We start from the raw sequence: 57,671 nt of genomic DNA, 5'->3' as shown, positions 1-57,671 counted from the left end.
GCTCATTATCTGTCCATTTACTTAAAGGAGTGGTTGACCGTGTATGCCTTAACCAACTGTACCATATACACTAGCAAATCAATTCTACTTGATCATGCCGTTATTATTGAAAATAATCTCATCAAAAATATTACTGCTACTAAAGATTTACCAGCAGAAATCAACACAATAGATTTAAAAGGCCAAAACCTTTCTCCGGGTTTTATTGATTTACAGCTTAATGGTTGTGGTGGCGTTATGTTTAACGGTAATGAAACAGAGCAAACACTGTCAATCATGCAAGCTGCTAATTTACAATCAGGTACAACCAGTTTTTTACCCACTTTTATTACTGACAGCGACAATGGCATTGAACGTGCGTTAAATGTAGCGCGTAGTTACATGCAAAAAACTGAAAATGAAGTATTAGGATTACACCTTGAAGGGCCTTATATTAGTTTAGAGAAAAAAGGAATTCATCCACAGCAATTTATAAGATCAGCAGATACCAGCATGATTGACCTGATTTGTAAAAATGCAGATGTCGTTGCACAGATAACCCTTGCTCCTGAGAAAAATGATAATGAAGTGATCAAGCAATTAAGTGCTGCTGGTATTGTTGTTTCCTTAGGGCATAGTAATGCTACCTATCAACAAGCAACAATGGCGATTCAATCAGGTGCATCTTCAGCCACGCATTTATTTAATGCAATGTCAGCAATGGCAGGTAGAGAACCCGGTATGGTCGGTGCTGTTTATGACAACGATATTTATGCCGGTATTATTGTTGATGGGTTTCATGTCGATTATGTCAATGTACGACTATCTAAGAAATTAATGGGTGAAAAACTGATACTGGTAACAGATGCTACCGCGCCAGCAGGTGCAAATATCGAACAATTCGATTTTGTTGGCACCACCGTTTATTACAAAGATGGAAAATGCTTTGGTGAGGATGGCACGTTAGGCGGCTCTGCGGTAACTATGATTGAATCAATACAGCAATGTGTTAACTATGTAGGAATCACCTTAGAAGAAGCGATTCGCATGGCAACCCTTTATCCTGCAAAAGCTATCTCAGTTGATCATAAACTAGGGAGTATTGAACAGGGTAAAATCGCCAACTTAGCAATATTTGATCAACACTATCAAGTAACAGCGACAGTAGTAAATGGCGTATATAAAACATCTACAAAATGATAGATTGACGTGTTTTTAGTTAACTTAACGGATACTTAATAAATGGATAAGCAAAATATAATGCCTGATACTATTGCTAATTTAGAACAGGTGAAACAAAAAAATAGTGCAAACATTTATAAAGTCATTGAGCAATATAAGCCTATTTCAAGAGTAGAAATAGCTAAAATAAGCAACTTAGCACCGGCAAGTGTGACTAAAATAACACGTCAGCTAATGGAAAGTGGGCTCATTACCGAGGTTGAGTTACAAGTCTCAACGGGTGGACGACGTGCCATTTCATTAGCGCCAAACTCCGATAACATCAATATTATTGCTATCAAGTTAGGGCAAAATCTATTATCAATTGCGCATTATAATTTATCAGGTGACAAGGGGCTTAATAAACAGATCACTATCCCTAAAAAAGAAAGTTGTGAAATGCTCACTGATTTTTTGATTGGTGAGATTGCAAAGTTTATTACTCAACCGACATTAATTAATGAAAAAATATCGGCCATTTCGCTCACCATATCCGGTTTGGTCAATCCTAAACAAGGTGTTGTTATTTCAACACCCACTTACCCTTTTGATCATTTCCCGTTAGCTAATGAAATAGAAAAAGCATTCAATATACCTACTTTTATTGGTAACCATACACGCTGCCTAGCATTAGCTGAAAATTACTTTGGTGCCACAAAACATTGCCAAGACTCGATTTTAATCAGTGTTCATCACGGTGTTGGATCTGGTGTGATCATTGATAACAAGGTACTACTTGGAAAAAACTGTAATATTGGAGAAATAGGTCACATTCAAGCAAACCCTTTGGGTAAGGCCTGTTATTGCGGAAATATAGGTTGTTTAGAGACTGAAGTTAGTGATACCGCCATTCTCAATAAAGTCAAAGAAGCTATATCAGCAGGTAAAAAAAGCGCAATAGAGAGTGATAACCTAAACATCAATGCAATATATCTTGCGGCAGCTAATGGCGATCAACTTTGCCAATCAATTACAGAGCAGGCAGCTAATTATTTAGGGAAGAGTATTGCGATTTTAGTTAATTTATTAAACCCTGAAAAAATAATACTCGCGGGGAAAATAATTACGGCGGGTGATATCTTTTTTGATACCGTAAAAGCATATATTAAATCTCAAACATTGCCAGATTTTAATAATAAGCTAGAAGTGATTGGTAGTGAATTAAGTTCAGATATAACCATTGCTGCTTTTGCGTTAATAAAACAAGCAATATATGAAGGCAACTTGCTACAAAGAATTAAAGTATAAAAAGTGAGTTAATAATCTAACTCACTTTTTACTATTACCTTATTGCTGTGAGAAGACAATTTCTCCCTCATTTACATCAACAAGAATATCTTCACCGGTGGTTAATTCACCAGATAAGATTTTTTGCGCTAGCGTATTTTCCAATAGCTGTTGCACAGCCCTTTTTAATGGACGCGCCCCATAAACAGGATCGTAACCAGCATCGACCAATAATTTAATAGAAGCATCATTAAAAATAAGGTGATAATCCCTTTCTTTCAAACGATCCTGCAATGATTGAAGCTGTATCGTTGCAATCGATTTTATATGTTCTTCACTCAATGGATGGAACACCACTGTTTCATCAATTCGATTCAAGAACTCAGGTTTAAAGTGATTAGCTAAGACACCTAATAATGTATTCTTCACATCACCGTAAGAAGCTTTTGGAAAAGCCTCTTGGATAATATCTGAACCAATATTAGAAGTCATAATGATCACTGTATTACGGAAATCGACGGTACGCCCTTGCCCATCGGTTAATCGCCCATCATCTAACACCTGCAGTAAAATATTAAAGACTTCAGGATGTGCTTTTTCTATCTCATCTAACAAAATAACAGAATAAGGTTTACGACGAACGGCTTCGGTTAAATACCCGCCTTCTTCATAACCAACGTAACCAGGAGGCGCCCCTACTAAACGAGAGACTGAATGTTTCTCCATGAACTCTGACATATCAATACGCACCATGTTATCGACACTATCAAATAGGAAACTTGCTAACGCTTTACAAGATTCAGTTTTACCGACACCTGTAGGGCCTAAGAATAAAAATGATCCTATTGGGCGATCCGGATCGCTCAATCCAGCTCGACTACGACGGATTGCATTTGAAACAGCACTTATTGCTTCATTTTGCCCGACCACTTGCGAGTGTAGGTGCGTTTCCATTTTTAATAATTTATCACGCTCTCCCTCAAGCATTTTAGACACTGGAATACCTGTCCAGTGTGCTAATACGTCTGCAATTTCATTTTCAGTGACAGAATTTTTTAATAATGTCATCTCTTGTACTTCTGCTTTTGCTGCAAAATCAAGCTGCTTTTCTAAATCTGGAATGCGTCCATATTGTAATTCAGACATACGAGTCAGATCGCTAGCTCGAGTCGCCACTTCAAGGTCTAAACGTGCCTGCTCAAGTGCTTGTTTAATATCTTGAGTACCTGACAATGCCGCTTTTTCTGTTTTCCAAATCTCATCTAACGCTTCGTATTCTTTGGTTTTATTATCTAAGGTAGCTTGTAGATCACTGAGTCGTTTAATACTCGCTTCATCAGAAGCACTTTGTAATGCTTTTTGCTCCACAGTTAATTGAATAATTTTACGGCTTAACTTATCTAAGCTTTCAGGTTTAGAATCCATTTGTAAACGGATACTAGAAGCCGCTTCATCAATTAAATCAATGGCTTTATCAGGTAACTGGCGATCAGCAATATAACGATGTGATAAGGTCGCCGCTGCCACAATAGCAGGATCCGTGATCTCTACTTTATGATGTAATTCATAACGCTCTTTTAAACCACGCAAAATAGAAATAGTGTCTTCTACCGTTGGTTCATCTACTTGTACTTTTTGAAAACGACGCTCTAAAGCGGCATCTTTTTCAATATACTGACGATATTCATCCAAGGTTGTAGCACCAACACAATGCAGCTCTCCACGGGCCAATGCCGGTTTCAGCATATTGCTTGCATCCATTGCGCCATCCCCCTTGCCTGCCCCTACCATAGTATGTAACTCGTCGATAAAGAGAATGATTTGACCTTCTTCTTTGGATATTTCCGATAATACCCCTTTTAAGCGCTCCTCAAACTCACCTCTGTATTTTGCACCGGCAACTAATGAGCCCATATCTAAAGAAAGCACACGCTTATTTTTCAGGCCTTCAGGGACTTCTCCATTGATGATACGTTGAGCCAGGCCTTCAACAATCGCTGTTTTACCGACACCGGGCTCACCAATGATTACCGGATTATTTTTAGTACGACGTTGTAGCACTTGCACCATACGACGAACCTCATCGTCTCGGCCAATAACAGGGTCAAGCTTACCCGCCGAGGCTCTTTCTGTAAGGTCAATAGTGTATTTATCAAGTACATTTTCAGGACCATCAGCATCATCAACATGCTCGCCCTTGCGTAATTTTTTTAATGATTCTTCAACTTTATTTTTGGTTAAGCCTAGCTCTGCTAATACTTTACCGAGTTCGCCTTTATCTTCACAAACGGCCATTAAAAAGAGCTCTGAAGAGATAAATTTATCTTTTGCTTTTTGTGCATATTTATCACACAGATTAAAGGCAATATTAAGCTGGTTTGAAATTTGTACTTCCCCACCAATACCTGAGACTTTAGGTTGCTTGTCAAGCATGGTCGATATTTTTGAACGTAGTAGATTTATATTAATTTCAAGATCAGACAGGATACCTCTGATCGCTCCACCATCTTGATTAAGCATCGCTAACAACACATGTGTTGCTTCGATGTATTGGTGATCTCGGCCTAACGCAATTGATTGCGCATCTGCTAACGCTAATTGAAATTTACTGGTTAATTTATCTAATCTCATCATGATTCTCCTACAATGATTACATTATAAAAGATGGGGGAAAGCAGATAGATTTCAAGTCAGGAAGGGAAAATAATGAACAAATATTAAACAAAATTTTTATTTATAAAAATGTAATGAAGAACAACCTATTATTCATCGTCGTTAGAAAAAGTGAATTAATTTTTACTTGAATCTTTAATCAATCCAAATAAAAGTCGCTAATCGACCTGTTTGTCCGTCTCTTCTGTAGGAATAAAATAGCGCGGGATCATTATAGGTACACAACTCACTTTCAGTGATTGTTATGCCCTTAAATCTTGCTAGTCTTAGCTTGGCTAATTGATGTAAATTAGCAAGCCATTTATCGTTATGGGCCACAAAAGCGGCATCTGACTGACTGTTTTCACTGATAAAAAGCGTACGCACTTCATCACCAACTTCAAAAGCCGTAGGCCCAATACAAGGCCCTAACCAAACTAATAAGTTGTGTGCTTCAACCTTAAGTTCAGCACAGATCTTATCAATGCTTTTTTCAATAATGCCATCATATAAACCACGCCATCCAGCGTGAATAGCAGCAACAAAAAGTCCTGCTTTATCAGTGACTAAAACCGGTAAGCAATCTGCAGTCATGACTACACAAGTACGCTGATTTGAGTCACTCCAACTGGCATCAGCATTGAGGTTATCTGGAGTATTACTGGTTAATTTAATTAACTCACAACCATGCACTTGGTTTAACCAACAAAAATCATGTGAATTAGGGAATTGCTCAACTAAAATCTGACGGTTTGTTGAGACATGTTTAGGATCATCCTTAACATGCCCTCCTAGGTTTAACCCTTTAAATTCATTAACACTAACACCACCACAACGCGTAGTAGAGTATGCATGAATATGGGCAGGTGCTGCCCATTTAGGTTGAATAAATTGCATTTATGATTAGAAATCCAATTGTTTTTCATGTTCAATAGCATCTGCACGCAATGCAGCCGCTAATGCTTTAAAGTCTTCTGGTGGCTCTGCATGCCATTCCATCTCTTCACCTGTAATAGGATGCTCTAAACGTAACATAGTTGCGTGTAATGCTTGTCGTCTAAAACCACGCAGTGCTTCACTAAACTCAACAGAAGCGCCTTTAGGTGGGCGAGGACGGCCACCATAAACTGGGTCACCGGCTAATACATGGCCTATCGACATCATATGCACACGAATTTGGTGAGTACGACCTGTTTCTAAACGTAATCGTAAACGTGTATGTGCACGGTATTTTTCAGAGATTCTAAAGTGTGTAATCGCATCCTTACCAGCAGTATGGTTTACAGCCATTTTAGTACGGTGAACTTTATCACGGCCAATAGGCGCATCAACTTTTCCGCCTGCAGTAAAGCAGCCCGTTGCGATAGCATCATACTCACGCGTCATTTGACGAGCTTGTAAACTAGTAACTAGGTGTGTTTGTGCTGGCACAGTCTTCGCTACCACCATTAATCCAGAGGTTTCTTTATCTAGACGATGTACAATACCGGCACGCGGTACTTCAGCAATATTCGGGTAATGGTACAAAAGCGCATTTAATAATGTACCACTTGAGTTACCCGCGCCAGGGTGAACCACTAAACCAGCTGGTTTATTAATAACTAAAATATCGTCATCTTCATAAACGATATCAATTTCAATTTTTTGAGCAACAAAAGTTACTTCATCTTTTAACACAGCATTAACTTCGATCAATTGGCCGGTAAATACTTTTTCACGTGGTGTAGAAGACACTTTACCGTCAATTTGTACTAGGCCAGCTAAAATCCACTCTTTAATACGTGAGCGAGAATAATCAGGGAAAAGTGCTGCAACAGCTTGGTCTAATCGAAATCCTAACTGGTCATCTGTTACTTCTGCAGTTAGATTTATTGCTTGGCTCATAGTGTTCTCTTCTTGTATTTTTGGTTCTATTATAATTAATTTTTTAAAAAGTATTTACCCTAACGAACATATCTTGTCACATTTTATGTGTTTTTACTTTTATTTCGTTGTACGATAGCCGATACTGTTACTTTTTAATATTGGCCGACATTATAACACTTATGAATAAAATCCTTAGATTAATAACGACCAGTTTTTTTATTGCCATTTTTATTGCTGGTTGCTCTTCTAAAAAAAGCAGTCAACCTAAAGTAGCGGATAAGCCGCCTGTTGAATTATACCAAGATGCAACAGCAGCGTTAGAATCTGCAAACTATGAAAAAGCCTCAGAAATATTAGAAGCGCTTGATAGCCGCTACCCTTTTGGTCCTCACTCAGATCAAGTACAACTCGATCTGATTTATGCTTATTACAAGCGTAATGAAATGGCACTCACCTTGTCTAATATTGATAAATTTATACGCTTAAATCCTACTCACAAGGATTTAGATTATGTTTATTATATCCGAGGGCTAACCAACCTTTCTGTTGACGATCAATTTTTCCAAAATTTATTTGGAATAGACCGGTTTAATCGAGATCAAAGCCCTCACCAAAGAGCATTTAAAGATTTTAACCAAATCTTGAAGTACTACCCAAATAGTGAATATGCAAAAGATGCAAGACAACGCATGATTTACATTAAAGATCGTGTGGCGCGCTATGAAGTATCAATTGCCGAGTGGTATATCAAACGAGAAGCGTATATTGCCGCTATCAACCGTTCTAAAATTGTCTTAAATAACTACCCAGATACAGAGTCGGTAGAAGACGCATTAGAAATTATGATTAAAGCTTATGATGAATTGGGGTTAGAAGAGCCTAAAGCAAATGCTCTTGCTGTTTTAAAACTTAATTATCCTGATAGTAACGTAGTAAAACGTAGCGAACGTTGGACACTATTTGACTGGTAAATAACACCTTAGTTATTTCTCATTCCAATAAAAAAGGAGAACTCAGTTCTCCTTTTTTGTCTCTACTTTCGAGTAACTTGCTTGAACTTTTAACGCTTAAACAGCTTCGCCATTTTCTTCGCCTGTTCTAATACGAATAACACGTTCAACTGGTGTCACAAATATTTTTCCATCACCAATTTTACCGGTTTGAGCAACACTCATGATAGCTTCAATACAGCGGTCTACATATTCTTTTTTCACCACTAATTCTATTTTCACTTTAGGTAAAAAATCCACCATATATTCAGCACCACGATAAAGCTCTGTGTGCCCTTTTTGACGACCAAAACCTTTTACTTCAGAAACAGTCATCCCTGTGATATCGATATCTGCAAGAGCCTCTCTCACATCATCCATTTTAAATGGCTTAATAATCGCTTCTATTTTTTTCATGTTTAGATAAATCCTATATCGTTAGTGACTTTAATGACTTAGCCATTATCGCATGTAGCAAATGGGTAGAAAAGATAAAAACATTACGAGTTAAAAGGTCAATGACCAAATAAAACAGCGCTTTCATCTAATTAATTATAGCGTTCCTAATAGAGTATATTTAAAAGCAAACTCAGTAAAGCGAGCAATTTCAGGGACAGTGAGATATGTTAGAAAATTGAGAGTTTAGACTTAGCTGGGGAATAAATTTTAATCAGGAAAATTAACCAATAAGTTTGCTAAGAGTTCATTAAGATTAAAGAGTAATAGAGGCGACTATCACGCTGATAGAGCTGATTATTTCTCTATCAGAAAGATTACCACAATGGCACGGGTAAAACAGTGCCATCATGTTTCAATTGTTAAATGGTAGAGCTAATCGATCTGTTTGATACGCAGTTCAGCAGGCACTTCAAACACGGTATTCTCTTCTACACCAGGGTTTTCAAGTACGATATCAGCCCCCATATTTTGTAGCTTTTTAATCACAGCTTGCACCAAAATATCTGGAGCCGATGCGCCCGCTGTAACGCCAACACTACTAATATTCTCAAACCAATCTAATTGAATATCTGATTCATTATCAATCAGATAAGCATTTACACCAACACTGCTTGCTTTTTCACGGAGGCGATTCGAATTAGATGAATTAGTTGATCCAACGACTAACACGAGATCCGTTTTATCTGCTAAATCTTTGACAGCATCTTGTCTATTTTGCGTTGCATAACAAATATCATTTTTACGCGGCCCTTCAATTAAAGGAAACTTTTCACGCAAAGCAGAGATCACATTAGCAGTATCATCCATCGATAATGTTGTTTGAGAGCTATAACACAAGCTAGTCGCATCTTTTACCTCAAGTTGAGCAACATCTTCAACAGACTCAACAAGATAAATGCCACCTTTTACGCTGTCGTATTGGCCCATTGTACCAATGACTTCAGGATGTCCCTGGTGTCCTATTAAAATACACTCCTGATCACGACGGCTCGCGCGAGTTACTTCCATGTGTACCTTAGTAACTAAAGGACAGGTTGCATCAAATACTTTCAGCGCTCTTCGCTTCGCTTCTTCACGCACACTTTGTGCAACACCATGCGCACTGAATATAACAATACTATCGCACGGTACTTCATCTAATTCTTCAACAAATACCGCCCCACGATTTTTTAAATCGTCCACCACATATTGATTATGTACAACTTCATGACGTACATAGATCGGCGCAGGAAAGAGATCTAATGCGCGTTCTACAATATTAATTGCACGGTGTACACCAGCACAAAAACCACGTGGGTTTGCTAAAATAACTTTCATTACATTCTCAATATAAAATAATGTTAAGAGTCTATTAAACTGACAAAAAAGATATTAATCACTTTATCTTATAATACTTCTAATACATCCACTTCAAAGGTCACGGTTTGACCTGCAAGTGGGTGGTTAAAGTCAACAGTCACACTATCAGCAACGATTTCACGCACGATGCCAGGTAACTCAGTACCATCTGGTTGTGTAAAGCTAATAATAGTACCTATCTCTGCAGGCACATCAGCAGTGAACTTACTCAACTCAATATAATGAAAATTATCTGGGTTAGGTAAACCAAATGCATCTTCAGGCGGCAAAGTGAAAGACTCTGAGCTACCTTCTTTTAAGCCTAATAAGCAATCCTCAAAACCAGCTGTTAGGCTACCATCACCCATTACAAATTTAGCAGGCTTATTATCAACTTTAGTACTATCAACTGCTGAGCCATCAGCTAATTTAATAGAGAAATGCATTAATACTTCACTGTTTTCAGTAATTACTTTTTGATCAACCATCATTTATTATTTTCCTTTGCTTTCTCTCGTTTATCCGCCCAAAATATTGAATCTATAATGATCATGCTTGCGCCGATAAAAATAGCAATATCAGCCACATTGAATGTTGGCCAGCGATAAAAACCTAAGTCAAAATCTAAAAAATCTACCACATAACCAAAGATTACACGATCTAAGGCATTACCAATAGCACCTGATAAAACTAATGCATAAGCACAATTCATCCAACGATCCGATGCTTTATTTTTCTTCATTGAATAGATTAAATAAGCAGAGACAATAAATGCAATCCCAGTAAAGAGATACTTTTGCCACCCGCCTGCATTACCTAAAAAACTAAAAGCAGCGCCGTAATTCCGTGCATAAGTAAAATTGAAGAAAGACAATACTTCGTATGATTGGTATAAATCAAGCATTTGTATTGTCATATACTTGGTGATTTGATCTATGATTAAAATGGCTAAAGATAACCATAACCAAGTTAATCCAGTTCTCACCTTTAGTATCGATTTAGATAAGTTTTCGGTCATATCATTTCCAACAAAAATATTAAAAAAAACGCCTTAAGTCTTTTTCAGAACTAAGGCGCTTAAGACTATTTGTATCGCTTACTTAGTGCTTATTAAGCAAATTGACGACGTTCACCTTCACCATCGACATTTGTAATACAACGACCACATAATTCAGGATGAGTTTCATTTTGACCCACATCTTCACGATGATGCCAACAACGATCACACTTCGCAGCCGCACTTTTCTGTACTTGAACAGATAGACCTTTCAGCTCTGTTGTAATTGCATCGGCCGGCGCATCTGCAAATGCTTTAACCGTTGCTTGTGATGTAATTAATACAAAACGCAACTCATCATCTAATGTATTTAGCAGTGTGCTAACCTCTTCTGACGCATAGAGTGTCACTTCAGCTTCAAGACCGCCACCAATAACACTTTCTTTACGTGCCAGCTCTAATGCTTTGTTTACTTCAGCACGAACAGAGATTAATTGTGACCACTTGCTATTATCTAATACTTCATTTTCAGATAAGCCAAATAGACCGTCATACCATGTTTCAGTAAATACAAACTCATTACGCTCACCTGGTAAACGTCCCCAAATCTCATCAGCAGTGAAGCTTAAGATAGGTGCCATTAGACGTACTAATGATTCAGCAATATGATAAAGCGCAGTTTGACAACTTAAGTGTGCATTACTACCTGTTTTAGCCGTGTACTGACGATCTTTAATGATATCTAAGTAGAAGCTACCTAAATCAATTGAACAGAAGTGCATTAGTTTTTGATAAACCACATGCATACTATAATTGTCGTAAGCTTCAATCACTTCATTTTGTAATGTTAATGCTTTACCAACAATCCATCTATCTAGCGCAACCATCTCTTCTGCTGGCACTAAATCAGTTTTTGGATCAAAACCATTTAAGTTAGCTAATAAGAAACGTGATGTATTACGAATACGACGGTAGCTATCTGCACTACGGTTTAAAATCTCATCAGAAACTGTTATCTCACCAGTGTAATCTGTCGACGCAACCCATAAACGCAGAATATCCGCACCTAGATTGTTCATCACCGTTTGTGGAGACATTACGTTACCAAGTGACTTAGACATTTTCTTGCCATCGCCATCAACCACAAAACCATGCGTTAATACTTCTTTATAAGGCGCGACACTGTTGATAGCTGTACCTGTTAATAAAGAAGACTGGAACCAACCACGGTGTTGATCTGAACCTTCTAAGTACATATCAGCTTTTGCTTGTGAACCATCAGCTTGAGTATACTCATCGCGCACAGAAACAACAGATGCATGCGTTGTACCTGAGTCAAACCATACGTCTAATGTATCGGTTACCTTACGGAATTGTTCAGCTTCAAAGCCTAAAAGAGATTCAGGCTCTAAATCAAACCAAGCTTGAATACCTTCTTTTTCGATTTTTTGAGCCACTAGCTCCATCATTTCAACAGAGTTTTCATGCAATTCATCGGTTTCTTTATTCACGAATAAAGTAATTGGCACACCCCAAGTACGTTGGCGAGATACACACCAATCTGGACGTCCTTCAATCATTTTTTCGATACGGCTTTGGCCCCAGCTAGGGATCCATTTAACATCTTTAATCTCTTTTAATGCGCTATCACGTAAACCTTTTTGGTTCATTGAAATAAACCATTGTGGTGTAGCACGGAAGATAATTGGTGTTTTATGTCTCCAACAATGTGGGTAGCTATGTTTGATATTAACATGGTGTAATAACGCATTACGTTCTGTTAATACTTCTAATACTTTATCGTTTGCTTTGAAAACGTGTAAACCAGCAAAGAATTCAGTATCTTCACGGAAAACGCCATTATCAGCAACAGGATTTGCCACTTCTAATTCATATTTTAAACCAGCAGAGTAATCGTCTTGACCGTGGCCAGGTGCAGTATGAACACAACCAGTACCCGCATCTATCGTTACATGATCAGCAACAATCATCGGTACTTGTAAATCTAAGAACGGATGTTGGAATAATTGTTTCTCTAAATCCGCGCCTTTAGCAATCGCTAATGTTGTGTACTCTTCTATACCGTAACGAGTCATACAATCAGCAACTAAATCAGTTGCTAAAATTAAACGACGCTCACCCGCTTGAACTAATGAATACTCAACTTTAGCCGCTAATGCAATTGCACGGTTAGCAGGTAAAGTCCAAGGTGTTGTTGTCCAAATAACAGGAGAAATTTGACCTTGGCCAAGGTCTGCACCTTGTGCTGCAAAACAGGCTAATACAGCATCAGCATCCACAGCATTAAATGCAACATCGATTGCAGCAGAGACTTTATCTTCATATTCAACTTCAGCTTCTGCTAAAGCAGAGCCACAATCAGTACACCAATGAACAGGTTTTGAACCTTTGTGTAAATGACCGTTTTTAATGATACTTGCTAGTGCACGTACAATATTCGCTTCAGTTTCAAAGTTCATTGTTAGGTATGGTTTATCCCACTCACCTAATACACCTAAACGTTTAAAGTCTTTACGTTGGCCATCAACTTGGCGAGCAGCGTATTCACGACATTTTACGCGGAATTCCGCTGCCGTTAATTTTTTACCTGGTTTACCGTGTTTTTGCTCTACCTTTAATTCGATTGGTAGACCATGACAATCCCAACCTGGAACATAAGGGGCATCAAAATCAGATAACGTTTTAGATTTAATAATAATATCTTTTAAGATTTTATTTACCGAGTGACCGATATGAATATCACCATTTGCATAAGGAGGTCCATCATGCAAAATAAACGTTTTTTTACCTTTTTTAGCTGCACGGATTTTTCCGTATAGATCTTGTTTATACCAGTTTTTAAGCATATTAGGTTCGCGATTTGCTAAGTTTGCACGCATCGGGAAACCCGTTTTTGGTAAATTTAATGTACTTTTGTAATCACTCATCGGTTTTATTCCATCTTACGATTTATTAATTAAGCAAATGCCATTCTTTAGCTTGCTGAATATCTTTATCAATTTGTGTTTTAAGTTCTGCGAATGAATCAAAACGAACTTCATCGCGTAATTTTTTCTCAAGTATAACCTCGAGCTGGCGACCATATAAGTCACCTTCATATTCAAAAATATGCACTTCTAATTGCTGTCTTTCACCATTAACAGTTGGTCGACAACCAATATTAGCAACACCGGTATACACTTCTTTATCAATGCCCAATATTGATACGGCAAAGACACCTGAAACAGGTGATACACGACGTTTTAAATAAAGATTTGCAGTTGGAACGCCTATCGTACGGCCCAACTTTTTACCATGCCCAACACGGCCTGATATACTATATTTCCTACCGAGCATTTGCTCTGCTTGTTGCAGATTCCCAGAAGCCAACGCACTGCGAATTCGAGTACTGCTGACGCGACATGTATCTTGAGAAAGGCTACGAGTATCCACCACCTCAAAGCCATGTTTTTTACCTGCTTCTTTTAATAACTCAAAGTCACCTAAACGTTGATAGCCAAAATGGAAATCATCGCCTATCACTAAAAATTTGACATTAAGCTTTTTAATTAATAATTGCTCAATAAAATCTGTCGCACTTAAATTGGCGAACTTATGTGTAAAAGACACACACATTAAGTTATCTAACTGCAATTTTTCAAGCTGAACAAATTTATCTCTCAAACGGCTCAAACGTCCTGGCGCATTTTTACCTGCAAAAAGTTCAGCAGGTTGCGGCTCAAAAGTCATCACAGTCGCAGGAACATTTAACCTTTCTGCTTCTTTTAATAGACGAGATAAAACCGCACGGTGACCAAGATGAACACCATCAAAATTACCAATACTTAAAACACAACCTTGAGGTTGAGGTTGTAAGTTATGAATACCGCGTATTAATTCCATGAAATATCTTAATTAATTTGCCTAAAAAAGCGCTGAAAATTCAAAAAGTCTGATTATATATGAAGGTAACAAAGTATTCAGCTTTCATTTTAAGGATTTACTATTAAATATCTTGGCTCACTTTAAAATGTCTTAACTTTAAGCCTAACATGAGACATGTTAATAAATACACAATAACGCCACCGATAATTAAAACCGCTAAATGAGTAGCAGCTGCTAATAAGCTAAAACTCGTCCATTCCAATAAATTAGGGGTCACATAAAACAATACTCCAGCCATTACCAGCCCAGAAACTAGAATACGTAATAACACGGTAACACTATCATTTTGGCGTTGATAAACGCCGCTTTTATATAAACCAAACCACAATAAACTAGCATTTAATGTGGCAGAGAGTGCCGTTGCAATTGCCAAACCGACATAACCAAAAGGCACGGCAAACACAATATTCAGTACCATATTACTGAGCATCGCAATAATACCAAACTTCACCGGTGTCTTAGTATCTTGACGAGAGTAATAACCAGGAGCAAGGACTTTCACTAACATAAAGCTCAATAAACCACTGGCGTAGGCCCACAAACTCATTGCTGACATACTGACATCCTGTATATCAAACTCACCACGCATAAATAAAACACGCAGCATCGGTTCAGCTAACACCATTAAGCCGAGCATCGCTGGTATTCCTAGAAAACACACACTACGAATCCCCCAATCTATGGTTTTCGCAAACGTTTCTGGTGATTTATTAATATGTGAAGAAGATAAACTAGGCAAAATAACCGTTGCGATTGCAATACCAAACAACCCTAAAGGAAATTCTAATAAGCGATCAGAATAATATAGCCAACTAATAGAGCCTGTTTGTAAAAAGCTGGCAATAAAGGTATCAAGCAATAAGTTGATTTGGCTTACCGACACACCAAATAATGCAGGAATCATTAATGTACGAATTTTTACAACACCCGGGTGATGCCATTGCCAAGTAGGTTTAACCAGTAGGTTTTCTTTTTTCAAGAAAGGAATTTGAAATATAAACTGAATAAAACCACCAATAAAAACACCTATTGCTAAACCAATTTCAGGTTGGGGAAGTGTCGGGGCGAGGTAAATAGCACACGTTATAATGGCTATATTCAAAAATACAGGCGTAAAAGCTGCCACAGCAAATTTACCTAATGTATTAAGAATGGCACCTGATAAAGCTGTAAAAGTAATAAACCATAAATAAGGAAATGTAATTTTTAACATATCAGAAGCTAACACGAACTTATAAGCTTCCTCTCCACCATTCCACCACTCCAAGAACCAACCAAAACCAAATAAAGCGGTGATTACAGAAGATCCTAAAACCCCTAAAATAGTAATAACCGTAACGATTGTGCCTAAAGTGCCAGAAACCGCTGAAATTAATTCTTTTACTTTTTCTCTAGGTTGGGTTTTCTCATATTCGGTTAAAACAGGAACAAAAGCTTGTGCAAATGCCCCTTCTGCAAATAATCGACGTAAAAAATTAGGAATTTTATTCGCAAAGAAAAATAAATCTGCTGCGGCTCCAGCTCCCATTAAATTTGCAATAACGATATCACGGACTAAACCTAAAACACGGGAGATTAATGTCATGGAACTAACGATCATGCCTGATTTTATTAGCTTTTTGCTCACTCTAAAATTCCTAAATCAAAAAATGGGGGATAACTTAATGCACTAAGAGCTAGTGTAAAAGGTGATAAAATACACCCTTTAAGCAAATTTAATAGTCTTAAGTACAGATATATTATAGAAACAAACAACACTGGGTTTGCATCTGTAGTACGTAGAGTATAAAATGCGCGCAGTTTAACCATCGCTCTGGTTTGTTACCAGTTATTTTATTGGTTAATAAAAAACCATTTGACAATACACGTGTTACAAGGCATATTCCACGACCTTTGATTATCCCTTGTTATACAGAATTTAGGAGTTAAGGTCTTGGCTAATATCAAGTCTGCTAAAAAACGTGCTTTATTATCTGAAAAAAGCCGTAAACATAATGCAAGTCGTCGTACAATGTTACGTACTTTCATCAAGAAAGTTGTTGTTGCTATCGAAGCTGCTGACAAAGAACTAGCTACGGCTGAGTTCATTAAATTACAATCAGTTTTAGATGCTTACGCAACTAAAGGACTGGTAAGCAAAAACATGGCTGCTCGTAAGAAAAGCCGTCTTTCTGCAAAAATTAAAGCGCTTTAATTCTTATTTAAGAATTAACGTTTTTTTTAATATATTAAAAAACCGACCTAGTGTCGGTTTTTTTATATCTAAAATTTCACTTTTTATTAACGACGTTTAAATGCCCATCCCAGATAGTGCATTGAGCAAATCTTTAACCACTTTAGTCACATTTGGGTTAATTTCCTCCAGCTCAACAAGTTGTTGAGTGATTCCGTTATCTTTTATTAGTTTCGCTGGGTCACCTGAAATAATGGCTTGTTGTAATTGATCGTGCACTTGCTGCAACTCGCCAGCAGTACATTCATCAGCCACTACACCATCTGCTAATAGATCAGATAGTTTTTGAAATTCCGATTGTACTTTTGTAATTGGCATACATACCTCACTTTTCAATAATAAATAAAATTGTGTATTTTTAGGATCATACGACGCATATACAGTAAGCGTTCTACTTTGCTTATTAAAATAACCTATCAACAGACTCGTTATTAGTCTTTAGTCGACATTTTGATAAAACGATCAATAAAACGTGTAAATACTAGATAAACCACCACAAAAATAACACTCACCGCTAATAACAAATAAGTAAACCAACTTAATTGATGATAATGCGCTAATAATTGACTCGATATATAGATTGCTAATAACCAATAGGCTATACGCAGCACATATCCCCATATTGGATAGCTTTTATCTGTTAACCATAGTTTTGCCATATTTCCCTCTATCAGTTATCTGATTATGCATTATCAATATTAAAGCTTAATACATCATTAATATGTGATTGCTCTGTTGCTAGCATTAACAGCCTATCTAACCCCAATGCAACGCCTGCACAATTTGGAAGATCATCTAAGCAGCTTACAAACTTCTTATCGATAGGCATTTCATCTAAACCAATGTTTTTACGCGTTACATTATCAGCTTGAAAGCGTTTTAATTGCTCTTCGCTACTATTTAGCTCATAAAAGCCATTAGCTAACTCAATGCTTTTATAATATACCTCAAAACGATCTGCTACACGTGGATCCTGTGTATTTATTCTCGCTAAGGCAGCTTGTGAAGCAGGAAAATCATATACAAAGCACGGTTGTATTTGCCCTATTTTTGATTCAACAGCAATACAAAATAATAATTGCAGAATAGTATCTTTATCTGTTTCATTATTAAGTACTTCACCCAGCTCTAAATGTGCACCTGCCATTTTCAGTTCCGCCACTGATGCAGTTAAGGGATCGACATTGAGATGTTCCATAAAGGCCTCTTGATAAGTACAACGAGTAGGCTCCTTACATTCTAAAACCATGACCAGTAATGCAGCCATTTCATCCATTAACTGATGATGATTAAAGTCAACGCGATACCACTCTAATAACGAAAATTCAGGATTATGAAATCGTCCGGACTCTTCATTACGATAGACTTTAGATATTTGATAAATACAACCACTGCCAGCAGCAAGCAAACGTTTCATATGAAACTCAGGTGACGTTTGCAAATATAATGGGACTCCCCCGTCTATTAAAGGACTCTCGCTAATATTACGCCCAACAAACTGGGTTTTAAAACAATGTAAATGTACATCTGTTACGGCAGCTTGACTTAAAGAAGGTGTTTCGACTTCTAAAACATCACGCAGCTCAAAAAAATTCCGGATTTTTTTGAGCATGATTGCACGCGCTTTTATTTGTGCCATTGCAGCATTTGGTAACCAATTCATTACATCTCCTTTTTTGTTTATTTTACCTAACCTTTTAATGTTCTGATATCAGCAAAGTCAATTTTAATTATGTAAATTCAAGTACTATTCGACTACTTTTATAGCTCGATCAATTTTCTTATATTTCTAGCTGATAAACTTAATTCATAGCATTTTTCATTTATTTGGAGTGGTGTATGGAAATAATCAAAACAGACGTAGCAATAGTAGGAGCAGGCGGTTCTGGCCTAAGAGCCGCTATTGAAATTGCAGAAAATCACCCACAACTTGACATTGCATTGATCTCCAAAGTTTATCCAATGCGTAGTCATACCGTTGCAGCAGAAGGCGGTGCTGCAGGGGTTATACAAACAAGTGATTCATTAGAGCAACACTTCAACGATACCGTTTCTGGTGGGGATTGGTTATGTGAACAAGATGTCGTTGAATACTTTGTGGAGAATGCTGCCAAACAACTAACGCAATTAGAGCTCTGGGGTTGCCCATGGAGCCGCAAAGAGGATGGCTCTATCAATGTGCGAGCATTTGGTGGTATGAAAAAAGAACGTACTTGGTTTGCAGCTGATAAAAGTGGTTTCCATATTTTACATACACTTTTTCAGACCTCTATTAAGCATCCTAAAATCACCCGTTTCGATGAGCATTTTTGTTTAGATTTAATCGTTGAAGATAATAAAATTCAAGGCGTTTTAATTCTTGATATTGCAGAAGGTGAAAGCAAACTCATTCAAGCAAAATCAGTCATTATGGCCACTGGTGGTGCTGCTCGAGTTTATACATACAACACTAATGGTGGCATAGTAACGGGAGATGGCATGGCGCTCGCCTACCGACATGGTGTTGCTTTACGCGATATGGAATTTATCCAATATCACCCTACTGGGTTGCCTGGTTCAGGTATTTTAATGACCGAGGGATGTCGTGGGGAAGGCGGGATTTTAACAAACAAACACGGATATCGATATTTACAAGATTATGGCCTTGGCCCTGAGACTAAAAAAGGCCAACCTAAAAATAAACACATGGAACTTGGTCCTCGTGACAAGTTGAGCCAATGTTTCTGGCAAGAACAACAAAAAGGCAATGTCTACCATGGTCAACGAGGAGATTACATCCACCTTGATCTAAGACACCTAGGCGAAGCGAAAATCAATGAGCGACTACCTTTCATTCGTGAACTAGCAAAAGCCTACGTTGGTATTGATCCTGTGGACAGCCCTATCCCTGTTCGGCCTACGGTTCATTATACAATGGGAGGTATTGCCACTGATATAAAAACAGCCACCAGCTTAGCAGGGTTATATGCAATAGGGGAATGTGCTTCCGTTGGCTTACATGGAGCAAATCGCTTAGGGTCTAACTCACTAACTGAGTTAGCTGTATTTGGACAAGTCGCAGGTCAACAAGCAGCAGAATTTGCAAAACGGACAGAACATATTGATGTTGAAAAGATACGTGAGCAAGCACAACAGGTCATTAACAGAACAGAAGCGTTATTAAATAGTGACGGTACTGAAAAAATGTCAGATATTCGCCAAGCAATGGGTGACTGTATGGAAGAAGGTGTTGGTATTTATAGAACACAGGAGTCTATGCAAAAAACAATAGAGACTTTGGCTGAATTAAAACAACGTTATCAACATATCAAAATTAATGATAAATCCAGTGTTTTTAACACAGAGTTTTTATATGCCATTGAGCTAGGTTATTTATTAGATACTGCAGAAGCTATTGCACATAGCGCAATTTTACGTAAAGAATCAAGGGGCTCTCACCAACGTATTGATGAATATAATAGTCGAGATGATATCAACTTTTTAAAACACTCTTTGGCTTATTATAAAAAAACAGGTGCGCCCGAAATACAGTATGCGCCAGTAAAAATCACCAAAAGCCAGCCCGCAGAACGTGTATACGGTGCAGCCTCTGAAACCAAGGAGAAGTAACGATGAGTACAAATAAAATCGACATAGAGATCCTTCGTTATAGACCTGAGCTAGATGAAAAGCCATTTCCTCAAGTATTTAGTGTGCCTTATAACCCTGATATGTCGATATTAGAAGGGTTGCAATATATCAAAGATCACCTAGATAGTACGGTCAGTTTTCGCTGGTCATGCAGAATGGCAATATGTGGTAGCTGTGGATTGATGGTCAATAATGTGCCCAAGTTAGGTTGTAAAGCATTCTTACGGGATTATTATCCAAATAAAGTAGTACTTGAACCATTAATGAACTTCCCGATCGAACGAGACCTAGTGGTCGTGATGGATGACTTTATTAATAAGCTTGAAGAAATAAAGCCTTATATCATTCCCAAACAAGATAGCACATTATCTGACGGCCCAAACCAACAAACGCCAGCGCAAATGCAAAAGTACCAACAATACTCAATGTGTATTAACTGTGGGCTTTGTTATGCCGCTTGCCCTCAATATGGTTTAGACAATCAGTTTATGGGGCCGGCTGCATTAGCATTAATTGCACGTTACAACCGAGACAGTAGAGATGATGCATCAGCGGCAAGAATGAAGATAGTCAATCAAGAGGAAGGCGTTTGGTCATGTACTTTCGTTGGTTATTGTTCCGTTGTTTGCCCGAAAGGCGTTGACCCAGCTGGAGCGATTCAATTATTAAAAGTTGAAAGCAGTAAAGATTATTTAATTGGCATGTTTAAACCTGAATAAATAAAAGCACCTACGCATAAACGAGTGTTGGAGTATCTAAGATGAGTAAACGTAAACCATATCAACGAGAAGTACAGTCCACATGGTGGTTAAAAAGCAAATTTTACACCTTTTATATGATCCGAGAAGGCAGTAGTATTTTTATTACTTTATACAGCCTTATTTTAGCTTGGGGTATCTTACGATTGAGTCAAGGTGAAGCGGCATTTGATGCTTGGTTATCCGTTTTACAACACCCAGTATTCATTTTATTTCACTTGATCACCTTAATCCTTGCTTTATACCATTCTATCACTTGGTTTTCACTGGCCCCTAAAGCCGTGGATCTGTACATAAAAGGAAAGCCATTAGCCGATAAAGTTATCATCACCGGTCACTACATTGGCTTTATCGTCATAAGTCTTTTGTGTTTAGTCATCGTTATGCTGTAAGGAGGATATATGACACCGAAACAAACAGATAAAACACGCGCCACACAGCACAGTAAACAATATGTCCGTAGCCATGAACCTGTTTTTTGGGGGTTATTTGGTGCGGGGGGAATGTTAACGGCCTTTTTAACACCGATGATGGTGCTCATCACTGGTTTATTAATCCCATTAGGCTTAATAAACAAAACGCATTTGAATTATGAAAAAGTGCAAGCCTTTGCTAGTACGTGGTACGGAGCAGGCATCCTGTTGATACTGATCGCTCTGCCTATATGGCATACCTTACATAGAATATTTCATTCGCTACATGATTTAGGGATTAAACGAGGACGAGATTGGCAGCAGGTTATTTGTTACGGGTTTGCATTTGCCGTGAGTGTGTTTGTATTTACCTTATTGCTACAAATAGTAACGTTATAAAATAATACCAATTATATTAAATAAGTGATCTAAATTTTACGCAGAAAAAATGACTTAGTTTAAGGCGTAATTTGAGTTAAATAGTTGTTCTATTTGCGAAAATTACAACGAAGAAATAAGTTATTTTAGCAAGTAAAATAGATCAGTTAATTAGTGTGATTGGTATAAATTTAAATCAGCTATAAAAAAACCAGCTTGATGCTGGTTTTTTATAATAATTGAAGTCACGCTTCAATTATTTTTTTACACGTCCAACATATTCACCATTACGTGTATCAACTCGAATCACTTCGCCAATTTGAATAAATAATGGAACACGTACAACAGCACCAGTTGATAAAGTAGCTGGTTTACCACCGGTCCCTGCAGTATCACCTTTTAGACCTGGGTCTGTCTCTGTTACCTCTAATTCCACAAAATTTGGTGGCATTACGGCAATAGGAGCGTCATTCCAAGTTGTGATTGTACAAATGTTTTGCTCTACTAACCATTTTTCCATATCGCCTACTGCATTCGCATCTGCTGCAATTTGCTCAAAGGTATCGTTATCCATAAAGTGGAAAAATTCACCATCGTTATAAAGATAAGCTAGATCAAAATCCATTACGTCTGCAGATTCAACAGTTTCATTTGATTTGAAAGTTTTATCTACTACTTTACCTGAAATTAATTTACGATATTTCACGCGGCTAAATGCTTGGCCTTTACCAGGTTTAACATATTCATTTTCCATGATCACACATGGTTCATTATCGAGCATGAATTTTAGCCCGCCTTTAAAATCACTGGTACTATATGTTGCCATTATAACCTCTATTACTAAACTGATAAAAAATGCCCAAAATAATTAACGTGAATAATACCGCTGACTTGCCTTTATGGCAAAAAGAACTCGCAAATGCAGTTAAAAATCCACAGCAACTGTTAGAAATATTGGAGATTGAGCAGGAAAATGACCTAATTAGTCTTGCTGCCAAGAAACAATTCCCAATGTTAGTGCCCCTGCCCTTTGTTAATAAAATGCAAAAAGGCAATATTAATGATCCTTTATTAAGGCAAGTACTGCCAATTAATGATGAAGAAGAGATTGTAGCGGGCTTTTCGGCGGATCCATTAACTGAGCAAAATAACACCCAAAAAGGTTTATTGCATAAATATAAAAGCCGCGTATTAATCATTTTAAAAACTGGGTGTGCTATTAATTGTCGCTATTGTTTTAGGCGTCATTTCCCCTACGCAGAAAATAACGTTAACAAATCACAGCTGCTAGAGATTATGAGTTATATTAAAAATAACCCAGATGTTAATGAAGTCATTCTAAGTGGTGGTGACCCATTAATGGCAAAAGACAAACAATTATTTGAATTGTTAACACAATTGGAATCTCTACCTCAATTAACTCGATTACGTATTCATTCGCGTTTACCTGTCGTGATCCCATCTCGTATTACACAAGCACTAGTGGACCGCCTACAAGCGAGCCGCTTAAGTGTCGTATTGGTGCTGCACATTAATCACGCGCAGGAAATTGATGCGGAGCTCGGAACAGCGATAGCTAAATGCCGTGAAGCCGGGATCCACTTATTAAACCAAAGTGTGTTATTAAAAGGAGTGAATGACAATACGGCTTCTTTAGTGGCATTGAGTGAGGCGCTATTCTCTATTAATATCTTACCTTACTATCTATTTTTATTAGATAAAGTTGAAGGCGCAGCGCATTTTGATATAGAAGAGAAACAAGCTCAACAATTACATAGAGAAATGCAAATTGAATTGCCAGGGTATTTAGTACCAAGATTAAGCAGAGAAGTCGCAGGACAACAAAGCAAAACATTAATACATTCGTTATAATACTGATTATTGATAAAAAGCGTTTTAGGAGAAATGAATGAGTAAAGAAAGCGTACAAGCACAGCTTCAAGAGAATATAAAAATAATTTACCACCGAGCTGTAGACGCAGATCAGGCTTTGCTTGAGCTTCGAAAACAAAAAACGGCTTCATTTGCGCATATTTTTGCCAATGACACGCCTTTTCAGAATCATTCTGATACTTTTTTACCTTACGTAGAAGAGTTAGCTGCCGACTTACAAGCAATACAAACAGAAACAGAAGAAAACTATCAAAAGAAGCTACCTGTTATTGTCGTTAAAATTGAATTGTTATTTAAAACATTAAATGCCTTTAAAGACAAACTAAAAACGAAATAAGCAAGGAGAGTGATTAGCCGTAACCTACTCTAATGTAATCACTGCCTGCTCAATTAGTCATATTTTTGAGTGCTCATTAACCACAAAGTGAACCTAATAAGCACTCAATAAAAACTATCTCGTAAAAGAATACACTTCCAAAAATAGACATTTTAAGTAATATATAATGACCTATATGATAAAACTTCATTAATCGCTATCAACAAGCAGTTGGAAGTTTTTCTATAATCAATCACGCTCAATAATAAACAATAATGGCATTAGCAATTTTTTAATGTTTTTATTTTTTTTAATGACTCTTTATTAACTTAGACGTAAAGGAAAGGCAATGTACCCACACCTTAGAGATATCGGCATCCGTACCCCAGAAAATATTACTCGCTATTCATTACGTAGAGAAGGTGAAAAAGACGTATTAAAAGTTTATTTTCGTAAAGAAAGTGGCATGTTAATAGGACGCAGTAGTAAATATAAATTCCAACGCCAAATGAAAACAGTAAGCAGTGGTCAACATGAGCAAAGTACGACTAAATTGTCAGAGATAAATCCAACCTTACATAAAATAATTCAAGAGTTAGATAGCTTAAGTTTACAAGTAAGTTCAGAAAAGGAACTAGAAAAACAAGTATTGTCTGACCTAAAACATCTGCAGCGAGTAGTAGATGGAAAAATTACAGAAATCGAACAGAAATTAAAAATATTAACAGATAAAAAAACTAAATAACGAACAAAAATACACATCAAAAAAGCGAACTATTCAGTTCGCTTTTCTATCTCACTCTCACACTATTTCGTCATTGTTTTCTCGTCTTATGATCCAGCTCAACATTACCTTTTTGAAAACTTAGACTTTATTGTAATTAAGTAATACAAATGCTATAAAATAGTCATTATAATTCAATTTTTATAGCAATATTTTTCAATAAGCACATATATTGGAAGATATGAGGCTGGCACAAAAACAAGTCTCATCAACTCCACTTTCATTAATAGAGGTATTTAATGTCTACGACCAAGTCTTTTGATGCGATTAAAGCGATCAAATTAGAAAATGACAAATCAGCAGGTAACCTGTTAGATGTCATGCCAGTTAAAGTACAAAAAACTGAAATTGACCTTTCTTTTCTTGATAATTTAAGTGTCGAGCATCCTCGTTTATTAGTTCAAAGTAAAGATCTTCCTGCATTTAAAGCGAGCTTAAAAGCTGACGCAGGTTACTGTAAATTTGATGCGTTCATGAACAACTCAACAAACAAATTCTTGGAAACAACACCTTACGAAGAGCCAAAAGCTTACCCAGAAGAAACCGTTGGTAAAGCATCTCTATGGCGTCCTTACTGGCGTCAAATGTACGTACGTTGCCAAGAAGCCTTCAATGCAACACGTAACCTTTCTATCGCAGGCATTGTATTAGAAGATGAGTCAATCATCGCTAAAGCAAAAGCATGGACATTAAAATTAGCTTCTTACGATCCAGAAGGTGTGACTTCGCGTGGTTATAACGATGAAGCGGCTTTCCGTGTTATCGCAGCAATGGCTTGGGGTTACGATTGGCTACACGCTTACTTCTCAGATGAAGAACGTGAAGTGGTGAAAAAAGCGCTTATCGTACGCTTAGAAGAGATCATGCACCATCTACAAGTTACCGTTGACCTATTAGCTAACCCGCTAAACAGTCACGGTGTTCGTTCGATTTCATCTGCGGTTATTCCAACTTGTATCGCACTTTACAATGAATACCCTAAAGCACGTGAATACATCGAGTACGGTATCGAATACTACGCGGTGCATTACCCACCATGGGGCGGTAAAGACGGTGCTTGGGCTGAAGGTCCAGATTACTGGAATACACAAATGGCCTTCTTAGGTGAGTCTTTTGACCTACTAAAAAGCTACACTTCTATTAACATGTTTAATAAAGAGTTCTACAAGAATACAGGTGACTTCCCTCTATACTGTATGCCTGTTCACTCTAAGCGTGCTAGCTTCTGTGACCAATCAAGTATTGGTGACTTCCCAGGCCTTAAACTAGCTTACAACATCAAGCACTTTGCTGGTGTTAATAACAAGCCTGAATACATCTGGTACTACAACCAACTTAAAGCGCGTGACACTGAAGCACATACAAAATTCTACAACTTCGGTTGGTGGGACTTTGGTTACGATGATTTACGTTTTGATTACCTATGGAACGATATGCCTGAAGTTAAACCTTCAGATGCACCGTTACTAAAAGTATTCCCAATCACTGGTTGGGCAGCATTCCATAGCAATATGACAAACCGTGAAGAACATATCCACATGATCTACAAATGTAGCCCATTTGGTTCTATCAGTCACTCACACGGTGACCAAAACGCATACACATTACATGCATTTGGTGACACATTAGCGGCAATCACTGGTTACTACGGTGGTTTCGGTGTAGACATGCATATCAAATGGCGTCGTCGCACCTTCTCTAAAAACTTGCCATTATTTGATGGTAAAGGGCAGTACGCTGAAAACACAACAACGAACTTTGAAGGTGAACACCAAGATCGTTACTGTGTTGAAGCAGGCGGTAAAATTAGTGATTACGATACAGAATCAGACGTATTATTTGTTGAAGGTGATGCATCGACGTCATACCAATTCCATAACCCAGACCTAGAATCTTACAAACGTAAAATCTGGTTTGCTAAAGGTAAAGTATTTGTAATGCGTGATACTGCGGTCATTAAATCTGAGCAAGATTTAACGTGGTTATTACACACAACATTTAAAACAGAAACTGCTAAAGATTCATTCCAAATCATCGGTGAAAATGCAACATTAGACGTTTCATTCATCAATGATGCTAAAGATGATCTACTAAGCATCGAAAACGTTGAAGGTTTTGGGGAAGTTGACCCAGCTGAATACGCTGATCTTGAAGTACATCGCCATGTTGAAGCTAAGTTCAAAGCTAAGAAAGAGCATGAAATTTTAACGTTATTAGTACCAAGTAAAGTAAATGGTCCTAAAACAGAGGTTTCATACAATCTAACGGATACAACATTAACACTGAATATCGACGGTGAAGATGTGGTAATTGAGCTATAATTTACTCCTTAACAAGGTTTATTAAATAGCTAATAATATAAAGCCGCTTATTTAAGCGGCTTTATTGTTTTACAGATTTACCTGGAACATCAATTAAAAGAATCCCATCGGATTAATATCATAGCTTACCAACATATTTTTAGTTTGTTGATAATGCTCCAACATCATTTTATGGTTTTCTCGACCGATACCTGATTGCTTATACCCTCCAAACGCCGCATGTGCTGGATATAAGTGATAACAGTTAGTCCAAACTCGACCAGCTTTAATTCCACGCCCGACTCGATAAGCAAGATTACTATCACGAGTCCATAGACCAGCACCCAAACCAAATTCACTGTCATTAGCAATATCTAACGCATGCGCTTCATCTTTAAAGGTAGTGACACTAATAACAGGCCCAAAAATTTCTTCCTGGAAAACTCGCATGTGGTTACTGCCTTTAAGCAGAGTCGGTTGAATATAATAACCATTGTGTGCACCATCAACTTGTTCATAGGCCCCGCCAGTTAAAACCGATGCCCCTTCCTCTTTACCTATTTCAATATACGCTAGGATTTTCTCATATTGTGCTTTAGAGACCTGTGCCCCTACCTGACTATCAGTATCTAAAGGGTTGCCTTGAATTATTTTTTTAGTTCGCTCGATAAGACGTTCGATAAATTTGTCGGCGATAGATTCTTGGACTAACAAACGTGATGGGCAAGTGCACACCTCACCTTGGTTGAAGAAAGCTAATGCCGCCCCCTCTAGACATTTATCAATATAAGTATCTTCATGATCCATCACATCTTCAAAGAAGATATTTGGTGATTTCCCCCCTAACTCAACCGTTGATGGTATTAAATTTTCAGCTGCACATTGTAAAATATGCTTACCAACAGGGCTTGAGCCGGTGAACGCAATTTTTGCAATTCGTTTTGATGTCGCTAATGCTTGCCCTGCTTCTGCACCAAACCCATTCACCACGTTTAATACACCTGGCGGTAATAAATCACCAATAATCTCCATTAAAAATAAAATAGAAAGAGGTGTTTGTTCAGCAGGTTTTAGTACGATGCAATTCCCCGTTGCCAATGCTGGTGGGATTTTCCATGCGGCCATTAATAGTGGAAAGTTCCAAGGGATAATTTGACCAACAACGCCTAAAGGTTCATGAAAGTGATAAGCGACTGTATTGTGATCAATCTCCCCAAGCGAGCCTTCTTGAGCACGAATACAACCTGCAAAATATCTAAAATGGTCGACAGCTAAAGGCACATCTGCTCCCATTGTTTCACGAATACATTTACCGTTATCCCATGTTTCAATTTGTGCTAGTAAGGCTTGATTTTCTTCAATTCGGTCGGCTATTTTAAGCAATATATTAGAGCGCTCGGTGACTGATGTATTGGCCCACCCAACTTTAGCATTATGCGCAGCATCTAAAGCAAGCTCGATATCTTGTTGGTCTGAACGAGCAACTTCACAGACATCTTCTCCGGTTACAGGAGTTTTATTTGTAAAGTATTGACCATTGACAGGAGCAGTCCACTTGCCATTAATGTAGTTATCATAATGCGTTTTAAACGTGATTTTTGACTCAGCTGAACCTGGATTTGGATAAATCATAAACACCTCTCATTTATTGTTATTGCGTTATGTAATATTCATCCTATTGCTTAAATCGTATTTTGCCTGACTGTTAATTCAAAACTATTGACTGCCAGTACCAAACCAAAAGAGAGTGACAAATATGAGAAGTAAAATTGTTCAAGATCAAAGAAATCAACCGCAAGTTTTAGTAGAGAATAAAATTGCGTTTGCAGGAGAAGAGTCTGAATTAAGTCTTTATGATACCTATCAGTCGACAAACAATATTGCACTCTCATCTGACCAACTGATGTTTTGCAGCATGCTAAGTGGCAAAAAAATAATGCATGATAATAAAAGAGAATTTGAAACGACCTTCTTGCCACATGAGTCTTTTATCATGGCACCTAATCAAGTTGTTCAAATTGACTTCCCTGATGCGACCAATACCCAACCCACATCATGCCTTGCAATCGAGATTAGTAGCAAATACATCACTAAAGTTTGTGAAAAGTTAAATATAGAAGCATCACTATCCGATTATCAGCGAGAATGGCAATACGATAATAAGTTGTTACATATCCACCACAATACAGAAACGCAAGCATTATTAAATCGTATGATTCATATCTTTACAGAAAATCATCAAGATAGGGATTTTATGGTCAATTTATCCGTCAGTGAATTAATAACACGTCTATTACGAGAACAAACCCGTGAATTTATTTTATGCCATAGCCTGTCCAACCCTGAATATAACGGTATAAATAATGTTGTAGCCTATTTACATCAACATTTAAAAGAAACAATCAGTATTGATAATCTAACGAAGATCTCTTGCATGAGTCGCACTAAATTTTTTAATGAATTTAAGCGTATTATCGGCTGCACTCCTCAGGACTTTTTATTTCAATTACGCCTTCGAAAAGCAGCAGATTTATTAAAAAGAAACCAATCTGTCACACAAACGTGTTTTGCCACTGGCTATCTCAATACAAGTCACTTCAGCCGCAGTTTCAAAAAGTGTTTTGGCGTCAACCCCAGTCAATATAAACAGATTCATAACTCAACTAATACTCAAAATGCTCCTGTAGCAAATAGTTGGAGGTTAAATGATTGAAGAGCATCAAGGGGGCTTTATTAGCTCTACGCTTTAATAGCGTGATCCATTTCGCTAATAAAAGTTAGGCTTGTTGAACCAAGCTATACCCATAAGCTGCGATAATTAACACAACGCCACCTATCCCTTTTAGTAAAGTCTTACGGTTTTCACTCGCCTCAATTTTCATTAACTTCCCCCAAAAAAAGTAAGCAAATACGCCCGATAAAATGGCATACATAATTGCCACTTGTTCCGTTTCTTTTAACACATCAAAAGCACCGTAATAATGATGGATAAGCTCACTAGTAAGCTTAGGAATAGCAGACAAGAAAGTATGTGCAAATAATGTATAAATAATAAAAAATACAAAAATGGCAACGGGTAAACGGTAAGGTGTGAGTTTAGATTTATTCATAATATTCTTCTTGATAAGGAATCGATTAAATTTTCTGATTTAGGTATTCAATACTGAATCAAATTCAAGTATCAGTATACATAGCTAAGCTAAAAACATAATCAATGACTAGGCTTTATTCAAATAATTATTTTCTGAGTTGTCTTTTTTAAGCAAAAAAAAAGCGGTTAGTAAAACTAACCGCTTATTATTAATTGATGAAAGTAAACTTCAAACTAAATTAGTTCATTTCAGGAAGTCTATCTTTATCTTCGTCATCGTCACCATCATTACTTACTGCACTGATTGCTTTAACCAGTAATAAACCAATGGCTGTTACGATACCACCACATAATACAAAGATTAAACTTTGAGAGAATGGGTTTGGTAAGAAGAACATCGCCATGATCATTATACCAGCAGCGGCAATTAACAGACCTAACATTTTACGTTGTTTGTTATCAAGGTTTGCTTGAGCAGCAGACGTATTATGTAAAGGTGTAGCAATGTTGTTAAAGAATGTACTTACATCTTTTTCACGCGCTTCTGATAATGGTTTGTAGAACAACATAGTTAAGATGAAGAAACCACCAGTAATCACGATATGACCAATTAGACCAAGTCCTACTGTTAAGTCTTTCCATTCACGACCAGTTAATTCATTTAAACCAAACCAACCTTCAAATTGACCTTTTGTAAGGTAAATACCAATGAAGTACGAAACAAAACCACCTACAGCAAGCGTAGCCCAACCAGCCCAGTCCGGTGTCTTACGAATGAAGAAACCTAAGAATGTAGGAATGGTCATTGGGAAACTAATTAAAGCACCAACACTCATCATAACATCGAATAAGCTCATACCTTTTAACGAGTTAATGAATAGAGCAACACCGATAATAATTAAACCAAAGGCTGTAGAAGTCAGTTTAGAACATGTTACTAATTGCTTCTCTGATGCTTTAGGATTAATTACAACTTGGTAGAAGTTCTTAACAAAAATACCTGAGTTACGGTTTAAGCCAGAGTCCATTGAAGACATCGTAGCAGCAAACATCGCAGAAATAAGTAAGCCAACCATACCTGCAGGCATGTATTCATTTACAAAGTATAGGTATGCATAATCACCCGCTTTTTTACCTGCTTCTGGGTAAATTGATGCAAGATCAACACCTGTAGATGCTAAGAACCAGCTAGGAAGGAACCAAATTAGTGGACCAATTGTCATTAATACACAAGCTAGTAGTGCAGCTTTACGCGCATTTTTAGAGTCTTTAGCCGCAAGGTAACGGTAAGAGTTAAGCATGTTATTAGTAATGCTGAATTGCTTAACAAAAATAAAGAATGACCAAATAGCAAAGATACTTAAGTAGTTAATCTCTGTACCAACAATGAAAGACACTTCACGTGTATTTTCAAATCCATCGATGATATTAGAAATGCCACCACCTAAATCAAGTGCAACAATCGCACAAGTAATGGTTACAGCCATAATGATAACCATCTGCATAAAGTCAGATGCAATAACGGCCCATGAACCACCCGTTACCGACATAGCTAATACAACTAGGCCTGTTGCCCAAATAGTATATTCGATATCAATGTTGAATAAACCAGAAGTGATAATAGCTAATGCATTTAACCAAATACCCGCATTAATAACACTGGTTGGCATGCTCGTCCAAGTAAATACTTGTTCATTTTTCGAACCAAAACGCTGACGAACCGCTTGGATTACTGTTACAACACGTAGTTGACGGAATTTAGGAGCAAAATATGCAAAGTTCATGAAGTAACCGAACGCATTTGCCATAAAGATAATAGCAACAGGGAAACCATCATTAAATGCTTTACCGGCCGCACCAGAGAATGTCCAGGCACTAAATTGTGTCATGAAGGCTGTAGAACCAACCATCCACCAGAGCATGTTACCGCCCCCACGAAAATAATCACTTGTGTTACTTGTGAATGTTCTAAACATCCAGCCAATGGCGATAAGAAATAGGAAATAAACCCCTACCACTAATAGATTATAATCCATATCAAGACCCTTTAATTGTTATTAATAATGGCGCTACTGTATACCAGCATTAGCATTATTTGTATTACAATAATAAAAGTATGTGATTAGAATCATATTAAATTAGTTTTAGGGTAAAAAACGCAACATAAATGTAACGCTTAGATAACAAAAAAACACCACATTTTCATGATTTATTTTTCTTAAAACCCACAGTTAAAGCCTATAAATAGGGCTTGGGTATTATAACAAGCAAACAGCAGAGCCCCCTTTAAGTAGTTAAGTATACTTAAAGGACAATTAGCTCAATAAGTAAAGAACAGGCTTTATTTCGAATAAATAGAAAAACAAATGAAAAACTAATAAAGACAGATAAATCAGCTGTTAAAAGTAAAAAAATGAGGCATGCCATATCAATTAAATAAAAACAACAGAAGAAATCAAAATAAATGACACCTCCCACAACAAGTTCAACAAAGTGTTACACACATCAACAAACCTATATAAAAATTCATAATAAAGTGTCTTTTATTAAAGTTAAGTCATTGATTTAAAATAAATTAACTAACTGGTCAATAATATAGCAAATGACTTAGCAAAAAAAGTTAGAGCGAAATCACAGAATAATGAGGCTATTTTTAGGTATTCTATTTGTATTATGAAATACCAAAGAAATTTACTGCAGAATATAAAGTCTTATTCTGAATTTGTAAAAAACAGATAGCCTTTGTTATTTACAAAATAGAATGTTGCAAGATCGAGCATTGTAACAAGCAAACTAAAAATCAAGCTATTATAATTAAATCAAAATGGAAGATTAATCATGAAATTACAAAACAAACTAATTCTTGCTGTTGCCACCAGTGTCTTATCAAGCACAGCTTTTGCTGCATCACTTGATTTTCGTCATGAGTGGAAGAACGATACACATGATGAAGCTAGCCGAGTAAAATTAGGCTCAGGATTCAATATTGATAGTGTTGAAAACTTAAAAGCTAATGTTGGTTTAGAAATGAAGTTTGCTAGCTTTGATAGAACACAAACGCTTAATGATACAGAACTTACAGAAACAGAATTAGACTTAGGTCTTACTTACAAAATGGGCCAATGGCAAATCAAACCAGGTATGCCAATCTCTCTAACAGATCGTAAAAGAACATTTAAACCGCAAATCCGTGTTGTTTACAACTCATCATTTGGATTACAAACGGCTTTACGTTACCGCCATGAGTTTGCAAACTACTCAGATCCAACAGATGGTGATACAAACGCAGAAACAGGTGAAAAAGTTAACCGTCCTCAAAAGTCTAAGGTTACATTAACTGGTGCTTACAAAGTAAAAAGCTTACCAAACCTTAAACTAAACTATGAAGCAAACTATGTTAAATCATGGAACCACGTAAAACAGTTTGATAATAAAGATTGGGAATATGATGCTGGTATTAAAGTAGGTTACCAATTAGGTGACTGGCGTCCATATGGTGAACTATGGAGCAGCGATGAAGGTTCAAGCACAAGTAAAAGACAAGCTAAATTCCGTATTGGTGTGAAATACAATTTCTAAAATAATAATAATTTGAGTCCAAAGGTTGCTTATGGCTATGAGCAACCTTTTTTCATAATTCCCCTTTGCACTTACCAGATAATTATTAATAAAATCAGTAAGCTAACGCCAATATATTAACTACTTATTAGATAAAGATCGTTTCTTCTATGTCTTATTAAAATCACATATTTTTCAAAGAGTGACTCTTTTAAAAGATAATATTAATGAATAACCAGATTCAATGCATTATTGAAAGTACACGCCCCTTAAGATAAAAAGCTAAATAAACGGCTTTAGCATCTGACTCTTGATAACAAAAATTACCAGTAATACCAATTATATTAAATAAGTGATCTAAATTTTGCGCAGGAAAAATGACTGAGTTCAAGGCGTAATTTGAGTTAAATAGTTGTTCTATTTGCAAAAATTACAACGCAGAAATAAGTTATTTTAACAAGTAAAATAGATCAGTTAATTAGTGTGATTGGTATAAAATATTGATTTAGCCTAACGTGTTCAAGGTAAAGCTTTAATCTAGATTAGATACTGGGTTTTAGTTAGTTTAAATTGAGCGGATAAGGTTGGGCCAGCAGATAAGATAACGTGCAAAAATACCTTTAATAACAAGCTGCCCCTTCAATGCGACAGCCTGTGAATACTTATTTTTACTTAAATCGCTCTAGAGAAGTCAAATTTCATATGTTTAACGCAACCATCAGTGCCTTCAAAACATATCTTTAATAATGCTAGAAATAGCTCTCCTGCAGATAATGAATCGACTAGTGCCCCATGCGCTGCATATTCAGGTAAATTATGGCGCTCTCGTATAGAGCCTAAACGAAAGTCCTGCGTCTCTGAATTGTTTTTATACATAAGCAAAGATTTTTCAAGCTTTAATGTGTCTACCCACAACAAGGGTAACGGTGGTAGGTTATAGCGCTTTTTCATGTAATGATTTAAAAAACGCTTTTCTATCACACTGCCATGTACAATAATCACTTTTCCTACTGCAGCTGCTAAAAATTTATCCATTACCACAGACCAATGTTTCCCCTGCTCAAGCATTTCAGGAACAATGTGATTGATAATAGCTGTTTCAGCCTTGATCTTTTCACCTGAACTAATAAAAGTCTCCACCGCCTTACTCAGTAATAACTGCTGGTTAATAATAGGTAAATAACCAACACTTAGTAAAGAGTCCGTTTCAGGGCTAAAACCAGATGTTTCAAAGTCGACAGATAAGTAATCAAGCGAATAAACATTACTTTCCAAATCAGGTAAAGGCGCACTTAACAGTGCTTTTATATTATCGGGTAGTTTATGCTCAGCTAAGTACTTTTCTCGCTCACGTTTTAATTTATTTAATGGATGAAAGTAGTTGAAGATAGCTTTCATAAATTCCCTTCTTTATTTAGAGACTTAGTTACTCTGATCAAACTTCAATTTTGTATAATCTTGCAGGTCTGCAATGATTCTAAATGCATCTTTTAGATGCTTTCTTTCAAAGCTACCAAAAGAATTTGGCTCAATATTATTATCGGGTACTCGTCCCTCTTTAAGCGCTGTTAATTGATGCGTTAACCTCACCTGAGTCAAAAATTGGAAAGAGCCCTGTATATTTTTAAGCATATCTTCACTTAACACACCATCCTCATAAGAATGTGTAAATCTGGCCATTGTTTCCGCTTTTTCCGAACCTGAAAATAAGCCATAAATTCGTGCTAAATCCACTAATAAGTTAATAGCAAATTTTTTAATATTTAAGGTTTTAGAGTTCTCTCCACTCTTTTCCAGTACTAGTGAATTGAAAATACCTAGCGGTGGGTTTGTCGAAATCGAATCTCGCACCATTGAAGATAAGAAAACATGTGATTCTTTAATCCTCGAAAAGAGATGTTCTTGTAATTCTTTATTAAAGGATTCATTACCATGCAACCAACGTGTTTCTAAAAATACCGTTGCATTCAGTAGCCCTTCATACTCAGGGTTAGCCACCCATTTACTATAAGAAGCTTTCCAAGCTCTTAATGTCATACACCACTTAGGGTTCACAGCCATGAATTTTCCTGTGCATAATGGATAAGCACAGGCATCCAAGGCATTGCACACCCACATTGCCAAACCTTTAAAATAAACCTTATCTGCTGCTGTCGCTTCATTCGCTAAAATAATCGCATTATCTTGATCTGATAGCATATGTACTTCATTACGCGCATGAGAGCCAGCAACAATCCAAGCATAATCACAAGGCGGTTTGCCAAATTTCTCTTCAGCGATTACTAGTAAGCGGCGATTATAAGCGTCCATGATCATCGTCATTACATGACCAATGATATCGCCACTCACTTTCCCTTCTACTAATGCTTCAAAAATAGCTTGTCGTTCAGGTGTTAATTTAACAAGATCATCAAGTGTATTAGCGTATTTAATTTTTTCAATTAAAAATACAGCCTGTATTCTATTATTACGCACTAAATGCGTAGTTGTTAATACACCAAGCACTTTATTCCCTTCGACCACTGGTAAACTACGTATATTATTTTGCATCATTATCGAAGACGCTTTTAATACCAAGTCATTAGGTCCAACGGTGAATGGTTTAGGGGTCATAATTTCTTTAACAGGTCGGTTGTAATCTAACCCTGCAACAATAACCCGCTTGGTCATATCTCGGTCGGTTATTAACCCGACTATTTCACCATTTTCTGTGAGTACAGCGGTAGGCGAACAAACCGCCATAATCTGTTCAGCGACCTTTCTAATTGGCGTACTAGAGTCAGCAACAACAATTTTATCACTCGCCACATCAGATACTTTTTTTACAAAGATACCTTTTTCACTGTCCGACCAAACAACATCTAAAGCTGAATGTAGACGGACTTGTACACTACTTGCGAAATGTTCTGCGAAATCAGGGTATTCCTCTAAAAGGTTTAATAGATCAGAGTGGGGAATTAAGTATAACAATGTGTTTTCAATTGCTACTGCATTGTAATCTTCTTTAGACTCTTTATGTTCTTCTAAAAAAGTAAAACCAAATAGATCTTCAGGCCCTAATTTAGCGCGTAACATACCATTATGTTTACGTTGCTCCATCGAACCTGTACGAATCACATATAAGTAACGTAATTTATGCTCTCCGCCAAATTGAATTTGCTCGCCTTTCCCTAAATACGTAATCTGAATGCAGCAAGCAATTTTACGTTGCAGTTCTCTTGGTAATTTATCAAAAGGGTCAATGGTTGCTAAAAAGTCACGAATGTTAGGAATTAATGTTTGAGGCATATTTAATCCTTTAAAATACTTCTTAATACAGACATAACGAAGAAATATTTATGTTGTGGATAAGGGTTATGATAACCGACGGTTTTATATTCAATAAAAATAATGATAGCGCCAGATATTTTGTAATACAATAATATCAGCGTGCTTTAAATCACAAATTATAAGAAATCAAAGATATAGTAGAGGTTTATCGCTGCTTAACATTGGTACTTTAAAGTAGTACCTCGTTCTAACTATGTGGTAAGGCGATTTTTACTCTTGTTGAGTAGTATTATATTTGCTTGTCGTGCTTTATCTGCATCACCCGCCATAATTGCAGAATAAATAGCTCTATGTTCATTAATACACGTACTGCCTTGCACTGATGAATGAGTGATAAAGCTTTTGAACATAGTACATAGCACGTTAGCAAAAGGCAGGTAAAAACTATTACCTGTTGATAAAAAAATCAAGCGGTGAAACTCTAGATCGGCTTCAGTCCAGCTTTTTAGATCAAACTCTTTTGATATTTCATCCATTTTTTGGAACGTTGAAGATAATAACATTCGCTGCTCAACAGTCGCATTTTGGGCTGCTAATGCTGATGCTTCAGGCTCCAATGCATTACGCAATGATAAAAAATCTTGATAAACTTGTGCATTATCGCCGATGTCAGTTAACCAATCTAATAACTGCGAATCTAAAAAATTCCAATTTTCTCGACTCGTTACTCGTGTTCCTACTTTAGGTTTCGACTCTAATAATCCCTTAGATGTTAATAGTTTAATTGCTTCTCTTAAAGAAGTACGGCTGACATTAAACTGTTCACATAACACCATTTCACCGGGAATGATTTCATTTTGCTCAACATCGCCTGATAATATTTTTCGCGCTATTTCACGTGCAACTTGCACATGCAAGCTACGTTTAACACCCGAGATTTCAGCAAAAGTATTCGGCATAAGGATCTTCCTGTAATAAAGTCCCTTAATAGTAATACAAATATCAGATTAATAATATATAGATAGATCTCAGTATCGGGCTAATATAGGAAAAAAATAAGCATTTATATGACTTTTGACGGTAAAAATATCTGATGGGCAAAAATAATTCATTATTTTCAGCCCACTTTACAGATAGATATCAACAACTTTTGTTAGACAGAGAAAGGATATTTAATCGCGTCGTGACATTGATAACCAACGACTTCAAAATCATCCATTGTTACCCAAGTCTCTAAATCTTCTAGTGACGTGATCTTAGGGTTAATTTTAAGTTGTGGTGATGGGAAAGGCTCACGTTTAAGTTGTACTTCTTGCATCAACTCTAATTGGTCCTCATAAATATGTGCATTAACAATTTTATGATACGCCTTACCTGCTTTTTTACCGGTGATTTGTGCCATCAAGGCTAAGAAAGCAAATACCTGAACTTGATTAAAATTAAGCCCAAGCGGTACATCACATGAACGCTGATAACTGGTTAAGTGCAATGTATCCCCCAATAATGAGAAAGTATGAGTGTGCATACATGGACGCAAACAACCCATACCAAATTCACCAGGGTTATAGAACGTTAAGATCTCAGCACGATCATCAATGCCATTTTTAAGGTTTTCTACAATCTTTTTTAATTGATCTAATGTTGTACCATCAGGTTTTGCCCAGGCACGCCCTTGTACACCATAAACACGGCCCATGTCATCCTCACCTTTACGATGTGGGTTATTCAGCCAAGCCTCATTTAAGTTAGCATTTGCATCCCAAGTTTTAGTACCTAACGCACGAAAGTCAGCTGCATTATCATAACCACGCATATAACCAAGAAACTCAGCAATTGCAGATTTATAAAAGCTTTTTCGCGTCGTGATCATAGGGAATTGGTTATTACCAACATCGTACTCTAAATCAGCGTTGATGACGGTTAAACAGCGCTTACCAGTACGTTCATTCTCAATCCAAGTACCTTGATCAATAATGCGTTGACATAATGCTAAATACTGTTTCATTATTTTTTACCTTTTACTTTTTTACTGGTTTCATTTACTGCTGAAACAGGGTTATTTTTGTATGCATAGACCATTAAAATAGTACCGATAATAATCATTGGCAGTGATAAAATTTGTCCCATACTCATATTGAATGTTAATAATCCTAACTGTGCATCCGGCTCACGAGCAAATTCAATAATAAAGCGGAATGTCCCGTAACCTAATAAGAATAAGCCAGCCACTGAACCAGCCGGTTTAGGCTTGCGGATAAATAATAATAAAATAATAAACAGTGCAACGCCTTCTAACGCAAATTCATATAGTTGCGAAGGATGGCGTGGTAATGGCCCTGCATTATAGAATACAACACCGAATGGAGAGTCTGTTACACGCCCCCACAGTTCTGAATTAATGAAGTTACCAATGCGCCCCGCACCTAAGCCAACTGGCAATAGTGGCACAATAAAATCACCTACCGATAAAATCGAGCGTTGGTGGCGTTTAGCGTAAATAATAATCGCTGTCACAACCCCTAATACACCGCCATGGAATGACATGCCGCCTTCCCAAATTCTAAATAAATACATAGGATTGTCGATAAAGGTTGGGAACTGATAAAACAATACATAACCGATTCGGCCACCTAAAATAACGCCCATAAAACCAGCAAATAATAGATCACTAGCTTGCTCGCGAGTCCATACGCCATTGGATTTATCACAAACACGATTGGCCATCCAGAAAGCAAAGGCAAAACCGACAAGATACATTAATCCGTACCAACGGATATCAAGTGGACCAAGACTAATAGCAATTGGATCGATCTGGGGTAATACATAATGAGATGAGGACATAATTTGCTCTAGTTGATAAATTTAGTGGCGGTATCATATCGTAATTTTAATGGAAAAATCATCATTGTTTTCTCTCTCAAATGAAAAATAATTGACCCCAATAAATGCTTAACTTACTTATTACTTTTTATTAAATGGCAAAAAATAGCAATTAGCGAATTAATTTCCTGCTATTTATGCTATTTTCTGCGCCAAATTATGATCTGTATTAATTTCAATAACAGATGAATCACTACAATCAGCTGTAGTTTTACAGTCACGGCGTTTTCCCGAAACAAAGCGTTAAATGATTAATCATGGCATCAATAAGTATGTTTATTAATGCATAAAAATAATAAAGTAGGAATATTCAATGAATTCAAACCCCACTCTTATTCAACGTATGATGAGCGGTAGCTTAGTATTACAAATTGTTGTCGGTATTATTGCAGGTGTTTGCCTAGCGACTTTTTCACCAAGCACAGCCACTTCAGTGTCTTTTCTTGGTAGCTTCTTCGTTAGCGCATTAAAAGCCGTTGCTCCTATCCTAGTATTTATCTTAGTTGCGTCATCTATCGCTAACCAAGAAAAAGGGACACATACTAATCTTAAACCTGTTATTCATTTATACTTACTCGGTACCTTGTTAGCATCAATCACTGCCGTTTTATTTAGTTATGTTTTTCCTACTGACCTAGTTTTAATCACCAGCAATGTCACCACCACTCCACCAGAAGGTATTTTAGAAGTATTAAATACCTTGTTATTTAAAATTGTTGATAATCCAGTTAATGCTCTATTAACAGGTAACTTTATTGGTATTTTAGCGTGGGCTGTTGGCTTAGGCTTAGCATTACAACATGGTAATGAATCAACTAAAAAGTTATTACAAGATCTATCAAATGGTGTATCGAAGATTGTACAACTGGTTATTCGTTTAGCACCTATCGGTATTTTTGGCTTAGTGGCGACAACCTTTGCACAAACAGGTTTTGATTCACTAATTGGTTACTCTCACTTATTAGCAGTATTAATAGGTTCAATGTTATTCATTGCCTTAATTGTTAACCCTATTATTGTTTACATTAAACTAGGCTCAAACCCTTACCCACTTATTTTACAATGTCTACGTGAATCAGGCGTAACAGCCTTCTTTACACGTAGTTCTGCAGCTAATATTCCGGTTAACATGGCACTGTGTGAGAAATTAAACTTACATAAAGATACTTACTCTGTTTCTATCCCGCTAGGGGCAACTATCAACATGGCTGGCGCAGCGATTACCATTACAATATTAACGTTAGCGGCTGTACATACGTTAGGTATCGAGTTTGATATTTTAACTGCTATCTTGTTAAGTGTTGTTGCTGCTGTATCTGCATGTGGTGCTTCTGGTGTGGCAGGTGGTTCATTACTGCTTATCCCATTAGCTTGTAGCCTATTTGGTGTGCCAAATGAAGTGGCGATGCAAGTTGTGGCAATAGGTTTCATCATTGGTGTCGTTCAAGATTCTGCTGAAACTGCATTAAACAGCTCTACAGACGTAATATTTACAACTGCAGCTTGTCGCGCTGAAGAAGCAAAAGAGCTAGCAAATAAACGCTAATATTCTTTTATAAAAACAAAAAAACCGATCATATGATCGGTTTTTTATTTTGTAGTAAACATTAAAATAGTTCTATTATTTACCAGCTCGAACAAAGCCACCTAAATCTTTTTGATCAAGATAATTAATAAACGTCTGTTTAATAAACGCGCCATCATGGCCTTTTAAAGCCACTTCAGTACAAGCTTCAAGTTCCGAAATAGTAATTTTATTGAGTAAGTATTTAACCTTATTAATATTAAAGGCATTCATACTTAATTTACGATAACCCAATCCTAATAACATCAATAAACCAATTGGGTCACCTGCTAGCTCACCACAAATGCTCACTTCTATATTATTCTTTTTACTCTGCTCTAAAATCAAACGCATCGCCTGTAACACTGCAGGGTGGTAACTATCAAATAAATCAGCAACACGGCTATTATTACGATCCACAGCCAATAAATATTGAGTTAAATCATTGGTACCAATGGATAAAAAGTCCACCAGCGGTGCAAGTTGATCGATAATAAAAATTGAAGATGGAACTTCGATCATCACACCAATATCCGGCAAAGGAAATTGCTCTTCTGATAACGCTTGCTCCCAACAAACCTCTTTCCAAGCTTGCTCGATTAACCGTTTAGACTCTTCAACTTCACCTACTGATCCCACCATCGGTAGCATGATCCGTAAATTTTGCGTTTCAATACTCGCTCGTAACATGGCACGAATTTGGATTAAGAAGATTTCAGGGTGATCCAATGTTAAACGAATACCACGCCAGCCTAAGAATGGATTTTCTTCTGTGATAGGAAAGTAACTTAATTGCTTATCACCACCAATGTCCAAGGTACGCATAGTGACAGGTAAGTTTTGGTATTGATCAAATAATGATTTATAAGTGCTAACCTGTTCTTGCTCAGTAGGAAATGCATTACTAAGCATGAAGGGTAACTCACTACGATATAAGCCAATGCCTGAGAAATTATGCTCAGAAAATACATCCGGTGTTGAGTTTAAGCCCGTATTTAATAGTAGCTCAACTTCACAACCATCTTTAGTCACTGCAGCTTGGTTCGCCTCCTGCTCTACCAGCGCCTTCATCTCATTTTCTTCATCTAAAAGAATTTGATACTCTGCGATTAAAGAGGTTTCAGGTTCAATAATAATAGTGCCCGCATAACCATTAATGATTATGTTTTTTTGAGCAATATTCTTTAAACGAAGAGGTACGCCTAATACAGCTGGAATACCTAAGGTACGCGACAAGATAGCAATATGAGAGCTTAATCCACCACGTACTGAGACAATCCCCTTCAATTTATCAGGCGGTATCATGGCTAACATTGAGATAGTCACCTCTTCGGCCACTAATATGATTTCGTCAGGGAAATCCAACTGCTCATCATCTCGATTAGAGAGGTGATATAATAAACGTTGACCTACATCCCTAATCTCCACTGCCCTTTCTCGTAAGTAAGGGTCACTCATACTTTCAAACTGTTCTATATAAGTCTCAGAAACACGTTTAACAGCACTCTTAGCAGTTAGCTTCTCTTGGCGAATTTGAACTTCTACTGCACTCAGTAACGCTTTATCTTGTAAAAGATGCCCATATACATCAAACAACATAAATGCATCTTTCGAGACTTGCTCCTTTAAAGTGATAGACACCTTAGAAAACTCATCAGCACAAGCTTGCACTGCATTAGTAAAGGAAGCCATTTCACTATCAGGATCAGCACTTAGCTCAATACCCACATCACTTAATAATAAATGAGCCTGTAACACATGTGCTTTATTGATCGAAATACCAGAACTTGCCGGACTACCTTGTAAATGCAAAGAGCGGCTTTCAGACTTATCTTCATCAGGTAGATCCAATAATGTCCCGCCTAGCACACTCCCAAGGTGCACAGCTAAGGTCACTAAAAAAGATTCTTCAAGCTCATTATATAAACGTGGAGTACGTTGCTGTGCTACCAAAACGCCCAATACTTGGCGTTTATGGATAATAGGCACACCTAAAAATGAATTAAACTGCTCTTCATTACTAGAAGGGAGATATTTAAACTGCGGGTGTTCTGAAACATTAACGAGGTTGATTGGTTCGCCTTTTTGGTAAACCAAGCCAACAATACCTTCATCCAAATTAAAATGCGTTGCCCCAACTACTTGGCTGTCTAAGCCTTGGCTAGCCATTAGCGTTAGCTTTTTAGTTTCTTGATTAGTCACAAAAATAGAACAACAATCTAAGATCATTGTACTTTTAGTTTGTTGTACTAATAAGTTCATGGCATCAGAAAGTGTACTGGCCTCACCGAATTGCTCTACAATTTGACGAAGTTGGCTGAACATAAAACGCTCCTATTAGTAAGGTAAGAAGGTATTTATTATTTGTAAGAACCTCGGCGAGGTCGTTTATGCCTTTTTTTATCTGAGCCATGCATCAGTGCAAATGCAGCATGAGATAACTCAGTCAAAGCACGTCTATATACATCGCGTTTAAACGAGACAACTTGTCGCACTGGGTACCAATAAGTTACCCACCGCCAATCATCAAATTCTGGATGGCCACAAGTATCAAACTCAACTTGTTCTTCTTTTGCAATCAATTGTAATAAAAACCAACGCTGTTTTTGCCCAATACAAATTGGCGGCGTCGAATCCCAACGTACTAAACGCTTAGGTAACCTATAGCGTAACCATTGTCGGCTACTCGCAATCAGTTTGACATGCTCAGGTTTTAGTCCAACTTCTTCATATAACTCGCGATACATTGCATTTTCAGGCGTTTCACCTTCTTTAATTCCACCCTGTGGAAACTGCCATGAATGTTGACCGAAGCGTTTAGCCCATAAAACTTGTCCATTCTTATTACAAATGATGATACCTACATTAGGACGGTAACCGTCAGCATCAATCATTTAAAACCTTAATCAGGTTAAGATCCTTTCTTATTTATACACAACTAAACTAGATTGGATGAAATTATAATTATGGTTACATTCTCACATAGAAACTCTTAACCATCAAACACCTAAACTATAAAAAGAGCAAACGATAGTACTTAGATCACATTTATCAAAATTTAAGTTGTAATGTATCCACTAGATCTGTGCATAACTGTGTGCACAATTACAATTAAATGCCTAAAAGTGAAAAGACAAGCATAAAGAAGATCTTTAATTAGCAAATAAAAAACATATTAAATCATTTAAAAACATAAAGTTAAGAAAAGTTAAATATTTAAAAAATCTAGATCTGTAATTATGCACAGTAGTTTTAATTCACAATCAAATGTGAATATCTTCACTGTTCAAAAAACAATCGACACCTATAAAACCCTTCGTTTTTGTTTGAAATTCAATCGATTTTTATAACATTTATCATTTTATTCACAATAAATGTTAGGATCTTAAGATCTTTTCAGTTATCCACTAAAATTGTGAATAACTCTGTGTAAGTTCATTTCAAAACTATGAATAACCCAACAATAAAAAAACACGTACAATTAAAACGTCTATTTCTTTTAGTCTTTAAAGCGAGTAATTATGCAACCAACACCACAAACCGAGTCTCAACTATTAAGTTATTGTGAAGCCATTGCAGGTTATTCATTATCTGAATTAGCAGATATTGCCAATATCCCCACTCCTGAAAATTTACGTAAAAACAAAGGTTGGGTCGGACAATTGATCGAATGGCATTTAGGGGCAACAGCCGGCAGTAAGCCTGAACAAGACTTCAAACATTTAGGCATTGAACTAAAAACAATTCCTATTGATAGCCAAGGTAAAGTACTAGAGACAACTTTTGTCTGCAGCACACCTATTTTACATACCACCCATCTCACTTGGGAAAACAGTAATATTCGTAATAAATTACGCAAAGTATTATGGCTTCCCGTTCAGGGAGAGCGAAATATCCCGCTTGCTGAACGCATTGTAGGAAATGGCTTTTTATGGACAGCATCAGCAGAACAAGCATCGTTAATGCAACAAGATTGGGATGAGTTAATGGAAAAAATTTCACTTGGAAAGATTGAAGAAATAAGTGCAAGAGATGGGCAAGTACTACAGTTACGACCTAAAGCAGCCAATGGACAAGTCGTCACTGACGCCTATGGTGAAGAAGGACAACTTATTAAAGTACGACCACGTGGCTTTTATCTTAAAAAAAGTTTTACTCAGTCAATTATTAACCAAAAATTTAACCTAAATTAGTATTAAAGTATATGTTGACTAGAATTTATACAATCTTTACAGTAAATTATAACAAGGGATTTTTCTGCTAAGGGGCAACATATGAGCATTAAAAAGCAAATATTGAAAAATAAAATTATCGTTAAAGTTACTTTTGAAATAAGTAAAGAAGAAGCACAAGATGCAGCAATGATTTATTTGCTTTCTGAACATAATGATTGGCAAGAACTTGAACTTAAAAAGTTTAAAAATGGTAAGTTTAAAATTGCTCAAAACATCTCATTAGAAGAAAGAAAAGGTTTCCAATTTATTTATAAAGCAATTTCTGAAACGGGTGAGCAATCAATGATTCTTCCTGATGATGCCGATGACTATGTCGATAATGGTATGAATGACGGTGGTAAAAATGCTGTATTACAACTAGCTGAGTAACTAACGGTATATTCAACCTCTATCAATAAACGTAACTGTTATTGATATAGATTACCCTTAACACTGTTTACAGCTGAAATAAGGGTAAGTGACCCTGCTTATACTTAAAAGCATCGATATATTAATGCGTTTTTCATATCACAATAATCATTGTACCCTGCTTATAATAAACAATAAAAAACTCAATTTATGCACATTATTCTGATCTAACACTGGCTAGTTTGAGTATCTATCTAATAAAGCAATCAACTTATAAAGTTTACTGATGTTCAAGTCCCCTTATCCCCCTACCACTGTAATAATTTACAGGGTATGATGAGTCTTGATAACATGACTTTTATAATGAGCCTATTCCATCTAGATAAAATGAGCGAAAAGAATGAATAATATTGAAATACGTGGTGCTAAAACACACAATTTAAAAAATATCAGCTTATCAATTCCACGCGACAAACTTGTTGTCATTACAGGTCTATCTGGATCGGGAAAGTCCTCATTAGCATTTGATACCTTATATGCAGAGGGGCAACGCCGCTATGTTGAATCTCTTTCTGCATATGCACGCCAGTTCTTGTCTTTAATGGAAAAACCTGATGTTGAACACATTGAGGGTCTATCACCTGCAATTTCTATTGAACAAAAGTCAACATCTCATAACCCTCGTTCGACAGTAGGAACCATCACAGAGATTTACGATTACTTACGTTTACTTTTTGCACGTATTGGTGACCCTCGTTGTCCAACACACGGCGTTACTTTGCATGCACAAACTGTTAGCCAAATGGTTGATGTTATCTTGGAACAGCCTGAAGGCAGTAAAATGATGCTGCTCGCTCCAATTGTAAAAGGGCGTAAAGGGGAACATGTTAAAACATTTGAAAGCTTAGTAGCGCAAGGTTTTTTACGTGCTCGAATTGATGGCGATGTCTGTGATTTAAGCGATCCACCTAAGCTCGCATTACACAAGAAACACACTATCGAAGTCGTTGTCGATCGCTTTAAAGTGCGTGAAGATCTAAAACAACGATTAGCTGAATCGGTAGAAACCACATTAGAGTTAAGTAATGGTTCTGCTATTTTGGCTTACATGGATGATAGCCAACCAGAGCAACTTTTCTCAGCTAACTTCTCATGTCCACATTGTGGTTACAGTATTGCAGAGTTAGAGCCTCGCATTTTCTCTTTTAATAGCCCTGCCGGCGCATGTGAGACTTGTGATGGTCTTGGGGTAGAACAGTACTTTGATGAAGCGTTAGTCGTAACTGATCCAACGCTGAGCTTAGCTGATGGTGCAATCGAGGGTTGGAGCAGTAAATCTAACTATTATTATCAAATATTACGCGCTGTTGCTGAACATTATGATTTCTCACTCACCGCGCCTTTTAAATCCTTAACTAAAAAGCATCAACAATATGTACTGCAAGGGACTGGAACAGAAAAAATAGCCTTCACTTATAGTAATGATAAGGGTGACTTAGTTTCTCGCCTACATGCTTTTGAAGGGGTTATTCCAAATCGCTCTCGTCGCTACAGAGAAACTGAATCACCAGCAATGCGAGAGTATTTAGGTAAATACATGAACCGCCAATCTTGTTCTAGTTGTGGTGGTTCACGATTAAAAGAATCTTCTCGACATGTATTTATTAACGATGTGAACTTATCGCATGTATCAGCCTTATCGATTGCTGATGCAGAGCAGTTTTTCCAAAATATAAAATTGGTTGGACAAAAAGCAAAAATAGCCGAAAAGATCCTAAAAGAGATCTTAGAACGACTCAGCTTCCTAGTGAATGTGGGACTTAACTATTTAAGCTTAGAGCGTAGTGCAGAAACATTATCTGGCGGCGAAGCACAACGTATTCGTTTAGCGAGTCAAATTGGAGCAGGTTTAATGGGAGTTATGTATGTACTCGATGAACCTTCCATTGGCTTACACCAACGAGATAACGAACGCTTATTAAAAACACTCACGCATTTACGAGATTTAGGTAATACCGTGATCGTGGTAGAGCATGATGAGGATGCCATTCGTCAAGCAGATCATATTATTGATATTGGTCCTGGAGCAGGTACTCACGGTGGTGAAGTGATTGCAGAAGGCAGCTACAAAAAAATCTTAAAATCGAAAGATTCATTAACTGCAGATTATTTAAGTGGTCGCAAAAAAATTGTTATTCCTGAGCAACGTACCCCGTTAACTGATAAATGGGTAAAACTAAAAGAAGCTAGCGCAAATAACTTAAAATCAGTGAATTTAGATTTACCATTAGGTGTATTAACTTGTATTACTGGTGTATCTGGATCTGGTAAATCAACACTGATCAATGACACGCTATTTCCATTAGCACAAACCAAGTTAAATAAAGCAACAACGATTCAAGCTGCTGAACATAAAAGTATTACAGGTCTATCGCAACTCGATAAAGTAGTGGATATCAATCAAAGCCCAATTGGTCGTACACCACGTTCAAATCCAGCAACTTATACGGGTATTTTCACACCAATTCGTGAATTATTTGCAGCAACACCAGAGTCTCGCTCACGTGGTTATAAACCAGGTCGTTTCAGCTTTAATGTTAAAGGTGGACGTTGTGAAGCCTGCCAAGGCGACGGTATGATTAAGGTAGAGATGCACTTCCTACCAGATGTCTACGTTCCTTGTGATTCTTGTAAAGGACAACGCTATAACCGTGAAACGTTATCCGTGAAATATAAAGGTAAAAATATCCATGAAACTTTGGATATGACAGTGGAAGATGCATTTAAATTCTTTGAACCTGTACCTGTCATAGCTCGTAAATTACAAACCCTGATTGATGTGGGCCTTTCTTATATTCGCTTAGGACAGGCGGCAACAACGCTTTCTGGCGGGGAAGCGCAACGCGTTAAGCTTGCCAAAGAGTTATCTAAACGTGATACAGGTAAAACTTTATATATTCTTGATGAGCCAACAACAGGTTTACATTTCCACGACATAGCGCAACTGCTAAAAGTAATCCATACTTTACGTGATAAAGGCAATACATTAGTGATTATTGAACATAACCTTGATGTTATTAAAACAGCTGATTGGATCATCGACTTAGGACCAGAAGGTGGTAATGGAGGTGGTGAAATTATTGCAACTGGTACACCTGAAGAGGTTGTTAAAGTGAAAGGTAGTTACACCGGTCAATTTCTAAAACCTATTTTGGAAAAGAGTACATAACATCTTAAATAGATAAAAATACAGGGGGTGATTAGCAATGAAAATATTTACTGCTAACACCTCCAAGCTTATTTTATTTCTATTTTTGATTGGTATAAATAGCGCAGCCTACCCAGATATTTATATGTTTACGGATAAGCGAGGCCAACAATTCTTTACCGATAAAAAAGTGAATAAACATTATAAGCTTTTATTACGTAGCAATAATAATAGAGTCGCGAGCAGCTTTAAAAATTCACAAGTAAAGCGTTATTCTCACCTTCTCAACCCTAGTCATAGCCATAGATCGTGGCAAAGAATATACCACCCTCTGATTATCGAAGCTTCGACAAAATACCAACTAGATTCTGCACTAATACATGCCATGATTACTGTTGAATCAAACTATCAACAGCATGCCATTTCTTCTGCGGGCGCAAAAGGTTTGATGCAACTGATGCCCGGTACTGCAAAACGATTTTCAGTGACAAATATCTTTGATCCCCAACAAAATATTTTTGCAGGCGCTTTATATTTAAAAATATTATTGGAGGAATTTAAAATGATAGAGATAGCATTAGCTGCCTATAATGCGGGAGAAGGAACTGTCAGACGCTATAAACGACAAATTCCTCCTTATCCTGAGACACAAGAGTATGTCTCTAAAGTATTAACTTTCTATGAGTATTACCAACGTAATTTATCAATTTAAAAACTAATCGATTTACGTGGTCTTTTAGCTTTCGCGTTAGTCGCTTTATTTGTTGGTTCAGGCTGATAACGAGTTTCTTGTTGCTCGGTAATCGCTGATTCTTCTACCAATTCATAGTCTTGTGTTTCACCAATCAGCGCAATTTGTAGATATTGCTCATTAAAGTAAATTAAATCACCAGCATAGATTTTTTTGCGCTTTTGCGTTTCTACTTCACCATTTAATGAGACATATCCTTCGGCAATCACTTGTTTAGCTTCACCACCACCTGACACTAGATTAGCGATCTTTAATATTTTATACAGGGCGGTTGGCTCTTCACGAATTTCAATCAAAGTTGCGTAAATTTCTTCTTGCTCGGACATGTTTTATTCTCATTTATAATTTATTAACGGCTACTTTCCTGTCAGGCTATGATCCCAATCTTTCCAGACTACCTCATAACCCTGTGCTTTCACTAGGTTTGCCATAGTTGCCGGTGAACGCTCATCGCTGATTTCGAATTGCTCTAACGCTTGATCAGCTTGTTCAGCATATCCTCCGGGCTGTGTACTTGAACCAGCACTTAATGAAGTAATGCCTAACGGTAACACATGATTTCTGAAATGTTCAGATTCTCGGGTGGATAACGATAACTCAACCTCAGGATTAAACAAACGATAAGCACAGATTAATTGTACTAGTTGTTTATCATTCATTACTGATTTTATTTCCATCCCACCTTCGCAGGGACGTAAGCGTGGAAAGGAGATAGTATAACGTGTTTGCCAATATTTTTTTTCAAGATAATTTAAGTGTGCAGCCACATAAAAACAATCAGTACGCCACTCTTCCAAGCCAATTAAACTACCTAAGCCCATTTTATGAATACCAGCTCTACCTAATCGATCATGTGTATTTAAACGGTAAATAAAATCTGACTTTTTGCCCTTTAGGTGGTGCTCTGCATAAGTGACTGGATTATAGGTTTCTTGGTAAACTAGTACGGCATTAACTCCATATTCAATCAATTCACTATATTCTTCTTGGTCAAGGGGTTGCACTTCAATGGTGATATTCGCAAAGTGTTGTTTGATAATAGGTAAAGCTTGTTTAAAATATTCCATACCCACTTTGCGTTCTGACTCTCCAGTCACAATTAAGATATGTTCAAAACCCATTTTTTTAATGGCCAAGCACTCTCTTTCTATCTCTTGCATATCCAAGGTTTTACGACGTAATGCGTTATGCATTGAAAAACCACAATAGGTACATATATTACTGCACATGTTAGAGAGGTATAAAGGGATATAAAATTGCTGAGTTTTACCAAAACGTTGCAAAGTGAGCTGTTGAGATTTTTGTGCCATTTGCTCTAAGTAAGGCTCTGCAGCAGGGCTAATTAAGGCTTTAAAATCCTCTAAATCCAAACGTGCTTTAGATAATGCACGCTGTACATCTGATGCGCTTTTCGCATAAATAGACAAGCGTATATCATCCCATTGATACTCTTTTATTTTATCGCTGAAGTTCACAGGCTCGCCTCTAAAAATGCAGTTAATGGACTCGATGCAACGGCTTCTGTACTTTGACCGCCTAAACCAGATAAGTAAGCTTGTCGTCCCGCTTGTACCGCTTTAGCAAATGCTTCACTCATTGCCACAGGGTTACCTGCAACGGCAATGGCTGTATTGACAAGGACAGCATCAGCGCCCATTTCCATTGCTAAAGCAGCATGTGAAGGGCTTCCTAATCCAGCATCAACAATCACGGGAACATTAGCTTGCTCTATAATAATTTCTAGAAATTCCGCTGTTTTAATACCTTTATTAGATCCTATAGGTGCGCCTAATGGCATTACAGCTGCACAACCTACTGACTCTAAATGTTTACACAATACTGGGTCTGCATGAACATAGGGTAATACTACGAAACCTTTACTGGCCAATACTTCCGCAGCTTTTAAGGTTTCAATGGGATCGGGTAATAAATATTTAGGATCTGGATGGATTTCTAGTTTTACCCAGTTGGTTTGCAAAGCTTCACGCGCTAATTCTGCAGCAAATACCGCTTCTTTAGCATTACGCGCACCCGAAGTATTAGGTAATAAATTCATGCCATTTTTAATGAGAGGCGCCAAAATATCATCATCACGGTGCTGCATATCTACACGCTTTAATGCCATAGTAACCAGTTCTGAACGTGAAGCTTTTAATGCGGCGACCATGGTTTGTTGATCGTTAAACTTGCCTGTCCCGGTAAACAAACGAGACTCAAACTGCTTATCTCCAATCACTAATTGATCATTTTTTATCATTTCTTCAAATAACATAATTACCCACCTGCAATGGCTTGAAATAGAGAAATATTATCTCCCTCATTAATATCATACTGGTTCCACTCTGAGCGGTTAATAACCTGCATATTTACGGCAACTGCACTGCCCATTAATGGCTTTTCTAAATGCGTTAATAACTGCTCAATATTCATTGCACTTGGCAATGTTAATGCTTGTTCATTTACTTGTATTTTCATTTACGCTTGTCCACATACGCTGCATTGAGGATCTTTATTAATGGCAAAGGTTTGCCAATCGAGAGTTTTTCCATCAAATAGTTTTAATTTATTTTTAATACCCGATGGCAGACCGACAAAGTATTTAATTGCTTCTAACGCTTGCAAGGTACCGATCGTCCCGACCACTGGGCCAATGATGCCGGAGTTACTGCAATTAAGAGTTTGTTCTTCTGAGCTAGGAAATAAGCAGTGGTAACAAGGGGTGTCGATTTGGCTATGGTCAAAAAACATTAACTGCCCCTCTAAACGAATCGCAGCTCCAACAATTAAGGGCACTTTAGCTTCGACACAGGCTTTATTAATCATCTGCCTGGTTGCCATGTTATCGGTACAATCAAGCACCAAATCAGCCATTGTTAATTCCATTTTTAACTGCTGCTCAGGCATCTGCTTGTTAATGCTACGCACTTTAATATCAGGATTAAGTTGTTGCAGGCGCTCTTTAGTCACCTCTACTTTCGACTCACCAATATCACTGTTTTGATAAGTGATTTGTCGCTGTAGGTTACTTACTTCAATATCATCAAAGTCATTTAAAACTAAATGGCCAATACCGGCAGCAGCTAAATACAGAGCAGCGGGAGAACCTAGTCCTCCCATCCCAATAATCAATACTTTTGCTTGTTTGAGTTGATGTTGTCCAGCCTCACTTACTTCTTCCAATAATAAATGTCGGCTATAACGCAATAGTTCATTATCACTTAACATTTACATTTCCTTTGCTCATTATTTGATTAAATTGATCAATGACTTGTTGTGGATCGTCGGCTTTGGTTATCGCAGTAACAACAGCAATGCTACCAACACCACATTGCCATACTGCAGGTGCTCGTTCTAAATTAATGCCGCCAATGGCAACTGTTGGTGTGTTAGATAATAACGCTGCATATTTTGCTAAACGAGTTAAGCCTTGTGGATCCGATGGCATCTCTTTGGTTTGTGTTGGGAAAATATGTCCTAATGCGATATAACTCGGTTTAAGTTGCTGTGCACGTAATAATTCGTAATAACCATGAGTACTCAATCCAAGTCGTAAACCGGCATCAGCAATCAATGCTAAGTCTGCGACTTCCATATCCTCTTGCCCAAGATGTACACCATAAGCTTGGTGCTTAACCGCTAATTGCCAATAATCATTAATAAATAACCTTGCTTGGTAAACTTTACCCAAGGCAATAGCATCAATAATCTGTTGTTCCACTTGCTCATCATGTTTATCTTTTATGCGTAGTTGTATCGTTTTAACACCCATTTTTAATAAACGCTCAATCCACTCTACCGAATCAACAACAGGATAAAGCCCTAATTGGTTAGTATCACAGGGCTCAAAACCTGGACCCGCTTCTAAACTACCCGGCAGATCCAGTTCATAACCAATATTCGATTCAGGTAAAACAACTTCAGGAAAATCCTGATTATGCTCAGGCCAACCGCAATGCGCGACAGAACCTTCACCAGCACCAAGCGCTTTAGAGGATTTTAACCCTTGGTTTAAGTAAGCCTTTGCTATCACTAATGCGTCTTCGATAAAGTAATCTAATGCCATCGTTGCTGCGATTGCACTAGCCAATGTACATCCCGTGCCGTGAGTGTGAACATCAGTTAAACGTGGGCTGCTTAGCGCTATTTCCCTTATACCATCGCTCCAATAATCTAAGGAAATCTTATCCACCAGCTCAAAATGGCCACCTTTGATTAATACACTGCCACATCCCATATCAATCAGTTTATCAACAGCAGGTTTAAAGGATTCACCGGAGATTAAGGCGTGTCCAGATAAGGTTAATACTTCATTGGCATTAGGCGTTAATAGGTCTATTTGAGGCAATAACTGCGCTTTAATAACTTCATTAATTCCCTCTTCAGCCATTTCATCACCTGTCGACGCAACGGCAACAGGGTCATAAATAACAAATGGCTTATGTGTCCAAGTTTGTTTATATAAAGCGAGTTGTTGAGCAAGAATTTTGACATGTTCAACACTTGCTAATAACCCAATTTTAATCACTTTAGCAGGCATATCTTCCGCTAAACTGGCTAGTTGTTGTGTGAACATCTTTTCAGAAACACTTTCAACAAGCTGCACCGCTTGTGAGTTTTGCGCCGTTACCGCCGATATCACAGAGCAACCATCAGCGCCTAAATCATGAAACGTACAAAGATCCGCTTGGATACCTGCACCAGCACTAGAGTCAGATCCAGCAATTGTCCACACTATATTGTTCATATTTAACCTTTAACTTATCTTAGCGATTTGTAATTAGTTGAAACTAATCATGTATATTTATTGAATATTGTACGGAAATTAACACTAAGGAGTTTGTTTAAATTCAATAGAAAGTGCGTCACTGATAAGCAGCAACTAGCACCTTCTTATTAACTTCTCCTTGAGCAGCTAAGCTTTATCAAGCATCGGTGGTTGATATATCTCTGCCCCACTCTCTGTAAACTCTTTCGCTTTAATCGCCATTCCCTGCTCTGCAGACATGCTAATCGTTTCATCTAATATTTTGATGGAGATTTCACCTGAATCTAACTTAGCCGTAAAGTCTCGGACATCTTGAGTTATCTTCATGGAGCAGAATTTAGGCCCACACATTGAGCAGAAGTGCGCAACTTTACCTGACTCCTGCGGTAAAGTTTGATCATGGAATTCACGTGATGTGACCGGATCTAAACCTAGGTTAAATTGATCTTCCCAACGGAACTCAAAACGTGCTTTAGATAAGGCATTATCACGAATTTGAGCCCCCGGATGACCTTTTGCTAAATCAGCCGCATGAGCTGCAATCTTATAAGTAATCAACCCTACTTTTACATCGTCTTTGTCGGGTAAGCCCAAGTGCTCTTTAGGTGTCACATAACATAGCATTGCACAGCCATACCAACCTATTTGAGCAGCACCAATACCAGACGTAATATGGTCATAACCCGGTGCAATATCGGTAGTCAGTGGGCCCAATGTATAGAAAGGTGCTTCAAAACATTCTGTTAACTGCTTATCCATATTTTCTTTGATCATTTGCATTGGGATATGGCCAGGCCCCTCGATAATGACTTGTACATCGTATTCCCAAGCTACTTTAGTTAATTCGCCTAGTATCTCTAATTCAGAGAATTGCGCCTCATCATTAGCATCAGCAACTGAACCTGGGCGTAAACCATCCCCTAGCGATAAAGACACATCATACTGTTGGCAGATTTCACATATCTCTCTAAAATGCTCGTAAGCAAAATTTTCTTGATGATAAGTCAAACACCATTTGGCCATGATAGAACCACCACGTGAAACGATACCTGTCACACGTTTAGCCGTCATCGGGACAAAGCGTAGTAATACGCCAGCATGAATAGTGAAGTAATCAACACCTTGCTCGGCTTGTTCAATTAAGGTATCGCGAAACACTTCCCATGTTAAATTTTCCACAACACCGTTCACTTTTTCTAAGGCTTGGTAAATCGGTACCGTTCCGATTGGCACAGGGGAATTACGTAAAATCCATTCGCGAGTTTCATGGATATTACGCCCTGTTGATAAATCCATTACCGTATCACCACCCCAGAGTGTCGACCAAACTAACTTCTCCACTTCTTCTTCGATTGATGAAGTGACAGAAGAGTTGCCAATATTGGAGTTTACTTTCACTAAGAAATTACGACCAATGATCATTGGTTCTAACTCTGGGTGGTTAATATTTGATGGGATGATCGCACGGCCTCTAGCGACTTCAGAACGGACAAACTCAGGTGTAATAGATTCTTGTAAATTAGCACCGTAACTCTGTCCTGCATGTTGTGAAAGTAATGCTTCACATTTAATGCGCTCACGACCTTGGTTTTCACGAATCGCAATGTACTCCATCTCTGGCGTGATAATCCCCTGACGAGCATAATGTAATTGCGTCACACATTGCCCTGTTTTAGCACGTAATGGCTTAGGTAAATTAGCAAAGCGTAATTCATTTAAAGATTCGTCCGCTAAACGCTCTTGCGCAAAGTTAGAGGTGACATTATCTAATGTTTCTACATCATCACGCGCTGTAATCCAAGATTCACGTAAACGCGGTAAACCTGCGTGCACATCTATTTTGATAGATGGATCAGTATAAGGGCCTGAAGTATCGTAAACTGGAATAGGCTCATTTTTTTCATAAATAGGATTTTCTTCAGAACCTCCGACAAACGTATCAGTTTGCAGGATTTGGCGCATCGCAACTTTAATTGGGTGAATATAACCATCAATAAAGATTTTTTCTGAATTAGGGTAAGACTGATTATTCAAACTTTGAATATAGTCCTGTGCAGCTTCACGTGATGCACGGCGAGAAAGACCTTTACGATCTGTCGTTTTTAATGTTGAGTTTGTTTCTTGAGACATAGCATTCTTTACCTAGTTTAATATAAACGGTTTATAAAAGATTGCTTGTCGAATAGATGTGGAAGTTAAAAAATATCCAAGAATGGAAAATATACAGATATTTTCTACTTGTTCCCTTCGTAGGTACTAGCCTAATCAGGTTCCACGGATCCCACATGATTACTTTTAAATAAGTATTCACTTAATGTGGTCTCAGCTTCTGAGAATTTCTCATTAGCACTCCGACAAGATGGCAAAGAGTATAGAAGAAATCGCACTAGAATTAAACAATAGTTTAGAGGTGATGTTCACAAACAATGCTGTTAATTAATTAACGAATACAAAAAAACCTAATGATTTGCATCATTAGGGCTTAAATCGTCAAAGACTAGTAAGAAGTATTACTTCTTAGCAGCAGCTTTTTCAGCTTTAAATTTTTCGACTTTCTTTGGGTATTGGGCTTCAGCTACAGCAGCTGGACAAGGCATGTAGTTTTTGAACTCCATAGAGAACT

50 protein-coding genes and 1 riboswitch are annotated in these 57,671 nt (G+C 37.4%); of the genes, 19 read left to right on the top strand and 31 right to left on the bottom strand.

Annotation, left to right across the window (positions count from 1 at the left end):
• Positions 1 to 39 precede the first annotated feature (39 nt).
• The gene (gene nagA / locus V6256_RS05415) at positions 40 to 1,179 is read left to right on the top strand and encodes an N-acetylglucosamine-6-phosphate deacetylase (RefSeq protein ID WP_341597055.1); all 1,140 of its coding nucleotides are present in this window, start codon (positions 40 to 42) and stop codon (positions 1,177 to 1,179) included.
• A gap of 42 nt (positions 1,180 to 1,221) precedes the next feature.
• Positions 1,222 to 2,448, top strand: a complete 1,227-nt coding sequence (locus tag V6256_RS05410) for an ROK family protein (protein ID WP_341597054.1) — start codon at positions 1,222 to 1,224, stop codon at positions 2,446 to 2,448.
• A gap of 39 nt (positions 2,449 to 2,487) precedes the next feature.
• Here the strand turns inward: V6256_RS05410 and clpB are convergent, their stop codons facing one another.
• The 3 genes from clpB to rluD all read right to left on the bottom strand — a co-directional run bounded on the left by clpB (position 2,488) and on the right by rluD (position 6,963).
• Positions 2,488 to 5,058 (bottom strand): ATP-dependent chaperone ClpB, encoded by a 2,571-nt coding sequence (gene clpB / locus V6256_RS05405; protein ID WP_341597064.1) that lies wholly within the window; start codon positions 5,056 to 5,058, stop codon positions 2,488 to 2,490.
• Positions 5,059 to 5,235: 177 nt separating this feature from the next.
• Positions 5,236 to 5,976, bottom strand: coding sequence for a peptidoglycan editing factor PgeF (gene pgeF / locus V6256_RS05400; protein WP_341597053.1), 741 nt, complete (start codon positions 5,974 to 5,976; stop codon positions 5,236 to 5,238).
• Between the two features lie 6 nt (positions 5,977 to 5,982).
• Complete coding sequence (gene rluD / locus V6256_RS05395) at positions 5,983 to 6,963, bottom strand: 23S rRNA pseudouridine(1911/1915/1917) synthase RluD (RefSeq protein WP_341597052.1); 981 nt, start codon at positions 6,961 to 6,963, stop codon at positions 5,983 to 5,985.
• A 161-nt stretch (positions 6,964 to 7,124) separates the two neighbouring features.
• Between rluD and V6256_RS05390 the strand changes: the two genes are divergently transcribed.
• The gene (locus V6256_RS05390; protein ID WP_341597051.1) at positions 7,125 to 7,916 is read left to right on the top strand and encodes an outer membrane protein assembly factor BamD; all 792 of its coding nucleotides are present in this window, start codon (positions 7,125 to 7,127) and stop codon (positions 7,914 to 7,916) included.
• A 96-nt stretch (positions 7,917 to 8,012) separates the two neighbouring features.
• On the opposite strand, the gene V6256_RS05385 is transcribed toward V6256_RS05390, so the two are convergent.
• The 7 genes from V6256_RS05385 to murJ form a co-directional block, all read right to left on the bottom strand.
• Positions 8,013 to 8,351, bottom strand: coding sequence for a P-II family nitrogen regulator (locus V6256_RS05385; protein WP_341597050.1), 339 nt, complete (start codon positions 8,349 to 8,351; stop codon positions 8,013 to 8,015).
• Positions 8,352 to 8,765: 414 nt separating this feature from the next.
• Positions 8,766 to 9,710, bottom strand: a complete 945-nt coding sequence (gene ispH / locus V6256_RS05380; protein ID WP_341597049.1) for a 4-hydroxy-3-methylbut-2-enyl diphosphate reductase — start codon at positions 9,708 to 9,710, stop codon at positions 8,766 to 8,768.
• A 68-nt stretch (positions 9,711 to 9,778) separates the two neighbouring features.
• Positions 9,779 to 10,219 (bottom strand): FKBP-type peptidyl-prolyl cis-trans isomerase, encoded by a 441-nt coding sequence (gene fkpB / locus V6256_RS05375; protein ID WP_341597063.1) that lies wholly within the window; start codon positions 10,217 to 10,219, stop codon positions 9,779 to 9,781.
• Complete coding sequence (gene lspA, locus V6256_RS05370; RefSeq protein WP_341597048.1) at positions 10,219 to 10,749, bottom strand: signal peptidase II; 531 nt, start codon at positions 10,747 to 10,749, stop codon at positions 10,219 to 10,221. Before lspA ends, fkpB begins: the two co-directional genes overlap by 1 nt.
• Before the next feature lie 92 nt (positions 10,750 to 10,841).
• Complete coding sequence (gene ileS, locus V6256_RS05365; RefSeq protein WP_341597047.1) at positions 10,842 to 13,676, bottom strand: isoleucine--tRNA ligase; 2,835 nt, start codon at positions 13,674 to 13,676, stop codon at positions 10,842 to 10,844.
• Between the two features lie 25 nt (positions 13,677 to 13,701).
• Entirely contained in the window at positions 13,702 to 14,631 is a 930-nt protein-coding gene (gene ribF / locus V6256_RS05360; protein ID WP_341597046.1) for a bifunctional riboflavin kinase/FAD synthetase, read from the bottom strand.
• A 103-nt stretch (positions 14,632 to 14,734) separates the two neighbouring features.
• Positions 14,735 to 16,300: a murein biosynthesis integral membrane protein MurJ gene (murJ, locus tag V6256_RS05355; protein WP_341597045.1), complete on the bottom strand. Its 1,566-nt coding sequence runs from the start codon at positions 16,298 to 16,300 to the stop codon at positions 14,735 to 14,737.
• Positions 16,301 to 16,606: 306 nt separating this feature from the next.
• Here murJ and rpsT point away from each other — a divergent pair, with 306 nt between their 5' ends.
• Positions 16,607 to 16,867, top strand: a complete 261-nt coding sequence (gene rpsT / locus V6256_RS05350) for a 30S ribosomal protein S20 (RefSeq protein WP_341597044.1) — start codon at positions 16,607 to 16,609, stop codon at positions 16,865 to 16,867.
• Between the two features lie 96 nt (positions 16,868 to 16,963).
• On the opposite strand, the gene V6256_RS05345 is transcribed toward rpsT, so the two are convergent.
• The 3 genes from V6256_RS05345 to epmA all read right to left on the bottom strand — a co-directional run bounded on the left by V6256_RS05345 (position 16,964) and on the right by epmA (position 18,569).
• Positions 16,964 to 17,224 carry a DUF4404 family protein gene (locus V6256_RS05345; RefSeq protein WP_341597043.1) on the bottom strand — a complete coding sequence of 87 codons (261 nt, stop codon included), beginning with the start codon at positions 17,222 to 17,224 and terminating at the stop codon, positions 16,964 to 16,966.
• 113 nt (positions 17,225 to 17,337) lie between these two features.
• A complete protein-coding gene (locus V6256_RS05340) occupies positions 17,338 to 17,565 on the bottom strand; it encodes a hypothetical protein (protein WP_341597042.1) in 228 nt (75 codons plus the stop codon).
• Between the two features lie 23 nt (positions 17,566 to 17,588).
• Positions 17,589 to 18,569 carry an elongation factor P--(R)-beta-lysine ligase gene (epmA, locus tag V6256_RS05335; protein ID WP_341597041.1) on the bottom strand — a complete coding sequence of 327 codons (981 nt, stop codon included), beginning with the start codon at positions 18,567 to 18,569 and terminating at the stop codon, positions 17,589 to 17,591.
• Positions 18,570 to 18,733: 164 nt separating this feature from the next.
• On the opposite strand from epmA, the gene frdA reads away from it, so the two are divergent.
• From frdA to frdD, 4 genes are read left to right on the top strand one after another with little or no spacing between them, the layout of a single operon-like run.
• The gene (gene frdA / locus V6256_RS05330) at positions 18,734 to 20,515 is read left to right on the top strand and encodes a fumarate reductase (quinol) flavoprotein subunit (protein WP_341597040.1); all 1,782 of its coding nucleotides are present in this window, start codon (positions 18,734 to 18,736) and stop codon (positions 20,513 to 20,515) included.
• A 2-nt stretch (positions 20,516 to 20,517) separates the two neighbouring features.
• Entirely contained in the window at positions 20,518 to 21,255 is a 738-nt protein-coding gene (locus V6256_RS05325; protein ID WP_341597039.1) for a succinate dehydrogenase/fumarate reductase iron-sulfur subunit, read from the top strand.
• 41 nt (positions 21,256 to 21,296) lie between these two features.
• Positions 21,297 to 21,686: a fumarate reductase subunit C gene (locus V6256_RS05320; RefSeq protein WP_341597038.1), complete on the top strand. Its 390-nt coding sequence runs from the start codon at positions 21,297 to 21,299 to the stop codon at positions 21,684 to 21,686.
• A gap of 9 nt (positions 21,687 to 21,695) precedes the next feature.
• Positions 21,696 to 22,106 carry a fumarate reductase subunit FrdD gene (gene frdD, locus V6256_RS05315; RefSeq protein WP_341597037.1) on the top strand — a complete coding sequence of 137 codons (411 nt, stop codon included), beginning with the start codon at positions 21,696 to 21,698 and terminating at the stop codon, positions 22,104 to 22,106.
• Between the two features lie 235 nt (positions 22,107 to 22,341).
• On the opposite strand, the gene efp is transcribed toward frdD, so the two are convergent.
• Entirely contained in the window at positions 22,342 to 22,911 is a 570-nt protein-coding gene (gene efp / locus V6256_RS05310; protein WP_341597036.1) for an elongation factor P, read from the bottom strand.
• A 29-nt stretch (positions 22,912 to 22,940) separates the two neighbouring features.
• On the opposite strand from efp, the gene epmB reads away from it, so the two are divergent.
• From epmB to V6256_RS05290, 4 genes are all read left to right on the top strand, one after another.
• Positions 22,941 to 23,957: an EF-P beta-lysylation protein EpmB gene (gene epmB, locus V6256_RS05305; protein ID WP_341597035.1), complete on the top strand. Its 1,017-nt coding sequence runs from the start codon at positions 22,941 to 22,943 to the stop codon at positions 23,955 to 23,957.
• A gap of 37 nt (positions 23,958 to 23,994) precedes the next feature.
• Complete coding sequence (locus V6256_RS05300; protein WP_341597034.1) at positions 23,995 to 24,315, top strand: hypothetical protein; 321 nt, start codon at positions 23,995 to 23,997, stop codon at positions 24,313 to 24,315.
• A gap of 328 nt (positions 24,316 to 24,643) precedes the next feature.
• Positions 24,644 to 25,039, top strand: coding sequence for a DUF3461 family protein (locus tag V6256_RS05295; RefSeq protein ID WP_341597033.1), 396 nt, complete (start codon positions 24,644 to 24,646; stop codon positions 25,037 to 25,039).
• Between the two features lie 278 nt (positions 25,040 to 25,317).
• Positions 25,318 to 27,399: a DUF4962 domain-containing protein gene (locus tag V6256_RS05290; RefSeq protein ID WP_341597032.1), complete on the top strand. Its 2,082-nt coding sequence runs from the start codon at positions 25,318 to 25,320 to the stop codon at positions 27,397 to 27,399.
• A 93-nt stretch (positions 27,400 to 27,492) separates the two neighbouring features.
• Here V6256_RS05290 and exaC read toward each other — a convergent pair whose 3' ends face one another.
• Positions 27,493 to 29,010: an acetaldehyde dehydrogenase ExaC gene (exaC, locus tag V6256_RS05285; RefSeq protein ID WP_341597031.1), complete on the bottom strand. Its 1,518-nt coding sequence runs from the start codon at positions 29,008 to 29,010 to the stop codon at positions 27,493 to 27,495.
• Between the two features lie 124 nt (positions 29,011 to 29,134).
• Between exaC and V6256_RS05280 the strand changes: the two genes are divergently transcribed.
• On the top strand, positions 29,135 to 30,091 hold the full coding sequence (locus V6256_RS05280) for an AraC family transcriptional regulator (protein WP_341597030.1): 957 nt from the start codon (positions 29,135 to 29,137) through the stop codon (positions 30,089 to 30,091).
• 64 nt (positions 30,092 to 30,155) lie between these two features.
• Here V6256_RS05280 and V6256_RS05275 read toward each other — a convergent pair whose 3' ends face one another.
• Positions 30,156 to 30,488 carry a hypothetical protein gene (locus V6256_RS05275; protein WP_341597029.1) on the bottom strand — a complete coding sequence of 111 codons (333 nt, stop codon included), beginning with the start codon at positions 30,486 to 30,488 and terminating at the stop codon, positions 30,156 to 30,158.
• Positions 30,489 to 30,708: 220 nt separating this feature from the next.
• Complete coding sequence (locus V6256_RS05270; protein WP_341597028.1) at positions 30,709 to 32,505, bottom strand: sodium:solute symporter family transporter; 1,797 nt, start codon at positions 32,503 to 32,505, stop codon at positions 30,709 to 30,711.
• An 802-nt stretch (positions 32,506 to 33,307) separates the two neighbouring features.
• Between V6256_RS05270 and V6256_RS05265 the strand changes: the two genes are divergently transcribed.
• Complete coding sequence (locus tag V6256_RS05265; protein ID WP_341597027.1) at positions 33,308 to 34,048, top strand: oligogalacturonate-specific porin KdgM family protein; 741 nt, start codon at positions 33,308 to 33,310, stop codon at positions 34,046 to 34,048.
• Positions 34,049 to 34,699: 651 nt separating this feature from the next.
• Here V6256_RS05265 and V6256_RS05260 read toward each other — a convergent pair.
• The 5 genes from V6256_RS05260 to lgt form a co-directional block, all read right to left on the bottom strand.
• On the bottom strand, positions 34,700 to 35,425 hold the full coding sequence (locus V6256_RS05260; RefSeq protein ID WP_341597026.1) for a 3'-5' exonuclease: 726 nt from the start codon (positions 35,423 to 35,425) through the stop codon (positions 34,700 to 34,702).
• A 24-nt stretch (positions 35,426 to 35,449) separates the two neighbouring features.
• A complete protein-coding gene (locus V6256_RS05255; RefSeq protein ID WP_341597025.1) occupies positions 35,450 to 37,315 on the bottom strand; it encodes a DUF294 nucleotidyltransferase-like domain-containing protein in 1,866 nt (621 codons plus the stop codon).
• Positions 37,316 to 37,548: 233 nt separating this feature from the next.
• Complete coding sequence (locus tag V6256_RS05250; RefSeq protein WP_341597024.1) at positions 37,549 to 38,256, bottom strand: FadR/GntR family transcriptional regulator; 708 nt, start codon at positions 38,254 to 38,256, stop codon at positions 37,549 to 37,551.
• A gap of 194 nt (positions 38,257 to 38,450) precedes the next feature.
• Positions 38,451 to 39,302 carry a thymidylate synthase gene (locus tag V6256_RS05245; RefSeq protein ID WP_341597023.1) on the bottom strand — a complete coding sequence of 284 codons (852 nt, stop codon included), beginning with the start codon at positions 39,300 to 39,302 and terminating at the stop codon, positions 38,451 to 38,453.
• The gene (lgt, locus tag V6256_RS05240; protein WP_341597022.1) at positions 39,302 to 40,138 is read right to left on the bottom strand and encodes a prolipoprotein diacylglyceryl transferase; all 837 of its coding nucleotides are present in this window, start codon (positions 40,136 to 40,138) and stop codon (positions 39,302 to 39,304) included. Before lgt ends, V6256_RS05245 begins: the two co-directional genes overlap by 1 nt.
• Positions 40,139 to 40,490: 352 nt before the next feature.
• Here lgt and sstT point away from each other — a divergent pair, with 352 nt between their 5' ends.
• Positions 40,491 to 41,723, top strand: a complete 1,233-nt coding sequence (gene sstT, locus V6256_RS05235; RefSeq protein WP_341597021.1) for a serine/threonine transporter SstT — start codon at positions 40,491 to 40,493, stop codon at positions 41,721 to 41,723.
• A 75-nt stretch (positions 41,724 to 41,798) separates the two neighbouring features.
• Here the strand turns inward: sstT and ptsP are convergent, their stop codons facing one another.
• Positions 41,799 to 44,066 (bottom strand): phosphoenolpyruvate--protein phosphotransferase, encoded by a 2,268-nt coding sequence (gene ptsP / locus V6256_RS05230; RefSeq protein ID WP_341597020.1) that lies wholly within the window; start codon positions 44,064 to 44,066, stop codon positions 41,799 to 41,801.
• Positions 44,067 to 44,101: 35 nt separating this feature from the next.
• Complete coding sequence (rppH, locus tag V6256_RS05225; RefSeq protein WP_341597019.1) at positions 44,102 to 44,635, bottom strand: RNA pyrophosphohydrolase; 534 nt, start codon at positions 44,633 to 44,635, stop codon at positions 44,102 to 44,104.
• A 627-nt stretch (positions 44,636 to 45,262) separates the two neighbouring features.
• Between rppH and mutH the strand changes: the two genes are divergently transcribed.
• The 4 genes from mutH (at position 45,263) to V6256_RS05205 (ending at position 50,244) form a co-directional block, all read left to right on the top strand.
• Positions 45,263 to 45,934: a DNA mismatch repair endonuclease MutH gene (mutH, locus tag V6256_RS05220; protein WP_341597018.1), complete on the top strand. Its 672-nt coding sequence runs from the start codon at positions 45,263 to 45,265 to the stop codon at positions 45,932 to 45,934.
• Positions 45,935 to 46,015: 81 nt separating this feature from the next.
• The gene (locus V6256_RS05215; protein WP_341597017.1) at positions 46,016 to 46,345 is read left to right on the top strand and encodes an early set domain-containing protein; all 330 of its coding nucleotides are present in this window, start codon (positions 46,016 to 46,018) and stop codon (positions 46,343 to 46,345) included.
• A 379-nt stretch (positions 46,346 to 46,724) separates the two neighbouring features.
• On the top strand, positions 46,725 to 49,553 hold the full coding sequence (gene uvrA, locus V6256_RS05210; protein ID WP_341597016.1) for an excinuclease ABC subunit UvrA: 2,829 nt from the start codon (positions 46,725 to 46,727) through the stop codon (positions 49,551 to 49,553).
• A gap of 37 nt (positions 49,554 to 49,590) precedes the next feature.
• The gene (locus tag V6256_RS05205; RefSeq protein ID WP_341597015.1) at positions 49,591 to 50,244 is read left to right on the top strand and encodes a lytic transglycosylase domain-containing protein; all 654 of its coding nucleotides are present in this window, start codon (positions 49,591 to 49,593) and stop codon (positions 50,242 to 50,244) included.
• Here V6256_RS05205 and V6256_RS05200 read toward each other — a convergent pair.
• From V6256_RS05200 to thiC, 7 genes are all read right to left on the bottom strand, one after another.
• Positions 50,241 to 50,609 (bottom strand): RNA-binding S4 domain-containing protein, encoded by a 369-nt coding sequence (locus V6256_RS05200; RefSeq protein ID WP_341597014.1) that lies wholly within the window; start codon positions 50,607 to 50,609, stop codon positions 50,241 to 50,243. The genes V6256_RS05205 and V6256_RS05200 overlap by 4 nt on opposite strands.
• A 30-nt stretch (positions 50,610 to 50,639) precedes the next feature.
• A complete protein-coding gene (thiH, locus tag V6256_RS05195) occupies positions 50,640 to 51,758 on the bottom strand; it encodes a 2-iminoacetate synthase ThiH (RefSeq protein ID WP_341597013.1) in 1,119 nt (372 codons plus the stop codon).
• Positions 51,755 to 52,555, bottom strand: coding sequence for a thiazole synthase (locus tag V6256_RS05190; RefSeq protein ID WP_341597012.1), 801 nt, complete (start codon positions 52,553 to 52,555; stop codon positions 51,755 to 51,757). The genes thiH and V6256_RS05190 overlap by 4 nt, the downstream gene beginning before the upstream one ends.
• Positions 52,556 to 52,557: 2 nt before the next feature.
• Entirely contained in the window at positions 52,558 to 52,758 is a 201-nt protein-coding gene (gene thiS, locus V6256_RS05185) for a sulfur carrier protein ThiS (protein WP_341597011.1), read from the bottom strand.
• Complete coding sequence (locus tag V6256_RS05180) at positions 52,759 to 53,508, bottom strand: HesA/MoeB/ThiF family protein (RefSeq protein ID WP_341597010.1); 750 nt, start codon at positions 53,506 to 53,508, stop codon at positions 52,759 to 52,761.
• Positions 53,498 to 55,027, bottom strand: coding sequence for a thiamine phosphate synthase (thiE, locus tag V6256_RS05175; RefSeq protein ID WP_341597009.1), 1,530 nt, complete (start codon positions 55,025 to 55,027; stop codon positions 53,498 to 53,500). The genes V6256_RS05180 and thiE overlap by 11 nt, the downstream gene beginning before the upstream one ends.
• A 168-nt stretch (positions 55,028 to 55,195) precedes the next feature.
• A complete protein-coding gene (thiC, locus tag V6256_RS05170) occupies positions 55,196 to 57,178 on the bottom strand; it encodes a phosphomethylpyrimidine synthase ThiC (RefSeq protein ID WP_341597008.1) in 1,983 nt (660 codons plus the stop codon).
• A gap of 95 nt (positions 57,179 to 57,273) precedes the next feature.
• Positions 57,274 to 57,412: riboswitch (TPP riboswitch) on the bottom strand.
• Positions 57,413 to 57,671 lie beyond the last annotated feature (259 nt).

Source organism: Psychromonas aquatilis, from assembly GCF_038155185.1.
Classification (GTDB): domain Bacteria; phylum Pseudomonadota; class Gammaproteobacteria; order Enterobacterales; family Psychromonadaceae; genus Psychromonas; species Psychromonas aquatilis.
Note: the sequence above shows the minus strand (reverse complement) of the source record. Positions and strands in the feature narration are given on the sequence as shown.

Bases quoted from the DNA above. Each gene is read 5' to 3' on its own strand.
- V6256_RS05410 (WP_341597054.1), top strand. From the start codon at position 1,222: ATGGATAAGCAAAATATAATGCCTGATACTATTGCTAATTTAGAACAG.
- clpB (WP_341597064.1), bottom strand. From the start codon at position 5,058: ATGAGATTAGATAAATTAACCAGTAAATTTCAATTAGCGTTAGCAGAT.
- pgeF (WP_341597053.1), bottom strand. From the start codon at position 5,976: ATGCAATTTATTCAACCTAAATGGGCAGCACCTGCCCATATTCATGCA.
- rluD (WP_341597052.1), bottom strand. From the start codon at position 6,963: ATGAGCCAAGCAATAAATCTAACTGCAGAAGTAACAGATGACCAGTTA.
- V6256_RS05390 (WP_341597051.1), top strand. From the start codon at position 7,125: ATGAATAAAATCCTTAGATTAATAACGACCAGTTTTTTTATTGCCATT.
- V6256_RS05385 (WP_341597050.1), bottom strand. From the start codon at position 8,351: ATGAAAAAAATAGAAGCGATTATTAAGCCATTTAAAATGGATGATGTG.
- ispH (WP_341597049.1), bottom strand. From the start codon at position 9,710: ATGAAAGTTATTTTAGCAAACCCACGTGGTTTTTGTGCTGGTGTACAC.
- fkpB (WP_341597063.1), bottom strand. From the start codon at position 10,219: ATGGTTGATCAAAAAGTAATTACTGAAAACAGTGAAGTATTAATGCAT.
- lspA (WP_341597048.1), bottom strand. From the start codon at position 10,749: ATGACCGAAAACTTATCTAAATCGATACTAAAGGTGAGAACTGGATTA.
- ileS (WP_341597047.1), bottom strand. From the start codon at position 13,676: ATGAGTGATTACAAAAGTACATTAAATTTACCAAAAACGGGTTTCCCG.
- ribF (WP_341597046.1), bottom strand. From the start codon at position 14,631: ATGGAATTAATACGCGGTATTCATAACTTACAACCTCAACCTCAAGGT.
- V6256_RS05345 (WP_341597043.1), bottom strand. From the start codon at position 17,224: ATGCCAATTACAAAAGTACAATCGGAATTTCAAAAACTATCTGATCTA.
- V6256_RS05340 (WP_341597042.1), bottom strand. From the start codon at position 17,565: ATGGCAAAACTATGGTTAACAGATAAAAGCTATCCAATATGGGGATAT.
- epmA (WP_341597041.1), bottom strand. From the start codon at position 18,569: ATGAATTGGTTACCAAATGCTGCAATGGCACAAATAAAAGCGCGTGCA.
- V6256_RS05325 (WP_341597039.1), top strand. From the start codon at position 20,518: ATGAGTACAAATAAAATCGACATAGAGATCCTTCGTTATAGACCTGAG.
- V6256_RS05320 (WP_341597038.1), top strand. From the start codon at position 21,297: ATGAGTAAACGTAAACCATATCAACGAGAAGTACAGTCCACATGGTGG.
- frdD (WP_341597037.1), top strand. From the start codon at position 21,696: ATGACACCGAAACAAACAGATAAAACACGCGCCACACAGCACAGTAAA.
- efp (WP_341597036.1), bottom strand. From the start codon at position 22,911: ATGGCAACATATAGTACCAGTGATTTTAAAGGCGGGCTAAAATTCATG.
- epmB (WP_341597035.1), top strand. From the start codon at position 22,941: ATGCCCAAAATAATTAACGTGAATAATACCGCTGACTTGCCTTTATGG.
- V6256_RS05300 (WP_341597034.1), top strand. From the start codon at position 23,995: ATGAGTAAAGAAAGCGTACAAGCACAGCTTCAAGAGAATATAAAAATA.
- V6256_RS05295 (WP_341597033.1), top strand. From the start codon at position 24,644: ATGTACCCACACCTTAGAGATATCGGCATCCGTACCCCAGAAAATATT.
- V6256_RS05290 (WP_341597032.1), top strand. From the start codon at position 25,318: ATGTCTACGACCAAGTCTTTTGATGCGATTAAAGCGATCAAATTAGAA.
- exaC (WP_341597031.1), bottom strand. From the start codon at position 29,010: ATGATTTATCCAAATCCAGGTTCAGCTGAGTCAAAAATCACGTTTAAA.
- V6256_RS05280 (WP_341597030.1), top strand. From the start codon at position 29,135: ATGAGAAGTAAAATTGTTCAAGATCAAAGAAATCAACCGCAAGTTTTA.
- V6256_RS05275 (WP_341597029.1), bottom strand. From the start codon at position 30,488: ATGAATAAATCTAAACTCACACCTTACCGTTTACCCGTTGCCATTTTT.
- V6256_RS05270 (WP_341597028.1), bottom strand. From the start codon at position 32,505: ATGGATTATAATCTATTAGTGGTAGGGGTTTATTTCCTATTTCTTATC.
- V6256_RS05265 (WP_341597027.1), top strand. From the start codon at position 33,308: ATGAAATTACAAAACAAACTAATTCTTGCTGTTGCCACCAGTGTCTTA.
- V6256_RS05260 (WP_341597026.1), bottom strand. From the start codon at position 35,425: ATGAAAGCTATCTTCAACTACTTTCATCCATTAAATAAATTAAAACGT.
- V6256_RS05255 (WP_341597025.1), bottom strand. From the start codon at position 37,315: ATGCCTCAAACATTAATTCCTAACATTCGTGACTTTTTAGCAACCATT.
- V6256_RS05250 (WP_341597024.1), bottom strand. From the start codon at position 38,256: ATGCCGAATACTTTTGCTGAAATCTCGGGTGTTAAACGTAGCTTGCAT.
- V6256_RS05245 (WP_341597023.1), bottom strand. From the start codon at position 39,302: ATGAAACAGTATTTAGCATTATGTCAACGCATTATTGATCAAGGTACT.
- lgt (WP_341597022.1), bottom strand. From the start codon at position 40,138: ATGTCCTCATCTCATTATGTATTACCCCAGATCGATCCAATTGCTATT.
- sstT (WP_341597021.1), top strand. From the start codon at position 40,491: ATGAATTCAAACCCCACTCTTATTCAACGTATGATGAGCGGTAGCTTA.
- ptsP (WP_341597020.1), bottom strand. From the start codon at position 44,066: ATGTTCAGCCAACTTCGTCAAATTGTAGAGCAATTCGGTGAGGCCAGT.
- rppH (WP_341597019.1), bottom strand. From the start codon at position 44,635: ATGATTGATGCTGACGGTTACCGTCCTAATGTAGGTATCATCATTTGT.
- mutH (WP_341597018.1), top strand. From the start codon at position 45,263: ATGCAACCAACACCACAAACCGAGTCTCAACTATTAAGTTATTGTGAA.
- V6256_RS05215 (WP_341597017.1), top strand. From the start codon at position 46,016: ATGAGCATTAAAAAGCAAATATTGAAAAATAAAATTATCGTTAAAGTT.
- uvrA (WP_341597016.1), top strand. From the start codon at position 46,725: ATGAATAATATTGAAATACGTGGTGCTAAAACACACAATTTAAAAAAT.
- V6256_RS05205 (WP_341597015.1), top strand. From the start codon at position 49,591: ATGAAAATATTTACTGCTAACACCTCCAAGCTTATTTTATTTCTATTT.
- V6256_RS05200 (WP_341597014.1), bottom strand. From the start codon at position 50,609: ATGTCCGAGCAAGAAGAAATTTACGCAACTTTGATTGAAATTCGTGAA.
- V6256_RS05190 (WP_341597012.1), bottom strand. From the start codon at position 52,555: ATGTTATTTGAAGAAATGATAAAAAATGATCAATTAGTGATTGGAGAT.
- thiS (WP_341597011.1), bottom strand. From the start codon at position 52,758: ATGAAAATACAAGTAAATGAACAAGCATTAACATTGCCAAGTGCAATG.
- V6256_RS05180 (WP_341597010.1), bottom strand. From the start codon at position 53,508: ATGTTAAGTGATAATGAACTATTGCGTTATAGCCGACATTTATTATTG.
- thiE (WP_341597009.1), bottom strand. From the start codon at position 55,027: ATGAACAATATAGTGTGGACAATTGCTGGATCTGACTCTAGTGCTGGT.
- thiC (WP_341597008.1), bottom strand. From the start codon at position 57,178: ATGTCTCAAGAAACAAACTCAACATTAAAAACGACAGATCGTAAAGGT.